The following is a 57,671-nucleotide window of genomic DNA, read 5'->3' on the forward strand; positions in this document are numbered from 1 at the left end:
AAGCCGTGCACAGGTGGGCGGTGGTCGACGCCGGGATCCCCGGGCGGGTGCTCGGCGGGCTCGGCGAGCACCTAGGCTGACGACCATGCAGGAGCAGCCCGAGCCGGCCTTCGCGCCGGGTCTGACCGCCCAGGTCGAGTTGACCGTCACCGACGCGGACACCGCCCAGGCGGTCGGTTCGGGGGACGTACCGGTGCTGGGCACTCCCCGGGTGCTCGCGCTGGCCGAGGCGGCCACCGTCGCGGCGACAGCTGTCGAGATGCCGCCCGGGTCGACGACAGTGGGCACCCGGGTCGAGCTGGAGCACCTGGCGCCGACCGTGGTCGGCCGGACGGTCCGGGCGCAGGCGCTGTTGGCGACCGTTGACGGTCGCCGGCTGTCGTTCGAGGTCACGGTCAGCGACGGCGACCAGACGGTGGCCCGGGGCCGGGTGGACCGGATCATGGTGGACCGGCAACGTTTCGTCGAGCGCGCCGGGCGTGCGTCGTGAACGCCGGTTTCGTCGAGGTCGCCGACCGGGTGCACGTGCTGGCCGAGCCGCTGCTGCGGGTCAACGTCACCCTGGTCGTGGGCGACGACGAGGCCCTCCTGGTGGACACTCTGTCGTCGGCCGCCCAGGCCACCGACCTGGCCGCCGCCGTCCGGGCGGTCACCGACCGCCCGTTGACGCTGGTCAACACCCACCACCACTACGACCACTGCTTCGGCAACGCCGTCCTGGCCGGCGACCCACCCCGTCCGGTGTACGCGCACGAGCTGGCCGCCGCCGCCCTGCGCCAAGAGCCGGAGCGGCTGCGCCGGGAGGCGTACGAAGAGGTGCGCACGGAGCACCCGGCGCTCGCCGCCGAGCTGGCCGACACCCCGCTGCTCGCCCCGACGCACACCGTGCAGACGGAGACGGCACTCGACCTGGGTGGTCGGCGGGTGCTGCTGCGGCACCCGGGGCGGGGGCACACCGAGGCCGACCTGGTGGTGCACGTGCCGGACGCCGACGTGTTGATCGCCGGGGACCTGGTGGAGCAGAGTGGCCCGCCCGCCTTCGAGGACTCGTACCCCCTGCGGTGGCCGGACGCGGTCGCGGACCTGCTGCGGCTGACGACCGCGCGCACGGTGGTGGTGCCGGGCCACGGCGACCCGGTGGACGTCGATTTCGTCCGCGCCCAGCACGCCGAGCTGGCGAAGCTGGCCTGGCTGATCCGGGCCGCGCACACCGGCAGCGCGCCTCCGGAACGGGTGGCCGCCGAGGCTCCCTTCGGTGCGCGCGCCGCCCTGATCGCCGCCCGGCGCGGCTACCGCGAGCTCGACGGCGAGGCCTAGCTCAAAAATCGACGGCGAGGCCTAGCTCGGGAAGCGACGTTCGACGTCGGCGCGGGTGGGCATGGCGGTGGCGCCGCCGGGTGATTCGCAGACCAGGCCCGCCACCCGCAGCGCGAACGCGACCCGCTCGACCCAGCCTGCCGGGGAGTCCGGTTCGCCGTCGACGAGCAGGTCGGCGATCAGCGCGGCCATGACCGAGTCACCGGCACCGGTGGCGTCGATCGCGTCGACCTTGGGGGCCGGCACCCTCACCGGGTCGGCGTCGGCGGCGGCCAGCACGGCACCGGCCGCGCCGAGGGTCACCACCACCGTGGCAGCGCCCAACTCACGCAGGTACGCCGCCACCCCCTCGACCGGTTCACCCGGGTAGAGCAGCCCGGCGTCGGCGGCGCTCAGCTTGACCAGGTGCGCGCCGGCGGCGAACTCGGCCACCACCTCGCGCAACCCTTGCAGCGCGGCCGGCCCGTCCAACAGCCGGGGACGCACGTTCGGGTCGAGGACCCGCAGACCGGTGGCGAGCGACCAGGCGTGTCGGGCGGCGGCGAGCGTGCGGGGTTGCAGCAGCACGATGGAGCCGCAGTAGAGCACGTCCGCGCCCTCCAACTGCGCGAGATCCAGGTCGTCGGGGCCGAGCAGACCGTAGGAGACCGGCTCGCCGTAGAAGCGGAAGTCGGGTTCCGGTCCGGCGTACGTGACCACCGCGAGAGTGGTCGGCGCCGCCACCGTGACCGCGCCGGCCACCCCGACGTCGACAGCGCTCAGGAAGGTGCGAATCCGACCGCCCAGCACGTCGTCGCCGAGCGAGCCGACGAACTGCGCCGCGCCACCGAGGCGGGCCACGCCCACTGCGACGTTGAGCGGACCGCCGCCGATCGCCTGCCGGTAGACGCGCTCCCCGTCACGCTCGCTGTCGAGCAGGTCGACGAGCGCCTCGCCGAGCACCACCGCGTATCCCATGCCGATCCTCTCGTCGTCGCCAATCGCCACCGGGCGTCGTCCGCCGGGCCGACCGCCGTGGCATCAGGCTGGCACAGCGGGCCACCCGGCGGGCGGCGAAGGCGACGCAACGGCTACCCCGGCCGGTGGATCGGCCCGTCGAGCGCCGCCAGTGGGCGGCCGGTGCCGCCCCACCGGGCCGCGACGATCTGCGCGGCCACACTCACCGCGGTCTCCTCGGGTGTACGACCACCGAGGTCCAACCCGATCGGCGAGGCGAGCCGGGCGAGCTGCGCCTCGGTGAGCCCTGCCTCGCCCAGCAGCTTGAGCCGGTCGTCGTGGGTGCGGCGCGAGCCCATCGCGCCGACGTACGCCAGCGGGTGGCGCAGCGCCAACTCCAGCAGCGGCACGTCGAACCTCGGGTCGTGGGTGAGCACGCACACCACCGTCCGCTCGTCGACCCGACCGGCGTCCACCTCGGTACGCAGGTAGCGGTGCGGCCACTGCACCACCACCCCGTCCGCCTCGGGGAAGCGTCGCACGGTGGTGAAGACCGGCCGGGCGTCGCAGACGGTGACCCGGTAGCCGAGGAACGCGCCGATCCGGGCGACGGCAGCGGCGAAGTCGATGGCCCCGAAGACGATCATCCGAGGCGGGGTGGCGTACGCGGTCACGAAGAGGCTGACGCCGGAGCCCCGGCGCTGCCCGGAGTATCCGTACCGGAGCATCCCGCTGTGCCCGGCGGCGAGCAGTCCGAGGGCGTCGGCGCTGGCGGCGTCGTCGAGCCGATCGTCGCCGAGCGAACCGATCGGGTGCTGGCCGCCGGCCAGCACCAGCCGCCGGCCAAGTCGCCGGGCCGGATCGGTCGGCTGCGTGCCCGGAGAGTGGCCGCCCAGTGGGTTCTCGGCATCGGCCAGTGCGCCGCCGGCATCGGCCGCCACGCAGGTGACCACCGCCGCCGGTTGGGCGGCCCGGCGGGCGGCGGCGACCGCGTCCAGCCCGGGCAGGGCGCCGGGGTCGACGCGCTCCACGAACACGTCGAGGACACCGCCGCAGGTCAGGCCCACCGCGTACGCGTCGTCGTCGCTGATTCCGTACCGGATCAGCTCGGGTGCTCCGGTGGCGAGCACCCGGCGGGCCCGTTCGTATAGATCCGCCTCGACGCAGCCGCCGGACACGCTGCCGGTGACAGTGCCGTCGGCCGCGACCAGCATGGTCGCGCCGGGCGGCTGCGGCGCGGAGTGCCAGGTGGCCACGACGGTGGCCAGGGCGACCGACTCGCCGGCGCGGCAACGGCGGTGTGCCTCGTCGAACACGTCCGGCACCCGCTGCCGCCTCTCCGTCACGTCGTTTCCGTACGCAGGATATGGCGTGCACCGACCGCCGACGGGTCTTTTGATTCATCGAGGAACGGCTATTGCATTGTGGCGGCGGGGCGTGATGGGATGACGCGTACCGGGCGGTGCGAGGGCTGCGGCACCACCGGTTGCCGGGTTCGTAAGACGCGAGGGCAACGGTCCAGGACAGGACCGTCGACGGCGCACGTCCACCGGCCGATTCCCGCCGGGGCAGGTCGCCGTGACCGTCGCACCGCGCACGACAGCGGTGCGATCACGCCACATCCCACCCGATTTCGGCGGGGCGGCCTGGGCTGCGCGCCTCGCGAGTCAGGAGAACCCGTGAACCGTTCCCGTACGGCCGCACTGCTCACCGCGGCCCTGACCCTCGCGCTGGGCGCCGTCGCCCTGGCGTCCAGTCCACAGCCGGCCGCCGCGCACGGCGCGGCGATGACCCCGGGCAGCCGGACCTACCTGTGCTGGCAGGACGGCCTCAGTTCGACCGGTCAGATCACGCCGACCAACCCCGCGTGTTCCGCTGCCGTGGCGCAGAGCGGGGCGAACTCGCTCTACAACTGGTTCAGCGTGCTGCGCTCCGACGCCGGTGGCCGGACCACCGGCTTCATCCCGGACGGGCAGCTCTGCAGCGGCGGCAACTCCGGTTACCGCGGCTTCGACCTGGCCCGCACCGACTGGCCGCTGACCCACCTGACCGCCGGGGCGCGGTTGGACTTCCGCTACAGCAACTGGGCGCACCACCCGGGCACGTTCTACTTCTACGTGACCAAGAACAGCTGGAGCCCGACCCGGGCGCTGGCCTGGAGTGACCTGGAGGAGCAGCCGTTCCTCACGGTGACCAACCCGCCGCAGCGTGGGGCGGTCGGCACCAACGAGGGCCACTACTACTTCAGCGGCAACCTGCCGTCGGGCAAGAGCGGCCAGCACATCATCTACTCCCGCTGGGTCCGCTCGGACTCGCAGGAGAACTTCTTCGGCTGCTCCGACGTCGTCTTCGACGGCGGCAACGGCCAGGTGACCGGCGTGAAGGGCGGCGGCTCGACGCCGACCCCGACGCCGACCACCCCGACGCCCGGGCCGACCGACCCGCCGCCGACGACCACCCCGCCGCCGGCGGGTGGCGACTGCATGGCCGTCTACAAGGTGAGCAGCGCCTGGCAGGGTGGCTTCCAGGGCGAAGTCACGATCATGAACCACGGCAGTACGCCGTTCAACGGCTGGACCGCGAGCTGGACCTGGCCCAACGGGCAGTCGATCAGCCAGATCTGGGGCGCGACACAGACGTCGTCCGGCTCGTCGGTGACGGCGACAAATGTGGCCTACAACGGCACTGTCGCACCGGAAGGCACCACGACGTTCGGCTTCCTGGCCAGCACCACAGGAACGAACGGCCTCCCCACAGTCACCTGCGCCCGCCGCTAACCACTACCACCACCACCCCCTGAAATGATCAAGAGGTTTGCGTCACCGGAACCGCTCCGGATGACGCAAACCTCTTGATCAACAGAGTCGGGCCAGGGTCAGCGGACCATGGAGCCCACCACCGGCTTCGTGAGCAGGGCGGACTGGTTTCGCTGGATGCCCGGGTCGAGGGTCTTCGCCACGAAGATCGCGTGCCAGATGCAGAAGATCAGCACCGTCCACACCTTGCGGGAGTGGTCGGCCTCCTCCCGCTTGTGCTCGTCGAGCAGCCGCAGCGCGTACGACAGGTCGAGCAGGTCGCCCGCGCCCGAGGTGCTCAGCACGTGCCGGGCCCACTCGTACATCTCGCCGCGCAGCCAGACCCGGGTCGGGGTCGGGAAGCCCAGCTTCTTGCGGTTGACGATGGCCGGCGGCACGACACCCTGCAACGCCTGGCGCATCGCGTACTTCGTCGCGTCGGAGCGCGGCGGCAGCTTCAGGTCCACCGGGATCTTCGCCGCGACGTCGAACACCTCGCGGTCGAGGAACGGCACCCGCACCTCCAGCGAGTGCGACATCGAGATCCGGTCGGCCTTGACCAGGATGTCGCCGCGCAGCCAGGTGTAAAGGTCGACGTACTGCATCTTGGTGACGTCGTCCAGCTCGGTGCACTCGGCGTAGATCGGGGCGGTGACGTCGGTGTAGCGCACCGAGGGGTCGTAGCGGCGCATCAGGTGCTGCTTCTCCTCCTCGGTGAACATCCGGGCGTTGCCGTAGTAGCGCTCCTCGATCGGGGTGGTGCCACGCTCCAGGAAACTCTTGCCCTTGACGCCCTGCGGGATCGCCTTGGAGACCGCGCGCAGGCCCTTCTGCACCCCGCCGGGCAGGCCGTTGACGGTCCCCAGCGACAGCGGCTCGCGGTAGATCGTGTAGCCGCCGAAGAACTCGTCGGCACCCTCACCGGAGAGCACCACAGTGACGTGCTCGGCGGCCTTCTTGGCCACGAAGTAGAGCGGCACCAGCGCCGGGTCGGCCACCGGGTCGTCCAGGTGCCAGACGATCTTCGGCAGCGCGTCGATCATGTCCTGCGGACCGATCTTGGTGGGGATGGTGGTGACGTCCAGGTGCCGCGCCGACTCCTGGGCGACGTCGATCTCCGAATAACCCGGTACGTCGTAGCCGACGGTGAACGTCAGGATGTTCGGGTTGAACTCCCGGGCCAGCGCCACCACCGCTGTCGAGTCGATGCCACTGGACAGGAACGAGCCGACCGGCACGTCGGAGCGCATGTGCATGCGCACGCTCTCCCGCAGCGTCTCCCGGATCTCGTGGTAGAGCTTCTGCTCGTCGTCGACCGGCGCCGGCCGGAACACCGGCCTGTACCACCTACGCACGTCGATGCGCCCACCCGGCGTCCAGTTCAGGTATTCTCCCGAGCCGATCCGGCTGATGCCCTTGTGCAGGGTGCCGGGCTCCGGGACGTACTGCAGCGTCAGGTAGTGGCTCAGGTTGGCCGTGTCGACGCCCGCGTCGCCCTGGTAGTTGCTGTGCGCGAACGGCAGCAACGCCTTCTTCTCCGACGCCAGGTAGAGGCCGTCGGCGGTCTCCAGGTAGTGCATGGGCTTGATGCCGAAGTAGTCGCGGGCACCGAACGCGCGCCGCTCCTGCCGGTCCCAGATGACGAAGGCGAACATCCCCCGCAGCCGGGTGAGCACCTGCTCGCCCCAGAAGTGGTAGCCCGCCACGATCACCTCGCCGTCGCCGGCGGTGGCGAACTGCGCGCCGAAGTTCCTGATCAACTCCTCGCGCAGCTCGATGTAGTTGTAGATCTCACCGTTGAAGGTGAGCAGGTAACGGCCGTTCGCGTAGGGCAGCGGCTCGTGACTCGACGCGACGTCGATGATGGCCAGCCGCTTGTGGGCGAACACGCCGTCCGCGTACCGGCCGGAAGCGTCGCCGACCACCTCGACCCCGGTCTCGTCGGGGCCGCGGTGGTGCAGGCATTCCAACGCTCCGGCGATGTGGTCGCGATGCGCGGCGGCGTTACCGTTCGCGCTGAAGAAGGCCAGAAGTCCGCACATGGTGGTCATCTTTCCACGCGCGCTGTCGGCCCGTCGCAGCCGTCCGTCGATCCGCCCGCCGGGGGCGTCGCCACGAACCGGGCGCGCGGTACCGTCGGGATCAGCAACGAAGCGGAGGGAGCGGCGCAATGACCGAGGGACAAACCGACGGTACGCCGACGGACGGCACGGAATCGCACGATCCGGACTTCCCGGAGGCCTTCCTGTCCTTCATGCGGCAGGGCTGGAGCGACACCGCGCTCCCCGTGGCGCCCCGGCCGGAGACGCCCAACTACGCCAAGAGGCGTGCCGCGCTCTCCGCGGCCTTCCCCGGCGAGACACTGGTCATCCCCACCGGCACCGAGAAGGTCCGGGCCAACGACACCGACCACCCGTTCCGGCCGGGCAGTGACTTCGCCTACCTGACCGGCGACCACGACGCCGACAGCGTGCTGGTGCTGCGCCCAAACGGCTCAGGGCACGACGCGACGCTGTACATGCGACCCCGGTCGTCCCGGGAGACCGACGAGTTCTTCCGCAGCCGCAACGGCGAGCTGTGGGTGGGCCGGCGGCACACGCTCAGCGAGAAGTCGACCGAGCTGGGCCTGCCCACCGCCGACCTGACCGGCCTGGAGGCGACTCTCGCCGACCTGGCGCCGGGGCGTACCCGGGTGTTGCGCGGCTTCGATGCCCAGGTGGACGCGGCCGTCCGCGCCTACGACGGCCCGCGCGCCCAGGGGCAGCCGGCCCGCGACCGGGAGCTGGCGATCGCCATCTCGGAGATGAAGCTGGTCAAGGACGAGTGGGAGATCAGCCAACTCCAGGACGCTATCGACGCCACCGTACGCGGCTTCGAGGACGTGGCCCGGATCCTCCCGGCGGACCGCGCGGTCTCCGAGCGCCTCCTGGAGGGTGTCTTCGCGCTGAGGGCCCGGCACGACGGCAACGACGTCGGGTACAGCTCGATCGTCGGCGCCGGCGAGCACGCCACGATCCTGCACTGGGTGCACAACCACGGCGTCACCCGGCCGGGTGACCTGCTGCTGATGGACATGGGTGTCGAGGGCCGAAACCTCTACACCGCCGACGTGACCCGGGTGCTGCCGGTGAGCGGGCGGTTCACCGCCCTGCAACGCCAGGTCTACGACATCGTGTACGCCTCGCAGCAGGCCGGCATCGAGGCCATCCGCCCCGGGGTGAAGTTCAAGGACGTCCACCTGACCTGCATGCGGGTGCTCGCCGAGGGCCTGTCCGAGCTGGGTCTGCTGCCGGTGAGCGTGGACGAGGCGATGGACGAGAAGTCGACGGTCTACCGGCGGTGGACGCTGCACGGCTTCGGCCACATGCTCGGCATCGACGTGCACGACTGCTCGAACGCCCGCAAGGAGACGTACCGCGACGGCGCGCTCGGCGAGGGCTACGTCCTCACCGTCGAGCCGGGGCTGTACTTCCAGCCGGAGGACGAGCTGGTCCCCGCCGAGCTGCGCGGCGTGGGCATCCGGATCGAGGACGACGTGCTGGTCACCGCGACCGGCGCGGTGAACCTCTCCGCCGGGCTGCCGCGCACCTCCGACGAGGTGGAGACCTGGCTGGCCGAGCAGCGCGAGGCGGGTCCCCGCCTGCCCGGCTGACCACCGCACCAGCCCTCACCGCACCAGCCCTCACGCACCGGCGTCGCCGCCAGCCGACCAACGGCCCGGCGGCGCCGGTGTGCCGTTGTCGACCAGGCCCTCCAGCCCGGGCGCGCCGGTGTGCCGTTGTCGACCAGGCCCTCCGGCCCGGGCGGTGCGCCGGTCCCGGCGCCGCCCGACCCAGACTCGCCTCTCGTGTCGACTCCCCTTCACGGAAACCGGGCTGTCCAGGGCGCACGGACACCGCGTCTTCCGTGAACCCGAGTGGATCAACCCCTCGGCGCGCCTGCCGCTGGACGGCGGGCGGCACGCAGGCCAGGTGGGAACGTCCGTTCCCGCGACGGTGGTGACCTTCACCCGCCCGAGTCGGCGTTTGCGCTGCTCACACCCTTTTCACCAACCCGGACCGCTTGCCCGCCGTCATCCGCCCTGCGCCGAATGCGGGGTTATCTCGGATACGTCCGCATCGCGAAGATGGTTCTCATACGGTGGGGATCAGAGGCTGCAACCGATTTGTAGCTGGTCGTGGCGCCTCAGGCGGTGCGACCCCGTCTGGTAGCAGGAAAGGGCGGAAGGCTCTGATGTCCAACGACGTAACGAGTACCGACGGCGGGGCCTCGACAGCTCCGCCGACACGACGACGGCGGGCGCTGTGGGTCGCCGGCGTGGCCGGGCTGACCGGTGTGGTCGGTCTGGCGGCCCTCGGCGGCGTGGCCGCCAGGGACGACAAGCCCAAATCTGACCAGGTCTCCGACGCGCAGCCGTCGACCAACCGGCAGAACGTCAGTGACGCTGGCGGCGCGGACGAAGGCGGCGCCAAGGAAGTCGACGCTCGGGACGACGAGTGGAGCGGCGACGACTGGAGCGGCTTCGACGACCGGTCCGGCAAGGACGACAAGCGCCAGGACGACAAGCGCGACGAGAAGGACCGCACCAAGCAGGTCCCGTGCGACACGGACAAGCTGATCCAGGCCATCACGTTCGCGAACAACGAAGATGGCGGCGTACTGGAGTTGGCCAAGGGCTGCACCTACACCCTGACCCGCAACCAGGACGGCAACGGCCTGCCGGTGATCACCCAGCCCATCACCCTGAAGGGCGAGCACACGACCATCGGCCGTGAGGCCACGGCCGACTACTTCCGGATCCTCAACGTCGGCCCCGGGGGGCACCTCACCCTCAAGGGTCTGAGCATCAGAGGTGGTCAGACCCTTCAGTCCTCGATGGCAGTCGACGCCGCGACGGTCTGGGCGCCGTACTCGGCCCTGGTCCGGTCCACCGTGGCCGGCCCGGCAGCGAAGCCGGCAGCCACAACGGCGGCGAAGCCGGCAGCCACAACGGCAGCCAAGCCCGCGGCAACAACGGCGGCCAAGGCCGGAGCCAAGCCCGCAGCGACAGCGGCAGCGAAGCCGGCAGCGGCCAAGCCCGCAGCGAAAGCGAAGGCGACGGCGAAGACGGCAGCCGCCAAGCCGATCGCCGCGGAGGCGAAGCCGGCGGGGGCCGGAACCGCGGTGCCGCTGGTCGAGCAGCCCGGGTTCACCGACGGAGCCGGGGTGCTGGTGCAGCCCGGTGGCCGCGCGGAGATCCTGGACAGCGAGTTGCTCTACAACCAGTCCGGTGGCAACGGCGGCGGCCTGGCCAACTTCGGCAGCACCAGGCTCAGCAAGACGACAGTGGCGCACAACACCGCCTTCTTCTTCGGCGGCGGCATCTTCAACGCCGGGGTGCTCCAGGTCGACGAGTCGAAGGTGAAGGACAACACCGGGATCATCGGCGGCGGCGGTATCGCCAACGGCGCGGCCGGGATCTTCACCGACAGCGTCGACGGTGGCTCGGTCTGGGTCTACAAGAGCGAGATCACCGACAACGAGACGCTCGGCTTCGGCGGTGGCGTGCTGGACGTCGAGGGCACCACGACCCTGCACTACACGACGGTCAGCGGGAACACCGCGGTCCTCGCGGGCGGCGGCGTGGCCGTGGCCGACAGCCAGCTCACCCTCAAGAACGCCACGGTGGTCAGCAACAGCACCGCCGGTGTGGGTGGCGGCGTGGCGGTCACCTTCGACAGCGCCGCAACCGTGGAGAACAGCAAGATCAACGACAACACCGCCGGGTTCTTCGGCGCCGGCCTCTACAACGAGGACAGCGTCACCACGCTGCGCGACAGCGAGGTGGTGGGCAACCGGGCCGTCGGTCCGTTCGCCCGCGGCGGCGGCATCTTCAACACCGAGGGGAGCGAGGTGACGCTCCGCCGGACGAAGGTGGCGCACAACTTCTCCACCCTCCCGCCGGGGGGAATCTTCAACAGCCTCGGCGGCACGGTGACGCTGGACGACGAGTCGGCGGTCACTGCCAACCGCCCGACCAACTGCTTCAACGTTCCGGACTGCTTCGCCTGATCGGGTGGGGCTGAACCACATAGAAGAGGTACGCCTCTCCGCGCCGTCACCGGCTCGGAGGGGCGTACCCGTTTGGCAGGTCAAGAGGGGTCTACGGCCGTCCTGGGCGGCAGTGGGCACGGCGGGGTGTCCCGGCCTTTCCGGATGCAACATGAACCGAATGTGGGCTTCTTTCGGATAAGCCCGCGAGGCGAGGAACCTTCTCATACGGTGGTTTTGGGAGCTACAACCGATTTGTAGCAGGGGACGCCCGTCTGACGGCGGCGACCCTGTCTGGTACGAGGAGAGGGCAGAGAGCTCCGATGTCCAACTACCTAACGAACAACGAAGCCTCCGGGCGGGCGGCGGCCAAGCGCCGCCGCAAGCTCTGGCTCGCCAGTGGCGTAGCCGGTTTGACGGGCGTGATCAGTCTCGCGGCGGTTGGCGTCGCGGGCAGCGCCGGAGCCGTCGGCCTCGACTGGAACACCGCGCAGGTCAGCAAGGACGGCGACCAGCGGGGTGACGAGGGACGCGACTGGGACAAGGACAAGGGCGAGGACCGGAACAAGGACAAGGACAAGGACCACGAGCGCGGAAGGGAGGTGCCCTGCGACACCGACAAGCTGATCCAGGCGATCGTGTTCGCCAACAGCAAGAACGGCGGTGTGCTGGAGCTGGCCAAGGGCTGCACCTACAACCTGACCCGCAACGACTACGAGGGCAACGGCCTCCCGGTGATCACCGAGCACATCACGCTCAAGGGTGAGCACACGACGATCTCCCGGGAAGCCACCGCGGACTACTTCCGCATCCTGAACGTCGGCGCTGGTGGTCACCTCACCGTCAAGGGCCTGACCATCAAGGGTGGCCAGACCCTCGAACTGGAGAACGGCGTCGAGCCGGCTGCGGTCTGGGCGGCCTACTCGGACTCCGAGGCGCTCGCCGCCCAGGTGAAGGCCGGCACCCCGCTGGCCCAGGCGCTCACCGCGCGGCAGGCCAACCCGAAGGCGGGCCTGAAGGCCGCGCCGAAGGTCACCCCGAAGGCTCAGGCGGGCGTCGTGACGCCGCTCGTCCAGCAGCCGGAGGAGAACGACGGCGCCGGCATCCTGGTCCAGCCGGGTGGCACCGCCGAGATCCTGGAGTCCGAGGTCGTCCTCAACCAGTCGGGCGGCAACGGCGGTGGCGTGGCCAACTTCGGCACCACGAAGATCTGGCACAGCACCGTCGCCCGTAACACCGCCTTCTTCTTCGGTGGTGGTGTCTTCAACGCCGGCCTGCTCAAGGTCGAGGAGTCGAAGATCAAGGACAACACCGCCGTCATCGGTGGTGGCGGTATCTCCAACGGCGCCGCGCCGATCTTCACCGACGATGTCAACGGCGGGACCGTCGAGATCAGGAAGGGTGAGATCAGCGACAACGAGACGCTCGGCTTCGGCGGTGGCCTCCTCGACATCGAGGGCAACACCACGGCGTACGAGACCAAGTTCGTCTCGAACACCGCAGTCCTCGCCGGTGGCGGTCTCGTTGCGGCGGACAGCCAGCTGAACCTGCACCACGTCTCGATCGAGAAGAACAGCACCGCTGGTGTCGGTGGCGGTGTGGCCATCGCCTTCGACAGCGCGGTCACGTTCGAGAAGAGCAGCATCAAGGACAACACCGCCGGGTTCTTCGGCGGCGGGCTCTTCAACGTCGGCAGCGTCACCACGCTGCGCGACAGCGAGGTCGTCGGCAACCGGGCCGTGGGCCCGATCGGGGTCGGCGGCGGCATCTTCAACATCTTCGGCGAGGTCAACCTGTCGAAGACGACGGTCGCCCACAACTTCTCCACCTTCGAGCCGGGCGGTGTCTTCAGCTTCTTCGGAGAGGTGAACGTGGACGAGAAGTCCGCCATCACCGCCAACCGTCCGACCAACTGCCTGGCCATCCCGGGCGGCACCATTGAGAACTGCTTCGCCTGATCACCCTTGGGTGACGATGGCACAGCAGGGGTGACAGCACAACGGACCGGCCCCCTTCCGCACCACGCGGAAGGGGGCCGGTTCACGTTCACGTCACTACTTCTGGACGAACACCGCCACGCTGCGCGCCGGGACGCTGAACGTGCCGGCCGCCCGGTCGAACGAGGCGGTACGCAGCGCCGGATCGGCCGAATCGACCAGCACCGGGTGCAGTGCCACGTCCGCACCGCGCAGGTCGGTCACCGTCTGCTTCGCCGTCTCCGGGGTGCTGTTGAAGACGACGGTCAGCGACTTCCACGACCCGCCCAGCCCTCGGGCGTCGAGCGTCATGGTCAGCACGCCGGGCGTCTCCTGCTCCCCGGACAACGGGAACGCCACCCGCTGCTGCACCTGCTCGGCGGTGGCCAGCCCGAACACGGGCGACGACGCCCGGATGCGCAGCAGCTCGGCGTACCGGGCGTCGGTGGTGTTGATGGCCGCGCAGTCCGGCACCAGCGCCGGGTCCGCCAGCAGGGGCTTGGCGTACGACCACTTGTCCTCGTTGTCCTGCGCGGGCGGCAGGCCGGCGCCGAACCCGTTGCCCCGCTCGCAGCCCCAGCGGATCTGGTTGAACCAGTCTCCGGAGTTGTACGAGTTGCGGTCCAGTGACTTCGACCGCAGCCGTTCGGTGCCCGCGGTGACGAACCCGGTGCCCTGCCCCAGCACCACGGTGCCCAGCGCCAGCACCTGCATGCGGGAGCGGTCGGTCGCCGAGGTGGCCTGCGGCAGTTTGTAGGCCAGCGCGTCGTACAGGATCTCGTTGTCGTGCGCGTCGACGTAGGTGACGGCCTCCCCCGGAGCGGCGGTGTAGCCGGCCGGGGAGCCGTTGTAGTCCACCTGCGCGCCGGTGACCTGCCGTCCGACGGTGTCGGTGAACCGGTACCCGCGCAGGTTGCCGGTGAGCCCCACCTTGATCAGGTCGTGGGCGTGCAGCAGGCGCGCCTTCTGCTCGGCCGCCGACCCGTTGACCGCGTCGCCGTTCGGGTCGGTGTAGAGCCCGGACGCGAAGCCCTGCACGCGGGGGTTGGTGTCGAACGGTCCGCCGCCGCGTACCGCGTCGCGCAGCCGGTCGTTGAAGGTGCCGATGCCGGTGCCGGCCATGTTGGCCTGGGTGGCCTGGACGAAACGGGCGTCGTTGGCGACCTCACCGAAGTTCCAGCCCTCGCCGTAGAGCATGATCGCCTTGCCGTCGACACCGTCGCGGGCGACGGTCAGCCGGTCCAGGGCGCTGCGGACGGCGAGGATGTTCGCCTTCGGGTGGTGACCCATCAGGTCGAACCGGAAACCGTCCACCTTGTACTGCTTTGCCCAGGTCACCAGCGAGTCGACGACCAGCTTGCCCATCATGGCGTGCTCGGGCGCGGTGTTGGCGCAGCAGGTGGAGTTGGCTACCGTGCCGTCCTCCAACAACCGGTGGTAGTAGCCGGGCACGACCTGGTCGAGCACCGACTTGTCGTCGACACCGGCGGCCGAGGTGTGGTTGTAGACCACGTCCATCACCACCCGCAGCCCGGCGCCGTTCACCCCGGCGACCATCCGCCGGAACTCGGTGGTCCGCGCCGCACCGGCCGGGTCGACGGCGTAGCCGCCCTCCGGGACGGTGTAGTGCAGCGGGTCGTACCCCCAGTTGTAGCCGTCGGTTTCGGCGACCGCCGCCACGCACTTCTGCTGTTCCGCGGAGTCCGGCGGGAGCGCCGCCAGGTCGCAGGCGGGCTGCCGCTGGTCGGCCCGCTTCTCCGGGATCGTCGCGAAGTCGAACGCCGGCAGCAGGTGCAGGTGGGTGACACCGGCGTCACCGAGCGCGCGCAGGTGGGTCATCCCGGCGGTCTTCGGGTCGGTGAAGGCGAGGAACGTTCCCCGCCGCTCGGCCGGCACGGTCTCGTCGGCGATGGAGAAGTCGCGTACCGACAGTTCGGAGATCTGCGCCTTCGCCGGGTCCACCGGCGCCGGTTTGCGCAGCGTCCGCCAACCCACCGGGGCCAGCGCCGCGTCGTTCAGGTCGACCAGCAGGCTGTGCGTGGAGTCCGCGGCGAGAGCCACCGAGTACGGGTCGGTCACCGACGCGGTGACCATCTTCTGCACCGCCGGCTGCCACGCCCGCACCTGGTACCGGTAGTACTTGCCGACCCAACTCTGGTTGCCGCGCGCCGACCAGACACCGGTGCGGTCGTCGCGGCGCATCGGCACGGTCCTCGGCGCGGCGGTGGGCGAGTCGAACAGCTGCAACGCCACGGTGCGCGCGGTCGGCGCCCACAGCGCGACGCTCGGCGTCCGGCCCGCGAACGTCGGCCCGAGGGTGGCGTCGGTGGCCCGCGCGTACACGTCGTCGAGCACGCCGGGGATCTGCACGCCGGTCGCCGCGAGCAGGGCACCCTCCGCGTCGCGTTCGGTCACCAGCACCTGCCCCCGCAGCGCCGCCGGGACCTTGGCCAGGTCGCCCCGGTCCAGCGCGAAGCTACGGTACGACCACAGGTGCGGGAACGTCGTGCGCTGGGCCTCGGTGAGCCCATTGCGCTGCGCCCGCAACGGCAACGTGGTGTACGTCCCGGTCAGTTCCCCGTCGACCACGCCGACCCCGCCCTCAGGCGCGACGACGAGCGCGTACGTCCTGCCGTCGGTCGGCGGGGTCTGCCACACCACCGTGGATCGGTCGATCCAGTGCGCCCTCTGCTTGCTGATGTCGGTGTCCGCGTTGACGCTGGTCGCCGTGGACGGCAGCAACCGGCCCGGCGTGGCGGCGAGCAGCCACACCTCCCGGCCCGCGCTGGCGAAGTCGAGCCGCTGGTCGTCGGGCAGATCCTTGGTGTCGCCCTGGTGGATGACGTAGTTCAGCCCGGTCGCGCCGGCGGCCAGCGGCACCCGGAACACCGCCCCGAACGCGTCAGTCCTTGTGGGCTTCAGCGGCGCGGACCACTCGGTAGGGTTGGCCGCGCCGTCCCACAGGTGCAGGCCCCAGCCGTCGTAGTTGCCGTCGGCCCTCCGATAGTGGATCACCGCGGTGCCCTCCTCGACCGCCGGATCCGGTTCACCGGTGGCCGCCTGCCTGCTCGGGTAGACCACCGGGTCACCCTGTTTGAGCCAGACCTCGCCGGTTGCCGTGACGTCGACGCTGCGGTCCTGGGCGACGTCCTTGTTGCCGTCGGAGTCGACCACCACGAAACCCACGGACTTCGCGCCCGGCTTGAGTTTCACCCAGGCGAACCGGCCGTAGGAGTCCTCCCCGGCGAACGGCTGCCCCTTGGGCCACTCGGTGACGTACGCCGGGTCGATGTCCCCCCAGGCATACAAACTCCAGTCGTCGTACCCACCGGCGGGGCGTTGGTAGTGCACCACCGCCCACTCCCGGGACTTGCCCTGTGCCGGCGTACCCACGATGGCCGTGGACCGGGCGGTCGCGGTGCGGCCCCGACCGTCGCGGACCACCGCCTTGTACTCGACGCGGGTGCCGCCGGCCAGGCCGGTCAGGTCGTGCTGCACGGTGTACGGCGCGTGGTCGGCGCTGCCCAGCAACGTCCACCGGCCACCCGCGACCCGGGCGGCGACGGTGACGGTGGCGAGCGGGTCACCGGTCACCTGGGCGGTGACGGCGGCCCGGGTGGCGACCAGCGCGTCCGGAGCCGGGCTGGTGATGGTGATGCGCGGCGCGGCGACCGGGCGCGCGACGGGCGTGCCGGCCCGGTGCACCACCGCCGACAGCGGGGGCACGGTCAGGCTCAGCGTGCCGTCGGCGCCGGCAGTGGCGGTCTGGCTGCCGCCGTAGATGCCGGTGAAGGTGGCGCCGGCCGACCAGGTGTCCACTGTGACAGTCTGCGCGGTGTCGGCGTTGTTCACCGCCACGACGTACTCGGTCCGGTCGGCAGGGGCGATCCGGGAGGCGGCGAAGACGCCGGGGCCGTCGGCGGCGTACCTGGTGACCTGCACACCGTCGCGCAGCGCGGGGTGCGCCTGGCGCAGCCGGCCCAGCTCGGCGATCGTCCGGTACAGCGGGTGGCTGGTGTCGAACTGGTCGCTGGCGTGGGTGCGGTCGGTGCCGAGCAGGTCGTCGTCGAGATAGTCGGGGGTCTTCGAGGCGAACATGTCCTGCCGGGCGTCCTTGTCCCCACCGGGGCCGGTGAAGCCCTGCTCGTCGCCGGAGTAGACGACCGGTTGGCCACGCGTCAGGAACATCAGCTGGTGCGCGAGCTGGTCGCGGCGCAGGTGACTGGCCGGGTCGGTGCCACCACCGGCGACGAACGACCCGATCCGGCCCATGTCGTGGTTGCCGAGGAACGTGGTGAGCCGGCCGGCGTCGGTGTCGCGGGCGGCGTAGAGGTCGTCGCGGGCGTACACGTCGGCGAGGGCCTTCGCCGAGCCGGCACCGGCGGTGTAACCGCGCGCGGCCTCCTGGAAGGCGAAGTCGAGGGTCGCCGGCAGGCCACCCTGCCGCACGTAGCTGGAGCTGATCTCCGGGTCGGCGCTGTAGACCTCGCCGAACATGAAGAAGTCCTTCTTGCCGGCCTTCTCGGCGGCCCGCTGGATGCCCTGGCTGAACTGCGGCCAGAAGTCCATGTTGACGTGCTTCACGGTGTCCAGCCGGAACCCGTCGACGCCGGTCGCGCCGATCCAGTCCCCGTACGCCCTGGTCAGCCCCTGGACCACCTCGGGACGCTCGGTCCACAGGTCGTCGAGGCCGAAGAAGTCGCCGTACTCGCTGTTCTCACCGGCGAACGTGGAGTCGCCCCGGTTGTGGTACATGGTGGCGTCGTTCAGCCAGGCCGGGACCTTGACTGTCGCGTCCTTCGGCTCGGCGAACGTCGGGGTGTACGGGAACGACTCCTGGTCGACCGGAGGGAACGCGCGGCTGCCGTCGGCGTAGTTGCGGTCCTCGAACGCCCGCCCCTGCGCGTCGGTGTACGGCGAGGTCGCCTTGTCCACGTACGCGTACTTGTCCTCGGCGTACTTGATGACGTCGGCGGTGTGGTTGACGATCACGTCGAGGTAGATCTTGATGCCGCGCTGGTGGGCGAGCTTGACCAGGCGCTTCATCTCCTCGTTGGTGCCGAAATGCGGGTCCACCTGGGTGAAGTCGGTGATCCAGTAGCCGTGGTAACCGGCCGAGACGTCGTCGCCGGAGCCCTGCACCGGCCGGTTCTTGAAGATCGGGGCGAGCCAGATGGCGGTGGTGCCCATCCCCTGGATGTAGTCCAACTTGTCGATGACGCCCTTGAGGTCACCGCCGTGGTAGAAGCCCTTGTCGGCCGGGTCGAGCCCGGTCCGCAGCCGGTCGCCGGTGAGGCCACCCCGGTCGTTGCGGGGGTCACCGTTGGCGAACCGGTCCGGCAGGACGAAGTAGAACTGCTCGGCCCGGGCGGAGTTGTCGCCGGCCTTGAGCAGTGCCTCGGCGGAGGGTTCGTTGCTCCACTGGGCGGCGCCGCCGACGGCGACGGGGACACCGGCGGACGCCCGAGGGGCCGCGGCGGCGGCCGGGGGCACGGCGACCGAGGTGCCGACGAGCGTCAAGGTGAGCAGGGAGACGAGGGCCAGGGTGGTGCGCGGTTTCGGCGGGGGTGTCATCGACGCCTTCCTCTGGTCGCTGATTGGCCGCACGCTAACCCTTGCCGAAACATTCTGCAATACCTTGCAAACACAGTCGCAACACAGCAGAGTCCTTGCGGAAACGCGGCTCAGAGCCCGCCGCAGCGCACCCCGTCGACAGTGCACAGCCGCGGCGTACCCGACGTCCGCTCCATGTGGAACCGCAACGACGCCGAGCCACCGGGCCGCACGTCCACCCCACTGACGTACGTGAAGCCGTCGCCGGACTGCCGCACCGTCCCCTGCGGAACGCCCTCCACCCAGGCGGTCACGAACCGTCCGCCGGAGAACTCCAGCCGCACCGTCCAACCACGGCTCTGGGGCGACGCGTTGACCATCGACACCTCGCCGATGAATCCCCCGTCGAAGCTCTGCACCACCCGGTACCGGCCAGTCACCGCCGGCTGCACCTGCGCCGCCCGACTCGGCGACCGCGTCACCGTCGGCCGACCCGTCGACCCGACAGACGGGGCGACCGACGGCGACGGCGTCGCGGCGCTCGGGGGCAACCCGCTCGCACGCGCGGACAACCCCGGCAACGCACCTGCCGGCGACGACGCCGGTGCGGGTTCGCTCGGCGCGGCCTCCGCCGACGGCAGCGGCAACGCCGGCGGAGCCGACGCGCCGTCCGGGGCCGGATCAGGCCCCCGGTACGTGCCCAGGGCCACGAAGAGCAGCACCACCATCACGACGACACCAGCGCCCACCACGATCCAGGGCGACGACACGATGGCGACCGGACCGGGCGACAGTCGCGGGAAGCGACGCATGCCGGACATGTACCTCCCTCAGCGGACCGTCCGGGCAGCGTAGCGACCGGCGGGCGGGCCGGGAAGCGCCGCCGCCGCACCCACGGCCCGAAACCAGCTCAGCCGAGCCGGCAGTCGATCCCGTTGATCGTGCACCGGCGCGGCCGCTCGGCGGACTCACCCCACCCGAGGCGCAGCCGCAGCGTCCGCGAACCACCCGGGTCCAGCGAACGGGTCCCCCGCAACACGAACTCGCCGTTGCCGCGCCCCCGCACCGAGATCCCCTCGTCGTCAGCGATGCGCAGTGCCCACAGGTCGTCGTCGAACGTCAACTCCACCACCCAGTCCACCGACCGGCTCGACTCGTTCGCGATCGACAGCACCGCCGCGTCCCCGTCCCGGCCGCTCGTGCCGACCTCGTACCGGGCGCTGACCGTCTTCGCCACCAGGGGCGTCGACACCGCCGGGGCGCTCGTCCGCCCCGGCGTCGGGGAGCCGGTCACGCTGGCGCGTGGCGACGGCGTCCGACTGCTGCGCGACGGCCGAGGCGACACCGAACGCCGCTCCACACCAGCCGGACTCGGCCCACCCGTCGCCGACGCCGCAGCCGGCACGGTCGGCAGGAACACCGGAGGCGCGGCCTGCGGTCTGGCGTCGCGCTCCCTGGTCCGGAACGACAGCAGCGCGATCACCAGGAGCACCACCAGCGCACACACACCGAGCAGCACCACGATCCACGGCACCGATGCCAACACCCGAGCCGCCCGCGTCCCCGTCGCACCGTCCGGCCGCACCGCCATCAGGTCTCCCCTCGTCCCCCACCGACGCGACAGCGTAGCCAGCACCGGCCAAACCGGGAACCAGGCGGGTACGGATCGGGCCGACCGGCCGACGCGCCACGGAAAACGGCCCGCCCCGGCGGACGTTCCCGCTCGGTCAGGCCGTCCGGACGACAGTGCAGATGAGCGGCCCCTCGTCCACGGTCCGCAGCAGATAGCGGTACCGCTCCCCCGGCACCGACTGCCCGCGGCTGTCCAGGAACTCCCACTCCACCGCCACCATCGTCAACAGCGCGGACAGCGGCTGCACGTCCTCGATCCGGGCATGCGCCGCGATCAGCTCCCGCTCCTGGTAGTCGGGTGCGGCGCCCACGAAGGACAACGCCACCGCCGCCGGTGACGTGAACGAGAAGCTGTAGGTGTCGGCCACCACCAACCCCGGGAGGGCGTAACAGCCGGCGAGAGCCGGCAGGTCGCCGGAGGTCAGCGCCACGCCGTACCGGTCGAAGAAGTCGGCCAACGTGTCGAGATTCGTGGGAGCGTTCACGGCAAGGGCAATTGCCGGTCACCGGCCAGGTCAAACCTCAACGAGGCGGTACACGTACCTCAATCTCCGAACCCAGCCTGGCATCCTTGGCCAGACCCAGGTCGTCCCCACTCCAGAACCGCCCCGGGTCGTACCAGTTCGGACGCCGCCCCGCCGACAGCAACCCCATCGCCTCGTAGGTCACCGCGACCACCTCGGCGCAGTACGCCGTCTCCAGTGCCCGATCCCGCTCCGCCGGGGTGGACGGAGTCGCTCCGGTCGGCGTCGACTGTGGTGCCCGCCGGCCAAGGTGCGGCAGCGCCAGGCGGCCGAGCCGCGGCAGCGCAAGCTTGCCGGGGTGCGGCAGAGCCGGCACCCGACCACGCACCCACCGCCACGCCAACTGGGCCGTCGACGGGAACGGCGTGCCGTCCAACCGCGCGATCGTCCGCAGCACCGCCCGCTCCATCTCCCCGTCGGCCGGCGGGTCGAGTTGCCGCAGCCAGGCCCGTTGACCGTACCGGTTGGCCCACACGCAGACCGCGTCCCGCAGGTCGTGCAACTGGACGCCACGCTGGTGGTTGCCCGACCACAGATCGGGCAGCGACCTGCCCAGCTCCGCGTGCCACATCAACGGCGGCATGTCATCGAGAACCACGGCCATCCCGACGTGGTTGACCGGGCTGTTGGTGGTGAACTGGATCGCCCGGTCCGGCACGCTGCGACCCCGGAACACCCACACGTCACCGGTGCGGGTCAACTCGACGGCCTCATCCAGGCTGATGCTCATGAGGGTCTAGCCTAGGCCGATGCGGCAACGAATGCGGTGGTGGAAGGTTCTCGGGCTCGCCGGCCTCGCCGGCGTCGCGGCTTCCGGCGTGGTCATCGCGCGCGCTGAACGGCGCCGACGCGCGTACACCCCGGAAGAGATCCGGCAGCGGCTGCTGGAACGACACGCCCAGGCCGGCGACGCCGCGAAGCCCAGCGACCCCGCCTGATCACCCACCCCTGTGGATCGTCGACGGGGCACCTGAGCAGGCGCATGATCGATATCATCGGGGCATGACGACGCCTGTCGCACAGCGGCCCTTCGTCCTGTCACCCCCTGCCGCGCCCGTCGAACGGCACGGCAACGTCGACCTGCACCTGCCCACCCGCACCGACCCCGCCCCCGCCGTCGTGGTGGTGCACGGCGCCCCTCTGCCGCCCGACGCAGCCGACCCCCGCGGCTGGCTTCTCTACCGCGGCTACGGCGCACTGCTCGCCGACAGCGGCGTGGTCACCGCAGTGATCAGCTACCAGGTAACCGACCTGTCGGCCCTTCCCGCCGCGGCCGACGACATCGCCGCGATGGTCGAGCAGGTCCGCGCCGACCCGCGCGTCGACCCCGAGCGGGTAGTGCTGTGGTTCTTCTCCGGCGGGGGCCTCTTCGCAGCCGACTGGCTGCGCTCGGCACCACCGTGGCTACGCGGGATCGCGCTCACCTACCCGCTGCTCGTCCCCTTCCCCGGCTGGGAGGTCGACAGCCGGTTCCTGCCCGTCGACGCACTCGACTCCGGTGCGCACGTTCCTCTGGTGCTGACCCGGGCCGGACGGGACATCCCACCGGTCCTGGCCGGCATCGAAGCGTTCCTCCCGGCGGCGACCGCGCACGGCTGGCCGATACAGGTGATCGAGGTGCCGGACGGCCAACACAGCTTCGACATCCTCGACCACAACCCACAGTCGGAGGCCGCCGTCGTGACCGCCCGAGATGCAGTCCTCGACCTGCTGAAGGCGACCTGACCGACCCCTCCTGGCCAGGTCAGGCTCGTCATCCGTCAGCACGACGGGCCGCGACACCCGGCCCGCCCACCCGATGGCACCGCGCGGATGAGCGGCTTCCCACGGCGGCGGATCAGATTGGGGATCTCCCACACCCGACGTTCACCGCCGTACGACGATCGTCAGAGAGGCCAGTCGACGGTGGGAGGTGAGAGGTGCGCAGCAGACGTCGGGGTGCCCGCCCGGCGGAGAGTGCGTTGCGCGAAGGCCGGGAGGCCTACGAACGGCTTCGCACCTACCTCATCCTCGCGGTGCAGGCGGGTCTGGCCGCCGGGTTGGCCTGGTTCATCGCGAGCGACGTGCTGCACAATCCGCAGCCTCTGTTCGCCCCCGCCGCCGCGGTCGGCACCATCGCGGCGGCCATCGGCAATCGGGCCCGGCGAACCCTGGAGCTTCTCGCCGGGGTGATCCTGGGGGTGCTGGTTGGGAACGGGATCATCCGGTTCATCGGGGCGGGACCGATACAGACCGGCGTGGTCGTGGCGTTGGCCATTTCGGCAGCAGCCCTTTTTCGAGGCACCGGCGCCGTCATGGTGCAGGCCGGAAGCACGGCCGTTCTGCTGGGAACGGTGTCTCCGGAACGACCGGATCTGGCCGTGCCACGGACGGCTAACGCGCTGGTCGGCGTATTGGTGGCAATTGTCGTGGCTCTGCTGATCCTGCCACTCAACCCGGTGCGGATCGTGCACCGCGCCGCCGGCCCGACAGTCGATGCCATCGCCCGCGAAATGACCGCTACCGCTGGGGCGCTGGCTCACCGCGACTCGCGGCAGGCCGAGGAGTCCCTGCAACGACTACGTGCGGCAGAGGCGGACCGACGCAACACGACCGAAGTGGTGGCCGCAGCGTGCGAGGTCGCGCTTCTCTCACCCTGGCGCAGGCGTCGGCTGGGCATCATGCGCCGGTACGCGAACGCGGCCGAGCACCTCGAACTCGCCTACACCAGCAGCCGCGAGATGGTGCAGTGGGCGGTGTCGGCCCTACACGCCCGGGAGCCACTGCCGACCGGTCTGTCAACGGCGATCGAGCATTTCGGCCAGGCGTTCAGGCTTCTGCACCGTGACTTCCTGGCCGGACGGGAGCCGGATCGTGCGCGGAAACGAGCACTACAGGTGGTCGTCGACATCAACGAGGCATGCGCCGAAGGGCTTGGGTCCTCCGGGGCTGTCGTCGTCTCGCAACTGCGCGTTGTCGTCAGTCAACTGCTTCAGGTGTCCGGGCTCCCGCAGGCAGAGGCGAACCAGCAGGCGGGTCTGAACGCCGACGTGTAGGCGTTCAGGGCAGCGGACCGTCGGTCTCCGTCGTCACGCTGAGGCGATTCCGAATCAGCGCGATCACGGTGTCGGTGGTCCGCTCCAGGTGGCTGCGGCCGTCGGGCAACCTGGCCTCCGGTGCGATGTAGCTGCGCGGACCGATGTGGGTCGCGGGGTCGAGCCGGTGCACGGTGATCTTTCCTTCGCGGTCGGCCCGGTTCCATCCGCTCCGGCGGAACAGCCGCCACCGCTGGGGGAAGATCCAGGTGCCGACCCGCTCAATCCAGTCACCCGCACTGGTGAGCCGGTCGAGGTGCTGGGCATGGGTGATGTCGTTGGCGCCGTTGTGGAACCCGCCAAGAGTGATCAGCCAGAGCGGGGTGCGCAGCTCGGACCACAGTTGGTTCACCGCGCCACTGGCGACCTGGGCACCACCGCTGTAGCTGAGGAGCACCACGGGTATACCGCTGTCCGGCCGGTAGCCGGCGACCCGGAGTTCGGTGGCGATCTGTGAGCCAACGGCACGGTTGTACAGGGGGCGGTACCGGCGGTCGGCGGCGACGAAGATCTGCATCACGTTGTGCAGGAACAGCAGCAGCCCGATGTGGCGACGCACCCATGTCCATACCGGCCGGTCGGCGAGCGGGAGGGCCAGCGGGGAGTAGGGCTGCACCTGGCCCAACACCCTGAGTTCCGGCGCTCCGTTGATCAGGTTCTTGACCAGGCGGCCACCGTCGCGGGTGTCGTGGAAACGGCGTTTTCCAATGCCGTCCAGATAGACCAGGTAGGCGTCCGGAGGTCGGTCCGGGTCCGCACCGCGGGCGTAGGGCTTGCCTGTGGGACGTGCGATCGTGGGTGTCCGCCATCCTGCGGCGTAGACCAGCACCTCGTAGCGAGCAAGCAGAGCCTCGGCGATCAGCACCAGTCCCAGCCCGCCGAGCAACAGCAGGAACGCAAGCCCGATCACGTACGTGCCTCCGCTGCTCGTGTCGTGTTGAGTCGCACGACCAGGCGGCGGACGGCCTCGACGGAGACACCGAGCCCAACTCCCGCGACCGCTACGCAGCCAGCGGCCTCCCACCAGCCGACTCCGGCCGTCGTGGCGAGCGCACCGGTGAGGCCGGCGCCCACTCCTACCATCAGCAACAGGTGCAGCAGCGGCCCCAGCAGCGGAAACGCGAGGACCGCAGCAAGGAGCAGCGGGGCTGCCAGGCCAGGTGTCCAGACCAGCGCGGCGTTGTCGGACGGCGAGGTGGGCAGCACCAGACCGGCGAGGGCCCACGCGGACAGCGGCCAGAGCGCGAAGACCGCTCCATCGACAAACGCACCCGCGAGCATCAACCCGACGACTTTGGCACGAGACACACCGGACAACCGTGCCACCACGGGCAGGAGACGCCCGGCAGCCTCGGACAGCCCAGCGAACAGCAGCAGGATGGCGACGGCAGCGGACATCGGTCAGCCTTGCGGTGGCAGGTCGGCAGAGCCCGGTGGGGTGACCGAGCCGGTCTGTTGCAGGAAACGCTCGAGTACGTCGGCAGCACGGGAGTAGCCTCCCGCCTCACGCTGAGCGACCTGAAGAATGTTCGCGGCAGCCCGGAACCCCGGCTCGTCGAGCAGGCGCTGGGCGAGGGCGCGCACGGCCTCCACCGTGATGTCCTGGGTCCTGACCGACAGGCCGACGTCGAGCTCGACGATGCGGGAAGCCACCAGCAGCTGGTCAGCTCCCTGCGGCACCACCAGCATCGGGGTGCCCGCGTACAGGGCCTCGTTGGCGCTGTTCACCCCACCGTGGGTGACGAACAGTGCTGCGCGGGACAGCACCTCCAACTGCGGTACGGAACGGCGGGCGATCACGTTCGCCGGCAGCGAGCCGAGCGCGGCGGGATCGGTGTGTCCGGTGGAGACGATCACGGTGCCACCCAGTGGGGCGAGCGCGTCGACGAAGCAGCGCAGTAGCCGGGGGGCGTCGAACACCGTGCCCATCGAGGCGTACATCACCGGGTCCCGAAGGCGATCGACCGGAAACGACGAGTCTGCTGGGCGGGCACCGATGCTCGGTCCGACGAACTGGTAGGACTGGTCGAAACTGTCGGCCTCGGGGTGGAACGCCCGCGAGGTGTAGACCAAGTTGAGTGGTTGACGGATGTTGGCCCAGTCGATCAGAGGCACCGCCCGTGTGTCGTACCGGCGGCGCAGTTCCCACCGCGATTTCAGGTAACCCCCCGTGGGTCGGGGCAGGGCCGCAGCCGCGGTGAGCAAATCCCAGGAACCGCGGGTGGGGCTGGGCACGCGCCGATTGAACGCGAACGTGGTGAACGAGGATGCGGCCGGCACACCGAGTTCCCGGGCGGCCACCGGCCCCCATGGGCAGAGGGAGTCGTGCACGATCAGGTCGGGACGGAAGCCACGCAGGTCCGCGAGAATGGCGGGTAGTACGCGGACGGCGGTACGCGCGAGCTGCTCCATCAGCGTGACCGGCGTCGGCGGGCCGGAGAGCGGTAGGTCGGCGCCGGAGTAGAGGAGCACCCGCGCGCCGGTGGCCGCGATCTCCTCGGCGTAGGCGGGCGTGGTGTGGTACGTGACGGAGTGACCACGACGAACAAGCTCAGCCACGACGGGCAACGTCGGATTGATGTGCCCGTGCATGGCGATGTTCAGAAATGCCAGTGCGCTCATCGGCCGACCCTGGGCCGGGAGGAAACCGGAGCCCGGCAACATGCAGCGTTCATGATCCGCCCCTCTCGGTCAGAGCCTAGATGTTGCCTGCAGGCAGCACGTCGCGGACCAGGTACTCGCCTCGTGGACGCCAGGCTCGGACTCCGGTGGCTGGGCCGCCTCGACGTCCCGTCTGCGCTGGATGTCCCGTTCGGGGAAGCGGTCTGGGGCGGGTGTCCGGTTTCGGGGTAGGTGTCGCGTGGTCGGTGCCACCCCGGCGGCGGAATCGTGGGCCGGGCGGGGTCGTTATACCTGGCATGCCACCGCGACTTCGAGTCGCCGGGCACGGCGCCCCGGGCCGGGAACACCCACCGGGCCGCCCCGGTTACACCCCCCGGGCAACGCCCGAGCAGGTCCCCCCGGGGATCGCCGGCGTTCCCCCCGAGACTTTCCCGCACGGTCGCCGTTCCCCCTTGTGTGACGTGCCGTGCGGACACCCCCGATGCAGAGGAGCACGCCATCATGCGTACCGATCTGATTCGTAAGACCGCACTCACCGCCGCTGGCCTCGCCTTCACCGGCGGCGCCATCGTCGGACCCGTCACCGCCGCGTACGCCGCGACCGATGCCAAGCCGGCGTCGCAGACGCAGTCTGACCGCAAGCCTGCTGGTGAGCGTCAGCTGGGTGTGCGCTACGAGGCGCAGCCGAACTTCTACTACTGCGGACCCGCCGCCGCCCGTAACGCCTTGAGCGTGCAGGGCAAGAACATCAGCGTCGACGCGATGGCCAAGGAGATGGGCACCACCGAGGCCGGCACCAACTCCATCAACGACATCACCCCCGTGCTGAACAAGGAAACCGGCAAGAACGACGCCTACCGGTCCGTAGAGATCAGCACGCCCGCGGCCGACGATAAGCAGACCGACAAGCTGCGCGCCGACATCGTCCGCACCGTTGACGACGGCCGGGCCGTGGTCGCCAACATCGCCGGCACCACCACCGACACCGACGGTGCCACCCACTCCTTCGAGGGCGGGCACTACATCAGCGTCGTCGGCTACCGCGACAACGGCAACACGGTGAAGATCGCCGACTCCGCCGACCCGAACACCGCCTCCTACGAGGTCACCGTCGAGCACCTCGCCGACTGGATCGCCACCCGCGGCTACGCCACCAGCTAAGAGACACACACCGAAGGGTCGGACCCCACCACGGGATCCGGCCCTTCGTCACGTCCAGGTCAGGTGTCGCTGTGGGCGCGCGCCAGCTCGGTGTCGGGCGCCGAGGGCTCGGTGTCAGGCGCCGGGGGCTCGGTGGCCTCCAGCCGATGGGCTCGTCGGCGCAGCCACCAGGTGCTGGCGAGGCCGGCAAGCACGGCGAGGACCAACCCGGCCCAGGAGATGTCCTTGAGCCAGTGCTCGGCTGCCCGGCCCACGGTGAACAGCAGGTAGGTGGTGCCGAACGCCCAGACCAGCCCTCCGGCGGCGTTGGCCAGCAGGAACCGCCGGTACGGCACGTGTAGTGCCCCGGCGAGCGGCCCGGCCAGGATCCGTAGGAGTGCCACGAAGCGACCGAAGAACACGGCCCAGACTCCGTACCGGGCGAAGCTGTGTTCCGCGCGGGCAAGTTGGGCGGGGCCGAGGTGGCGGGGGAAGCGGCGACCGAGTCGGGCGAGCAGTGGACGGCCACCCCGGCGGCCCACGGCGTACCCGATGGAGTCACCGACGATCGCGCCGGTGGCCGCGGCGGTGGCCACCCACTCCGGTTCCACCACCCCGGTGGCGGCGAGCAGGGCGGAGCTGACCAGGACGATCTCACCCGGCAGGGGCACGCCCATGCTCTCCACACCGATCACCCCGCCGACGAGCAGGTAGACCGCGATCGGCGGCAGCGACTCAAGCCAGTGCTGGACATCGAACACGGTGACCCCTTCCCCGGCGGGCCTCGAACCCTACTCGCGGCGATCCGATCGCCGGCGCACTGCGGCAGGGCCTGAGCGCGGGTGCCCCGGTCCACGCCGCGCAGGGCGTCCTAGGAGGCTAGGGATGGTGGTGGGACCGGAGGCTGACAGTCGGGTTGCACAACTAGCAAGACGGACGTACGGTTTTGTTGAGAGCGGAATCGGCGGTAAGTGTCACCTAACCTCGGCGGCCCCCCGACCGGTGCGACAGACTGCTCAGGACTACTCACGGTCGCTGGTGTGAAGGAGTACGACGTGGCGAGCCTCGACACCTTCGGTGCGAAGACCCAGCTACGCGTCGGAGACGCGAGCTACGAGATTTTCAAGATCGACAAGGTGGACGGCCACGCCCGGCTGCCGTACAGCTTGAAGGTCCTGCTGGAAAACCTGCTGCGGACCGAGGACGGCGCGAACATCACCGCCGACCACATCCGTCAGCTCGGCGGGTGGGACTCCACCGCCGCCCCGAGCGTGGAGATCCAGTTCACCCCGGCGCGGGTGCTCATGCAGGACTTCACCGGCGTGCCCTGCGTGGTCGACCTGGCCACCATGCGCGAGGCGGTGCGAGACCTGGGCGGCGACGCCAGCAAGGTCAACCCCCTCGCCCCAGCCGAGCTGGTCATCGACCACTCGGTGATCGCCGACCTGTTCGGCCGCGAGGACGCGTTCGCCCGCAACGTCGAGCTGGAGTACGAGCGCAACAAGGAGCGTTACCAGTTCCTGCGCTGGGGCCAGACCGCGTTCAACGAGTTCAAGGTCGTCCCGCCGGGCACCGGCATCGTGCACCAGGTCAACATCGAGTACCTGGCCCGCACCATCATGGAGCGCAACGGCCAAGCCTACCCGGACACCGTGGTCGGCACCGACTCGCACACCACGATGGTCAACGGCCTGGGTGTGCTGGGCTGGGGCGTCGGCGGCATCGAGGCCGAGGCCGCGATGCTCGGCCAGCCGGTCAGCATGCTGATCCCCCGGGTGGTGGGCTTCAAGCTGTCCGGCGAGATGCCGGCCGGCACCACCGCCACCGACCTGGTGCTGACCATCACCGAGATGCTGCGCAAGCACGGTGTGGTCGGCAAGTTCGTGGAGTTCTACGGCCCCGGCGTGGGCGCCGTGCCGCTGGCCAACCGGGCCACCATCGGCAACATGTCCCCGGAGTACGGCTCCACCGTGGCGATCTTCCCGATCGACGCGGAGACGATCCGCTACCTGGAGCTGACCGGCCGCGACGCCGCTCAGGTCGCGCTCGTCGAGGCGTACGCCAAGGAGCAGGGCCTCTGGCACGACCCGGACGCCGAGCCGGACTACTCGGAGCGCCTGGAGCTGGACCTGGGCTCCATCGAGCCGTCGCTCGCCGGCCCGAAGCGCCCGCAGGACCGGGTGCCGCTGGGCGCCGCGAAGACGCTGTTCCGCTCCGCGCTGACCGACTACGTCGCGGACGACTCCAACGGTGAGCGTGACCTCAAGCCGGGCGTACCCCGCGAGGAGCTTCCGCGCGGCGCGAACGGCCCGGCCGACGAGGCCAGCGCCGAGTCGTTCCCGGCCAGCGACCCGCCGGCCAACGAGTTCAGCGACCCGGCCGACGAGCCGCGCGACCTGGAGACCGCCGCGGTCGGTGCCGGCGGTCGCGCCAGCAACCCGGTCCGGGTCACCGGTGCCGACGGTGTCGAGTACGAGCTGGACCACGGCGCCGTGGTGATCGCCGCGATCACCTCGTGCACCAACACGTCCAACCCGCAGGTGATGATCGGTGCCGCGCTGCTGGCCCGTAACGCCGTCGACAAGGGTCTGACCAGCAAGCCGTGGGTGAAGACCACCCTGGCGCCCGGCTCGAAGGTCGTCATGGACTACTACGAGCGGGCTGGCCTCACGCCGTACCTGAACAAGCTCGGCTTCAACCTGGTCGGCTACGGCTGCACCACGTGCATCGGCAACTCGGGCCCGCTGCCCGAGGAGGTGTCCGCCGCGGTCAACGAACACGACCTGTCGGTGGTCTCGGTGCTCTCCGGCAACCGGAACTTCGAGGGCCGGATCAACCCGGACGTCAAGATGAACTACCTGGCGTCCCCGCCGCTGGTGGTCGCCTACGCCCTCGCCGGCACGATGGACATCGACCTGGCCAACGAGCCGATCGGTGAGGACACCGAGGGCAACCCGGTCTACCTGCGTGAGATCTGGCCGAACAGCGCCGAGATCCAGGACGTCATCGCCCAGGCGATCGGCGCCACCGGGTTCAGCGCCGCGTACGCCGACGTCTTCGCCGGCGACGAGCGGTGGCAGTCGCTGCCCACCCCGACCGGTGACACCTTCGCCTGGGAGAACGACTCCACCTACGTGCGCAAGCCCCCGTACTTCGAGGGCATGCAGCAGGAGCCGAGCCCCGTCGTCGACATCGCCGGTGCCCGGGTGCTGGCCAAGCTGGGTGACTCGGTGACCACCGACCACATCTCGCCGGCCGGCTCGATCAAGGCTGACTCCCCTGCCGGCACGTACCTCGCCGAGCACGGCGTGCCGCGCCACGAGTTCAACTCGTACGGCTCCCGCCGGGGCAACCACGAGGTGATGATCCGGGGCACCTTCGCCAACATCCGGCTGCGCAACCAGCTGGTGCCCGGGGTGGAGGGCGGCTTCACCGTCAACCACCTCACCGGCGAGCAGACCTCGATCTACGACGCCTCCGTGGCCTACCAGGAGGCCGGCATCCCGCTGGTCGTGCTGGCCGGCAAGGAGTACGGCTCGGGCTCGTCGCGGGACTGGGCGGCCAAGGGCACGATGCTGCTGGGCGTCCGGGCGGTCATCGCCGAGTCGTACGAGCGGATCCACCGCTCCAACCTCATCGGCATGGGCGTGCTGCCGCTGCAGTTCCCGGTGGATGTCACCGCCGAGTCGCTCGGCCTCACCGGCACCGAGACGTTCACCATCACCGGGGTGACCGCGCTCAACGACGGCGAGACCCCGCGCACCGTGCAGGTCAGCACCGACACCGGCGTGGAGTTCGACGCCGTGGTGCGGATCGACACCCCCGGTGAGGCGGACTACTACCGGCACGGCGGCATCCTGCAGTACGTGCTGCGCCGCATGATCGCCAACTGATCGCGTACGGCCGTTTCGCCGCAGGCCCCTCCCCACCGACGTGGGGAGGGGCCTGCGGCGTTCGGCGTCGCTCCTCGTGCCGGGCCCGCCACGGGCTAACGTCTTAGCTGAGGAGGTGCCACGGTGGCCGATGAAGCTGCGGCGCAGTTCAACATCCACGACGCGAAGACGAACCTGTCCCGGATCATCGAGCGGGTCGAGCACGGCGAGGAGATCGTCATCAGCCGGGCCGGCACCCCAGTCGCCAGGGTCATCCCTCTTCGTCGTACAACACGAACCGGTCGCGGGTCTCTGCGCGGTGCGCTGGATCTCGCCGCTGACTGGGATTCCGACGAGGTCAACGACGAGGTTGCTCGCGACTTCGGGTTGTCCGGATGAGGCTCTTGCCGGACACGCACGTGGTGCTCCGTGGCTCGCGGATGAGGTCGTCGGCCCGGTCGATCACGGCCCGGCGCCCGACGGGGTGGGCCCTCAGCGCAGCCGTAGCGCGACCGCACGGGCCTCCTCGTCGGTGAGGGGCAGGAACCAGAGGAAACGGCGGACGATGGCGACCGGATCGGGGCCGCCCGGCTGGCCGCGCAGGTCGCGGATCGCCCGGCGGGTGATCCGCGAGAACTCGGGGATCAGGGTCGCTCGGCGGGCGAAGTCCGTCGGGGTCGCTCGCATCGTGGGGCAGGGCCAGTCCTGACCGCAGGCGTCGCACGTCCAGAGTGGGCCGTCTGCGGTGTGCGCGACCGGCGGGCCGCACCGGGACCGCCAGCGTGATTCGGGTACGACGTTCGGCGCGCGACCAGGGCCACGGTACGGAGGGTGCCGTGGCCCGGTCGGGCGGGGCAGGCTCGGCCTGACCGGTGGCGGGCCGCCCGTCGGCTTCGGGTGGTTCCGGGGCCTGTCCTCGGGCATTCTGTGCTCCCTCCTCGACGCTGTCTCAACACACCCTGCCGAGGATTGCCAAGCCATCACACCGCGTAGAACTATTTCCTTCCGACGTCTGGAACGTTCTGAAGGGTCTGGGAATGAATCGAGTCGTACAGGCGGCGGCCGATGATCTCGCCGAGGCTCGGCTGAGCCGGCAGGCCATCCTGCGGCGGGAACGCCCACTGCGAATCGTCGCGGTCCTCGACGAGGGAATTCTCCGGCGCACCCTCGACGGTGACCGGGCCATGATGCGCGAGCAGTGCGAGCGGCTGGCCGAACAGGCAGCCCTGCCGAACGTGTCGCTGTTCGTCGTGCCCACCGACGTCGGCATGTACCCGGGCCTCGGTGGGCCGTTCACGGTGGCGGAGATGCCGGACGGAGGGCGGGTCGCGCACGTCGACAGCCAGGCGCAGGCGCAGCTCATCGACAAGACCGCCGATCTTGCTAGCCTGGATCGACGGTGGGAGCGCATTCGCGACGGAGCCCTGTCGCGTGCGCAGTCCCTCAATTTCATCAGAGAAGCGGCGGCATCATGGACCTGACCGGCGCTCGGTGGCGCAAGAGCACCAGGAGTGGCAACAACGGCGGAAACTGTGTCGAGGTGGCCGACAACCTCGCGGGCGTCATCGGCGTACGTGACTCGAAAGACCCGGCCGGTCCGACGCTCGCCTTCGACCCGACGGCCTGGGCCCGATTCCTGGCTATGGCCAAGCGGGGCTGACCCCACTGTCCTACCCGGCGAGTTCGTTGGCCCGGTCGAGCAGCGCACGGCGTTCGGCGTCCGAGCCGACCATCGCCGCGGCCTCCCTGAACAGCGCGGCGGCCCGCAGCCGGTCACCCTGCCGGGCGACCAGATCGGCCCGCACCGCCACGGCGAGCGGGTTGGCGTCCAACCCTCCCCCGGCCTGCGCCGCGTCGAGCAGGCCCAACCCCACGGACGGCCCGTACGCGTAGCTGTGCGCGACCGCGCGGTTGAGCGCGATCACCGGTGAGGGCCGGATGCCGATCAGCGCGTCGTAGGCCCCTGCGATCGCCGGCCAGTCGGTGGCGTCGGCGGACGGTGCGGTGGCGTGGCAGGCGGCGATCCGGGCCTGCCAGGCGTACGGCCCGTCGTGGCTTACCCGAGAAAGGGCGGCCAGGCCCTCGGCGATGGCCGAACGGTCCCACCGCGCGCGATCCTGCCGTTCCAGGGTGAGCAGGTTGCCTGCGGCATCCCGACGGGCGTTGCGGCGGGAGTGCTGGAACAGGAACAGCGCCAGCAGCGCGGCGACCTCGGACTGCTTCGGCATCAACCGGTCGAGCAGCCGGGCCAGCCGGACCGCCTCGTCGGCGAAGGCCGGCTCGCCGTCGACGACGTAGCCCCGGGTGAACAGCAGGTACAACACGGCGAGGACGCCGGGCAGCCGCTCGGTCAGCGCCGGCCCGCTGGGCACCCGGTATGGAATGCCGGCCTGCGCGATGCGGGTCCTGGCCCGGGTCAGCCGTCGGGTCATTGTCGACTCGTTGACCAGCAGGAGTCGAGCGACGTCGCCGGTCGGCACACCGCAGACGGTTCGCAGCGTCAGCGCCACCCGGGCGTCGATCGCCAGCGCAGGGTGGCAGCAGGTGAAGATCAGGCGTAGTCGGTCGTCCACCACGTCCTCCGGCACCTCCGGGTCGGGCTGCCCCTCGGGCGGCGTGAGCAGCGCCAGGTCGTGCAGCTTGCGGCGCTCCACAGTGGCCCGTCGCAGCACGTCGAGCGCCCGGTTGCGAGCCACCGTCATGAGCCAGCCGCCCGGGTTGGCCGGCACACCGTCGGCGGGCCAGCGCTCCAGTGCGACGGCCAGCGCCTCCTGGGCGCAGTCCTCGGCCAGCGCCCAGTCCCCGGTCACCCGGATCAGGGTCGCGACGATCCGGGGGTACGCCTCGACGCTGGCGTCGCCGACGGCCTGCGCCGCCGCAGCCGCCACCGCGCCGGCCGGTGCGGGCGCTACCGCGCCGGCCGGTGCGGGCGGGCGTACCGGCCGGCGCTGCGGTGTGGACAACTCGTCAGGCGGACAGGTCCGCGAACGGGCGCAGTTCCAGCCGCCCTTCGCGGGCCATCGGGTGCGTCCGCGCCACCTCGATCGCCTCGTCCAGGTCCGCGCAGTCGAGCAGGTCGAAGCCCACGATCACCTCCATGGTCTCCGCGAACGGCCCCTCGGAGACGAGCAGTTCACCGCCGCGTACCCGGACCGTGGTGGCTGCGGTGGTCGGAGCCAGCACGTTGCCGGTGAGGCGGCGACCACGGGCGTCGTTCTCCGCCACCCACTTGTGGATGTCGGGGAGTTCCGTCGGGTCGTTGTCCGGCTCGGTGTCGCTGCAAACGAACATCATGTACTTCATCTGGTCGCTCCCTGGTTTCTCGGGGTGTCGCCAGCATGACGATCGGGCGGGAGCGTTCCGGACACCCTTCCGCAAAAAATCTCGGTCAGTTTCCTCCGGCGGCACGGCGGCGGGCCTCGCGGGTCTTCATGGCGTGCTCCATCAGCGTGACGAGCACCTCCTTGCTGGACTCCCGCTGCCGGGCGTCGCAGAGCAGCACCGGCACACCCGGGTCCAGGTTCAGCGCGGTCTGCACCTCGTCGAGCCGGTACGACCGGGCGCCCTCGAAGCAGTTCACCGCGACCACGAACGGCGTGCCCCGGCCCTCGAAGTAGTCGATCGACGGGAAGCAGTCGGCGAGCCTACGGGTGTCGGCCAGCACCACCGCGCCGATCGCCCCCAGTGCCAACTCGTCCCAGACGAACCAGAACCGGTCCTGGCCGGGCGTGCCGAACAGGTACAGAACCAGGTCGTCGCTGATGGTGATGCGGCCGAAGTCCATGGCCACCGTGGTGGTGGTCTTGCCTTCCACCCCGGACAGGTCGTCGATGCCGACCCCCGACTCCGTCAGCACCTCCTCGGTGCGCAACGGTCGGGTCTCGCTCACCGCGCCGACCATCGTGGTCTTACCCACGCCGAATCCACCCGCCACCAGGATCTTGATCGCGGTGGGCAGTGGGGGGGCTCCCGCCGGCCGGTCAGAGTGCCCGTAGTCCATTGATTACCGCCTCGAAGATGCTGTTGTCGGGAAGACCGGCCGTGGTCTGCGGCTCGCGGACCTGGACCAGGCTGCGGGCCGCCAGATCACCGAGGAGCACCCGAATGGTGCCCACCGGCAGGTCGAGATGGGCGGCTATCTCGGCGACGGACTGTATGCGCTGGCACAGCCCGATGATCGCCAGATGTTCCGGGCCGATACCGACCTCCGGCGTGACCTCGGCTCGGGTCGCGGTGACCAGGGAGATCAGGTCGAACGTGCCGGTGACGGGGCGGGCCCGACCGCGCGTCATGGCGTACGGGCGCACGACCGGACCCGCATGGTCGTCCACCCACTGATGGTCCGCTGCCTCACCCTGCACCGTCATGCCGCTACCTCTCGCTGGCCGGCTGCTCAGGTCCCCGGGACGGGGATGCGACGTACTTGCCGACGCGGGTGACGAGCATCGCCATCTCGTAGGCGATGAGGCCGACGTCGGCCTCATCGCTGGCCAGCACCGCCAGACAGGCGTTGCGGCCGGCCGCGGTGACGAACAGGAACGACGACTGCATCTCGATGATGGTCTGCTGCACCTGCCCGCCACCGAAGCGCTTACCGGCGCCCCGGGCCAGGCTCTGGATCCCCGCCGCCATCGCTGCGAGGTGCTCGCCGTCGTCCCGGCTCAACCCTCGGGAGGCGGCCATCAACAGGCCGTCGCTGGAGAGGGCGACCGCGTGCTCCGCCTGTTTCACCCGGCCCACCAGGTCATCCAGCAACCACGTCAGGTCGGCACTCGAAGCCGTCTTCTGGGCCACTTCGTCGTCCTCTTCTCGCCCGGCGTTGTCGCCGTACTCGTCTGGGGTTGACCGTCACGCTGCGCGGAGACCGCCTCACCGGCAGCCGGTCAGGTCACGTCCGGATTCTCGGTCGGCTCCGGCGTCGCTGCCGGTTGGGCGTCGGAGGCGCCTCCCAGCAGCCGCGCCGCGTCGGTCCGACCACGCCGCGTGCCGGTCTGGTAGGAACTCATCATCTTGCGCACCTGCTCCGGCTGGCGTACCACGTCGTCGTGGTCGCTCTCCGTCGCGGGCTCGTCGCGCAACTCCGGCGCGATGCTCGCCTGCCGGACCCGGACCGGCAGGCCCGCGTTCGTCCGGTCCGCCTCGGCACGCTCCGGTCCGGGCCTGTCGTCACCGTTAACGTCCGACTCCATGGGGTCCGTGCCGGCCGTCGGCCGGGCGCCGTTGACCGCGGGCAGGCCGGTGGGCAACGTCGGACCCTCCAGGGCCGGCTGCCCCTGGGTACGCCGGACCCGCGTGGGCAGCTCCGGCGTCCCGGTGGCCGGCGTCCCGGTGGCCGGCGTCCCGGTGGCCGGCGTCCCGGTGGCCGGCGTCCCGGTGGCCAGCGTCCCGGTGGCCAGCGTCCCGGTGGCCAGCGTCGTCCGCCGCCGGGTGGGCAACGCGTCCGCCTCGGCACCGTCGGCCTCATCCGTCCCGGTGGCGATCCGCGCCTCGGTCGTGACCTGCGGTGTGTCCGAGTCGGGCGTTCCCGGTGCCGTCGGCCGCGCGGCCAGCGCCAGGGTGGCCGGGCGGACACTGTCGGAGGGGGCGGTCGGCCGCGCGGGCAGCGGGATCGCCGGCGAACCGGTCCGGATCCCGCCGGAGGTCTCCGCGTCCGCGGCCTCCGGGATCAGCTCCGCCGGGATCAGCACGACGGCCGTGGTGCCGCCGTACGCCGACTCCTTGAGCCGGACCCGCACGCCGTGCCGCTCGGTCAGCCGGCTCACCACGTAGAGCCCGAGCCGCGCGGCGTTGGCGAGGTTCAGCTCCGACTGGTCGACGATGCGGTCGTTCGCGGCGGCCAGGTCGTCCTCGCTCATGCCGAGGCCCCGGTCCTCGATCTCGATGGCGAAACCGTTGGCCACCAGCTGACCGCGAACCTCCACGGTGGTGTGCGGCGGGGAGAACGAGAGACCGTTCTCGATCAACTCGGCGAGCAGGTGGATGACGTCACCGACCGCACGGCCGGCCAGCGAGACCGGGCCGAGCGGCAGCACGTTGACCCGGGTGTAGTCCTCGACCTCGGCCACCGCGCCGCGCACCACGTCGACCATCGGCACGTTGCGCCGCCAGGCCCGGCCCGGAGTCGAGCCGGAGAGGACGATCAGGTTCTCCGCGTTACGCCGCATCCGGGTGGCCAGGTGGTCGACCCGGAACAGATCCTCCAGCTCCTCCGCGTCGTGCTCGCGCCGCTCCATCGCGTCCAGCAGGGTGAGCTGGCGGTGCACCAACGCCTGGGTACGCCGGGCCAGGCTGAGGAAGACCTCGCGGACGTTGCGCCGCAGCTCGGCCTGCTCGACGGCGGTACGCAGGGCGGTCTCCTGCACCGCGTTGAACGCCTTGCCGACCTGGCCGACCTCGTTGTTGCCGAAGTCGAGGGGAGGCGCCTCGGTGGCCACGTCGACCTCCTCGCCGCGACCCAGGCGCTCCACCACCCGGGGCAGCCGCTCGTCGGCGAGCTGCCAGGCGGCCTGGCGCAACCGTTCCAGCTGACGCAGCAGGGCCCGGGCCGTGGTGATCGAGACGACGATGGAGGCGATGACGGCGAGCAGACCGAGGCCGGCGGCGAGCACCAGCCGGATGACAACCCAGATCGCGACCGGGGTGGCCCGCTGGACCAGCGCGTCCCCACCGACCAGCACGACGGCCTCCTGCTCCTCCAGAGCGGGAGCGAGGGCTGCCTGCCAGTCGTCGGCGGCGACCGGCAGAGGGGCGTTGGGTCGAGCGCTGGCGACCAGGCGGTCCTCAAGCGCTTGAAGCTTGGTGAAGGCCGGTCCCTCGGTCATCTGGAGGTACCGCTGGCGGTCGGCCTCGGGCAGTTCGGCCAGGGCCTCGGAGACGAGGAACCGCTGCGCGCCCACCAGGTGTGCGAACTGGGCTGCCTCCTTGTCGCTGATTCGACCCGCCGCCGCGACGCCGGCGAAGAGGGCGTCCTCCTGCGACATCAGCTCACGCACGCGGAACAGCTGAGTGAGGGTGACGGTGTCCTTGGCGATCTGCTCGTCGTCGAGCTGACCCATGGCCCCGTAGACCCGGAAGAGCCCATCGAGGACCCCGGTGTACGCCGCCGCCGCGCCAGCCCGGTCCACCGTGCCGGCGACAACGGCCTCCCGCATCTGGCCGAGCCCATCCAGCCGGGTGATCACCGCGTCGATCCGCGTGATCAGTTCGTCGCTCGACGCGAATCGGGCGCGCCAGTTGCGGGACGCCTCGGCGAAGGCGGCGGACTTTTTCTCGCTGCGCTCGTGCTGGGCCTGCAGCTGCTGCACCATGCCCGGGTCGCGGCGTCCAAGGTAGGCCACCGACAACCGGCGCTCCCGCTGGAGCTCGGTGAACAGCGATTCACTGGGTTGGGCGACCTGCGCGTCAAGCGTCTGCACACCGAGCACGTTGAACCCGTCGCGCAGGGTCACCCACGCCGCGAACGCCCAGAGCGCGGCGAGTGAGACCAGCAGGGCCACAATCTTGGTGCGCAAACTTGCACTGCGGGAAGCCATCCCACCCGTCCCTCGACCGTTTCGATTGGCTGAATGAGCCCAGCCCCCGGCCCGGCGCACGCTAGCAGTGTCCGGAATTTCACTCAAGCGATGCAGTCCAGCGGCTTGCTGGCATATGGGCGGAACCGTTCGCCCGTACCGCAGCCGCCGCCCGGGCAGCCACCACCGCCGCTCGTACGATCAGTACCGGATGGTAGAGGTCCTTGTCATGCCACAGTGGACTCTCAATGGCCTCATCTTGCATTGTGGACAGACGGTGAGCAGCGGCGACCGTTGCGTCACGAATCGTGGATGACGGCGGCACTGCCAGCAACACCAGCAGGCCGTAGGCGGTCTCCTCCGCCGTGCCCTGCCATCGTCCCCACGACCCGTCGGCCCGCTGACTCTCGAGCACCCACGAGACGGCCCGCCGCAGCGCCGCGTCGGCCGACGGACCGCCGTACTCCCGCAGTGCGAGCACCACGCAGTAGGTGGCGTAGTAGGGCGAGGCGTGCCATCGGTCCGTCCATCGACCGTCGGCGTGTTGGTGGTCGATCAGCCAGCCGGTGAGCCGGCGCAGCACCGGTGCCGCGACCGGGTCCTCGCCGCCGAGGCATCGCCCGAACGCCTCCAACACGTGCGCGTTCGTGGTCACCGACGCGCCGTCCTCACCCTGCCAGGTGCCGAAGTGCTCCCCGGTGTCGAACCGCCGCAGGCACGTCGGATCGGTCGGGTGACCCAGGAGGGCCAGCGTGTAGAGCGTCACCGCCGTCGTGTCGGCGTCGGTGGGCAGCCCCGGCCCGGTGGCCGCACCGTCCGGCCCAAGGGCGTCGCGCAGCCCGGCAACCAGTTGCGCCGGCGCCGTCGGGAGCACACCCGCCCGTGCCAGGGTGCTCAGCACCCACGACCGTTCGAACACGGTGATCGGTGTGGCACACGGAACCGCTCCGCCGTGCTCGCCGAGCGCCCGGGTCAGGTAGTCCAGCGCGGCGGATTGAGTACCGTCGGGGTCACCGAGCCACGCGGCGGTGGCGGCCGGCGAGGCTCCGACCGGGCCGGCGGCGGTGGCGGTGACACCTGCCGCTTGCCGGGCGGCCGGCCCGAGGATCTCCAGAGCGTGCAGCAGCTTGGGCGGAATCGGCCGACCGGATCCGACCAGCAGGCGTACCCGGTCGAGCCGCTGCCGATCCATGCCCGCGGGCATCGGCGGCGGGCCGACTCCTCGCCAGTGGGCCAACCACGTCGGCGGATCGGCGAGGTGGTCGGCGATCCGGTCGACCATTGCCGGGACGATCAGGTCCGCGGCCGGCAGGTCCGGCACGGGACAGGTCGAGGGGCCGGCCAGCCGGTCGAACAGCAGGCGTAGCGCCCTGTCGATCGCGTCGCGCACCGCCGCCGGGGACCAGCCCACCGGCTCGTCGTTCAGCGAGGCCGCGAGCAGCCCCTCGACGGCGCTGAGGGTGGGTACCAGGGCGTACCCTTCCGGCCCGCCCCAACCTCCGTCCGGGCGCTGCCCGGCGAGCAGGTACTGGATCCGGTCGGCGTGTCGGGGCAGCCAGGGTGCCAGGGAGACCAGACGGGCGGTCTCGTACGGCGACGCGGATGTGCGACCGGACGGGTGCCGGCTCAGCTCGGCAATCAGCTCGTCGACGGCGCGCGTCGACCCGGAATCCTTCGCCCCGCCGGGGTCCCGGGTCAGTGCCTCGGTGCTCACGACACACCCCAGAAGTCGGTGCTCCGGTAGAAGCCTGTGGTGTAGCCGAGCTGTCGGGTCAGGTATGCCGCCTCCCTCGGGCAGTCGGCCCGCAACTCGCCGAGCAGGTCGGTCGCCTCAGTGACCAGGCGCGCCAACTCCTGCTCCACCACTGCCCGGTCCTCCACCAGCATGATCGCGTTCAGGTCGTCCCAGCGGAGGTCCCGCTCGTAGGTGCTCAGGTCGTTGACCAGCCGAAGAGCGCGTTGCACCGCGTCGCTGGCGAGGACCAGCCGGTCGAGCCCCGCCTCCGTGTCGGCCCCGCCGGTGCGAATCCAGTGCACGACGTTCACGACAGTGCAGGCCAGGTTGTCCGCGTTGTTCAGGTACTCGGTGAGGGTGGGCCGCGGCTGGAGGTTGTCCCGCATCGCCGTCTTCCACTGCCACTCCTGCCGCATCGCGTGCAGGGTCCGCCGGGCCGCCGCCCGCCACACCCCGCCCAGTTCAGCGAAGGCCGGCTCGGCGGCCAGGTCGGCGAGAAGATCGGCGAGGAGGTGACCCAGGGGGTCGTCCGTCGTCGCGGCCGCGCCGTCCGCGACGAGAAGCTGCTGGCGCACCAGTCGGTCAAGCGCGACGGCAGAGGTGGCCAGCCGGTCCACCTGCCAGTCCAGCGCGAACCCCCAGAGCACCGCCCGGTTGGTCAGACGCAGCTCGGCTGCCTCGCACCAGGGCGCGCTGAACGCGATGGCCAACGCGATGCTGCTGGTCAGAGCGCCATCGAAGGGCCCCTCGGCGAAGAGGTCCGGATGGGCGGCCAGGCACCGTTGCAGGTCACGTTGGCCCTGAGCGGCCAGGGCACAGACGCGCCCGTGCTCTGCGGCCTGCTGAAGTGCGTCCTCGACCACTTGTCGTTGTGCCACCCGCTAGGCCAGGGCCGGTTGCCGATGGGGGGTGAGCAGCAGCGGCACCCGTTCCCCTGGTCGGAGCGTCGCGGCGAGCCGCGGCGATGGCAGCCCGGGCGTGCAGAGCCGGTACCGGAAGCGGCTGAGCAGCGTCGCCACGATCAGTGGTGCCTCGACCTGGAAGAAGTACTGGCCGATGCACTGGTGGGCGCCGCCCCCGAACGGATAGTAGGCGTACCGGTGGGCACGTCGGGGGGCGTCGGGGGCGAAGCGCTCCGGGTCGAAGACCGTCGGCCGATCCCAGAAGCGGGCCAGCCGCTGGGTCACGTACGGACTCAGGATGATCGTGTCACCGGCCCTGACCCGGGTGCCGCCGATGAGGTCGTCGGCGATCGCGGTCCGCGGCACCAACCAGCCGGATGGGTAGGCGCGGACGAGTTCGTCCAGCACCATCCGGGTGTAGCGCAGCTCGCCAAGCTGTTCGCGGCTGATCACGTCCCCGGGGCCGACCACACGATCAATCTCCGCGTAGAGCCGCGCGGCGACGTCGGGCAGTTGCTCCAGCAGCGGGAAGATCCAGGTGAGCGCCGTGTAGGTGGTCTCGGTGGCGGTCACGAAGATCGACACCAGATCGTCGCGTACCCGCTGGTCGTCGACCTTGTGGCCGTGCGCGTCACGGCCCCGGGCCAGCGACGCGACGAAGTCGTCGCTTCCGTCGTCGCGGGATCGCTCAGCACGGACCAACGGCAGGATAATGCTGTCGATGTTCCGGACCGCCCGCCGCAGTGCGCGGTCGCCGGGCATCGGCACGGCGTCCGGCAGGAACGGGATGAGCAGCCGGAAGCGCAGTGCGGTCGCCACGGTGTTCTGTTCCGCGACGATCCGCACACCGTCGGCGACGGGGATCTTGTCGCCGAAGAAGACCCGGATGACGGCCTGGCAGATGATCCTCGAGATCTCGCTGGCCGCGTCGACCGGTTCGCCGTTTCGCGCCGGGACGTTCAACTCGTCGACCGCATCGCTGATCGCCCGGCTCAGACCGTCCGCCACCGAGTCGATCCGCTTCGCGGTGAAGTGCGGCTGGAGCCGTCGGCGACTCGCCTCCCAGTCCGGGCCTTCGGCGAGGATGCCGTCACCGGCGATCTTCTTGACCGACTTCCACAACATGCCGTCGCCCGCCCGCGTGTAGTTGGCGGCGTTGTCGCGCAGCACGTGCTGGACGTGTGCGGGCTCGACGACCAGGTACGGCCGGATAGTGCCCAGGTTGAGTTTGACGACCTGCCCGGGCGACGAGTCGGCAAGCCCGACCAACGTGCCCAGTGGGTCCCGGAGCAGCTTGGGAAAGGTGCGTCGCAGGGTGGCGACGTGCGGCTGGCGGTACGCGGGGGCGGTCGACTCAGCCATCTTTCACCTGCACGGATCCGTCCTTTCCGGCGGCACAGCGGGTTGCGCTCCGTGCTGCCTTGTTGATGGCGCGTGACCATCCGGGCGAGCATCCCATTCATGAAACTGCTTTGCCATGGGACAGATCTGGAGTATTTCTCGCGTTGAGGGGACGACGGCCGTGCCGGATCCGGGCCGTGTGGCCGACTCAAAAAGATTGCGCAGGTGAAGCCCCACGTCGGGCGGCATACGAGCTGACCTGGAGATGGGCGTGAAAAAGGCCACATTGACATGTTGCTGCCAGTATGGGCGGAGTCACCGATCGTGGTCTGACCCCACTGTCGGCACACGAAGCCAGGCGCGTCGTGGGGCGCTGTGCCAGGCTCAGGAGCATGGACGACAAGACCATCCTGAACCGGATCTCCGAACTGGTCGACGAGGAACACAAGCTGCGCGCGGACGCCCAGGCCCACGAGGCGGGCACCGAGGGCGAGGCCAGCGAGCGACTGCGCGCCCTGGAGGAATCCCTCGACCAGTGCTGGGACCTGCTGCGCCGTCGGCGGGCCGCGCGGGAGACCCACGGCGACCCGGACGCACAGGGCGAACGCCCCAAGCCCGAGGTGGAGCGCTACCTGCAATGACCGACGCGGCGGGTCGGGCGGTCCGACCGCCCGACCCGCTCTGATCAGCGGATGCCCGCCTCACGCAGCAGCTCCCCGGTCAACGTGCCCGGGTCGACCTGCTCGGCGGGCAGACCCCGGGCCGCGAACCAGGTGCCGACCACCCGCACATCGCGGGCCAGGAACTCCGGCCCCTGCGGATTTGCCACCACGTCGACCACCTGCGGCAGGTCGATCACGACCAGCCGCCCCTGGTGCACGAGCAGGTTGTACGGCGACAGGTCGCCGTGCGCGTAACCGGCCCGGGCCAGCACCCGCAGCGCCTCCACCAGCTGGGCCCACAGGTCGCGCAGCTCGGTCGGGCCGGGTCGCAGCTGGGCCAGCCGGGGCGCCGCCTCCCCCGACTCGGCGTCGCCGACGAACTCCAACATCAGCTCGGTGCCCCGCAGCTGCACCGGGTACGGCACGGCGATCCGGTCGTGCCCGGCACCGATCTCCCAGAGCCGGGCCAGGGCATCGAACTCGGCCGCGGCCCACTGCCCGGCGATCATCTGTCGGCCGAACGCCGTCCGGCCGGCCATCGCCCGGTTCTCCCGGGACCGGCGCACACGACGGCCCTCCAGGTAGCCGGCGTCCCGGTGGAACAGCCGGTGCTCGGGGTCGCGGTAGCGTTTGACCGCCAGCAGGCAGGACCGGTCGGTGTCGGGCACCGCCCGGCGCACCAGGTGGACGTCCGCCTCCTTGCCGGTCTTCAGCACACCCAGCTCGGTGTCCCGGGCGGCCAGCTCGGTGACCAGCCATTCCGGGTGCGGCTCGGGCCCGTGCACGGCGTCGTCCCAGGACGACCAGCGCTCGCCGGTGTCCGGATCAGGCTCGGTGTCGGGGTCCGCAGGCGGCTCGGTGGGCCGCCCGCGCTTCAGAAACTGTGATTCGTCGTCGTCAAAGCGGCTCTTGCCGCGGCTCCGGCGCTCAAGCGCCGGAAAGTCGTGATCGCGCACTGTGGTGAGGTTCCCTTGGTCGAGGCTGAGATAGGCAGCTGGAAGCGACCTGCGAAGACGGCCATGACCGACCTCCTCTCCACGACCGGGCCCACGCCCGGGATGCACGATGCGCTGACAATGCTCGCGGCCCCACGGCAGCCGGTCAACCGAATTACCGAGCCGCCGTCGCGCGGTCGGACCAAGATCCACGCAACATCCCTGATGGTGCTGCCTCCTGGCGCGCGGAGGCAGCACCATCAGGGAAACTGTGCCGATCTTGGCGCGACGCACGGCGGTGCAGACGACGTGACGCGGCGCGCGCCGCTTGCGTCAGCGGGCCAGGACTGTGGCGACCGCGGCGATCAACCCGTCCACGGTGTGGCTCGGCGCGAACCGGGCGTCGGTCCAGGTGCGCCCCCGGTGCAGCCAGACGCTGGGCAGCCCGACGGCGGCGGCACCGCCGATGTCCGACTCCGGGCTGTCGCCGACCACCCAGGCACCCCGCAGCGGCATCCGCACCCGCTGGGCGGCGAGCGCGAATATCCGCGGGTTGGGCTTGCTGACGCCGGCTTCCTCGGAGATCACCCAGTCCGCGACGTACTGGTCCAGGCCGGTCCGGCGAATCTTGGCGTCCTCGACGCGTACCGTGCCGTTGCAGACCACCACCGGCACCCAACCGGCGTCGTCGGCGATCCGCAGCGCGCAGGCGGTCAGCGGGTCGAGCCGGGTCTGCGCCACCACCCCGTCGTGCAGCTCCTCCACCAGGTCGATCGAGGGGATGCGCAGCTCGTAGCGGTCCCGGATGGCGTCGGCGAGATCCCAGCGGTCGGTCAGACCGTCGGCGTCGATCGAGAGCAGCCAGTCGATGTCGGTGTGGGGCGCGCCGATGCCGTCCAGGAAGCGCTCACCCCAGCGGCGGAACGGCCCGGCCCGATCCAGCAGGGTGTTGTCCAGGTCCAGCAGGAGCAGTGGCACTCGGGCACCCTACGGGACCGACGTGTTCGCCAACAGGTCCGGCGGGTATCCACCTGACGACGGGTTCAGCCGGACATCGACACCCGGGTGCCGCCCTGGTTCGGCAGGCGATCGGCGAGCATCGAATGGGCCGCCCGGGTGGCCGCGAGCGCGGCGGGATCCAGGGTCGCCAACAGCACCTCCGTGCCGTCGTCGGCGCCCCGGGCCAGCACCCGGCCCTGCGGGTCGTAGATCGCCGCGCCGCCGTTGAACCGCCACGGGTCGACGCCGCCGACCGCGTTGGCGAAGACCACGAACATGGTGTTGTCCAGGGCTCGCGCGGCGTAGTAGAGGTCCCGGCGGTGCTCGGAGCCGGCCAGGTATCCGCTGGGGCACAGGTAGCCGTGCGCGCCGTCGAGGGCGGCGGCCCGGCCGTGTTCCGGGAAACAGCCGTCGTAGCAGATGCCCAGCCCGAGCCGCCAGTCGTCGACGAGCAGCGTGGCACCCCGGTCGCCCGCGCTGAACAGCTCCCGTTCGTCGCCCCAGAGCTGCTGCTTGTCGTACCCGATCCGCACCGCGCCGGTCCGGTCGATGACCAGCGCGGCAATGGTCCGCCGGCCGTCCGGGTGTCGGGCGGCGGCGCCGACCAGCGCGGTGACACCGGCCTCGCGCGCCGCGGCGCGCAGCGGGTCGAGCCGGGGATCCGCGACCGCACCGGCCGGGTCGGCCGCGACGTCCGTGCCGGCCGGGTCGGCGGCGAGGCTCGGCGGGTGGTACGCGCAGAGAAACAGCTCCGGCAGGACGGCCACCCGGGCGCCCTGGTCACCGGCTCGGCGGACCAGGTCGGCGGCGGTGACCGCGTTGCCGGCGACGTCACCCGGCGTCGGGGTGGCCTGAACGGTGGCCACGGTCAGCGGGGCGGTGGGCACGGTCTGCGGCGGGGTCACCAGGCGAGGGTAGTCGGCGATATCCCAAGCCGTACGTACGGTTTGCATGCCCTGGGTTGACCTGCGACGATCGACGCGTGCCCAGAGTAAGCCAGGACCAGCTCGACGCGCGTCGGCGGGAGATCCTCGCCGCCGCCCGGGCGTGTTTCGCCCGGCTCGGCTACGAGGGGGCGACCGTACGCCGCCTCGAGGAGGCCACCGGCCTGTCCCGCGGCGCCATCTTCCACCACTTCCGGGACAAGGACTCGCTCTTCCTGGCCGTCGCCGAGGACGACGCCGCGGCCATGGTCGAGACGGTGGCCCGCAACGGCCTGGTGCAGGTGATGCGCGACCTGCTCGCCCGCGCCGTCTCACCGGACACCACCGGTTGGCTGGGCAGCCAACTGGAGGTCTCCCGCCGCCTGCGCACCGACCCGGCGTTCGCCCGTCGATGGGCCGAGCGGTCCGCCGCTATCGCCGAGGCGACCCGGGACCGGCTGGCCCGCCAACGCGACGCCGGGGTGCTGCGCGAAGACGTCCCCATCGACGTGCTGGCCCAGTTCCTGGAGCTGGCCTACGACGGCCTGGTGCTGCACCTGGCCATGGGCCGACCGGCCGGTGACCTGGGCCCGGTGCTCGACCTGGTCGAGGAGGCGGTCCGCCGCCACTGACCGCCCGTACACCCGACTGCCGACCGTGGCGAGGCTGCTCCACAATGGGGCCGCGCATCCCTCCGGTGACAGGAGCAGTCGATGATCGTCCACGCCGCGTCCGGCGACACCTGGGGCATCTCCGGCCCGACCTTCCTCCGGTACTACCTCTTCGCAGCCGCTCTGGTGGTGGCCGTCGCGGTGTACCAACGGGTCCGTCTGGCGGCCGGGTCGAACGCTGCCATGACCGCCGGTCCACTCGGGCCGCAGCAGGTCGCGTACCTCAACGGTGGACCCCGACTCGCCGTACACGCCGCGTTGGGCGGACTGCGCGGCAGCGGCGCGATCGGCGTGCGGCCGGACCGTCGACTGACCACCAGCGGGGTCGCGCCGACCGGGCTCACCCCACTGGACCAGGCCATCCACTGGGCCGCGCATCAGCACGCCCGGGTCGGGGACCTGCCGCAGGACGAGCGCGTACGTGTCGCGCTGCACCAGATCCGCAACGGCCTGGAGCAGCGGGGTCTGCTGACCGACGACGCGCAACGCGCCCGTGCCCGCTTCTGGACCACGATCCTGATCGCCCTGCTGGGCCTCGGCGTGCTCCGGTTGGTCTCCGGTCTGTTCAGCGGTCGCCCGGTCGGTTACCTGCTGCTGACCGTTGTTGCGCTCCTGATCGTCACCCTGGTGCTGCGCCGGGCGCCCGTGCTCACCCGGGCCGGTCGGTCCACGCTGCGCGGTGTACGCCGCGAGCACACCCACCTCGCTCCGGCCTCCGCGCCGTCCTACGCCACCTACGGAGCTGCCGGCGCGGCGATGGGCGTGGCCCTGTACGGCACCGCCTCGCTCTGGGCGCTCGACCCCGGCTTCGCCGAGCAGGCCGAGATCCAGCGCCAGGCCGCCTCTGGCAGCGGCTGGACGGGCGGCTCCGACGGATCGTCCGGAGGCGACAGCTCCGGTGGAGACGGCGGCAGCTCCTGCGGCGGTGGTGGCGGCTGCGGCGGGGGCGGGGGGTGCGGCGGATGACCGGCCCGTCCGGAGTCGGCATCGGCTGGCGTCCGGAGATCGCCGGCTTCGTGGCCGAGCTCCCCGGCCTGCGCTTCGTGGAGGTGGTGGCCGAGGGGGTGCCCTCGTCCGGGCCGCTCCCGCCGGGTCTTGCGCAGCTGCGGGAGCGCGGCGTGACTGTCGTACCCCATGGGGTGCGGCTCTCCCTCGGCGGCGCCGAGCCGGTCGATCCGGCCCGGGTCGCCCACCTGGCCGCTGTGGCGCAGCGGGTCGACGCCCCGCTGGTCAGCGAGCACATCGCGTTCGTCCGAGCCGGCGGCCTGGAGGCCGGGCACCTGCTCCCGTTGCCGCGCAGCCGGGAGGCGGTCGACGCGGTCTGCGCCAACGTGGCGCGGGCGCAGGCCGAACTGCCGGTGCCGATCGCACTGGAACCGATCGCCGCATTGGTCGAATGGCCCGACGACGAGCTGGACGAGGCGAACTTCCTCACCGAGATCCTCGACCGGACCGGCGCACTGTTGCTGCTGGACGTGGCCAACGTGCACGCCAACGCCCGCAACCGGGGCACCGACCCGCTCGCGTTGCTGGACCGTCTGCCGCTGGAGCGGGTCGCGTACGTCCACGTGGCCGGCGGCGCCGAGCACGGCGGTTTCTACCACGACACCCACACCGATCCGGTGCCAGCGGCGGTGCTGGAGCTGGTCGGCGCGCTCTGCGCTCGAGAGCGTCCGCCGGCGCTGCTGCTGGAACGGGACGGCCACTACCCACCGGCAGCCGAGCTGCGCGCCGAACTGGACGCCCTGGCCGCCGCCGCGGGCTTCCCGGCCGTGACATGACTGAGCCACGCGACGACAGCGGCAGGCGGTCGTCCGGCGATGTCGGCGGGCTCGCCCAGCGACAGGCGGAGCTGGTCGCGACGCTGGTCGCCGGAGGCCCGCCGCCGCCAGGGTTCGCACCGGCCCAACTGGCCGCCACCCGGGCGGCCCTGAGACGCAAACGTGCCGGCGAGGTGGCCCGACACTGGCCACTGGCCACTGCTCGCCGCCGGCCTCGGCGCCACCTGGTCGACGACCTTCGCAGGCTGGGCAGCCGGGCGACCAACCGCCGGGTCGTTGCGCGACGGTTGGGACCTGGCCCGTGCGATGCGCGAACAGGGCGCGCTGCCCCCGGCCGCCGCCGAGGAACTGGCCGTCCGGGAGGCGCGCCTGCGCTACGACGGGCTCGGGGCGCCACGTCCGCGCAGGCTGCCGGCCGTGGGCCGCGCCGGCGGCGCCGTGGCGGTGCAGATCGCCGGCCGGGTACGTCTGCTGCGCCCCGCCTCGCGTCCACCCGCAGTTGGTGGCGACGGTGTGTCGGATGCGGCAGGATCGACCTTATGGATCTAGGCCTGACCGACCACGTGTACGTCCTCACCGGTGCCTCTCGCGGCCTGGGCTTCGCGACCGCGCAGTGCCTGGTCGCCGACGGGGCACGGGTGGTCCTCTCGGCACGGGACCCGGAGGCCGTGGCCGCCGCCGCGCAGCAGCTCGGCGGTCCCGAGCATGCCGTCGGGCTGACCGCCGACCTGGCCGACCCGGAGACCCCGGAGCAGCTCGTCGCCGCCGCCCGGGAGCACTTCGGCCGGCTCGACGGCGCGCTGATCTCGGTCGGCGGGCCACCGGCGGGAAACGCCGCCGCGATCAGCGACGAGCAGTGGCGGCAGTCCTTCGAGACCGTCTTCCTGGGCACCATCCGCGCGGTGCGTACGGTTGCCGCCGCGCTGCCCGAGGGCGGTGCGATCGGGCTGGTGCTCTCCACCTCGGCCCGGGGCCCGGTGCCCGGCCTCGGCATCTCCAACGGTCTGCGGCCCGGCCTGGTCGGGGCGGCGAAGGACATCGCCGACGACTACGGCCCGCGCGGCGTACGAGTGGTCGGGCTGCTGCCGGGCCGGATCCTGACCGACCGCAACCGGGAGCTCTTCGCCGCGACCGGCGACCCGGAACGCGCCCGCACCGAGGCGGAAGCCGCCATCCCGCTGCGTCGCCTCGGCGATCCCGCCGAGTTCGGCCGGGTGGCCGCGTTCGTGCTCTCCCCCGCCGCGAGCTACCTCACCGGGATCACCCTCCCGGTCGACGGCGGCGCGCTGCGCGGGCTGTGACCCCCGCCGGGGGCCGACCTGGCCGTGCCGTGACGCCGCCCGAGCGGGCCCAGCCCGACGACCCGGCCGTTGATCGACTCGGCCTTCAGGAAACCGGGCGGACGATGCGGCCAGGACACCCCGACTTCCAGGAACCCGAGTCGATCAACGCGAGGCACACCGGACGGCCGCCGGAACCCGGGGACCTGGCCGATCGTCACCCGACGGCGACGCCCGACACGGCCCAGCCGACCCAGGCACAGCTGACGACGCCCGGGACAGCCCCGCCGACCCAGGCGGAGCTGAGGACGCCCGACACGGCCCAGCCGACCCAGGCAGAGCTGAGGACGCCCGGGACAGCCCAGCCGACCCAGGCGGAGCTGACGGCGGCCCGGACGACTCGTCCGACCCGGGCGGAGCTGGCGGCGGCCGCTGACCGGACCATCCCCGACGTCCTCGCGCCGGGGTTGGCGGTGCTCTTCGTCGGCATCAACCCCGGCCTCTGGTCGGCCGCAACCGGCTGGCACTTCGCCAGACCCGGCAACCGGTTCTGGCCCGCGCTGCACCGGGGCGGGTTCACCCCCCGGCTGCTGCACCCCAGCGAACAGGACGAGCTGCCCGCACTCGGGCTCGGCATCACCAACATGGCCGCCCGGGCCAGCGCCCGCGCGGACGAGTTGAGCAGCGAGGAACTCCTCGACGGTGCCGCGATCCTGACCGACAAGGTGGGCCGCTACCAGCCGCGTTGGGTGGCGGTGGTGGGGGTGACCGCGTACCGGATCGGTTTTCAGCGGCCGAAAGCCACCTTCGGGCCGCAGCCGGAGTCACTGGCCGGCGCCCGGCTGTGGGTGCTGCCCAACCCGAGCGGCCTGAACGCGCACTTCACCCCGGTCACGCTGGGTGTGGCGTTCGCCGAGCTGCGAGTGGCGACCGGCCTGCCCGAACGGCGCTGACCGCGACGGACCTCGGCCCGGTGCCCGCAGGACGTCAGTTGGCCGCGGCGGGCGGCAGCACCTCGTCGGCGCGGTAGGTGCCCAGCGGCATGACCACCGGCTCGGGCCCGGTCGCGTCGACGAACGGGGTGGGCGAGTCGGCGACCGCGAACTGGGTGCGGTACAGCTCGGCGTAGAGCCCGCCGACCGCTACCAACTCGTCGTGCCGCCCCCGCTCGACGATCCGGCCGCCGTCGAGGACGAGGATCTGGTCGGCGTCGCGCACGGTGGAGAGCCGGTGTGCGATCACCAGGGCGGTCCGCCCGGTCAACGCCACCGACAACGCCCGTTGCACCGCTGCCTCGCTCTCCGAATCCAGGTGGGCGGTCGCCTCGTCGAGGATCACGATCGAGGGCGCTTTGAGCAGCAGCCGGGCAATCGCGATGCGCTGCTTCTCGCCGCCGGAGAACCGGTAGCCGCGTTCCCCGACGGTGGTGTCCAGCCCGTCGGGCAGCGCCCGGACCAGGTCGGCCACCTGCGCGCCGGCCAGCGCGGCCCAGATCTCGTCGTCGGTGGCGTCGGGCTTGGCGTAGCGCAGGTTCTCGGCGATCGTCTCGTGGAACAGGTGCGAATCCTGGGTGACGACACCGATCTCGTCCCGCAGGGAGGCGAGCGTCGCGTCGCGTACGTCCACCCCACCGACCAGCACCTGGCCGTCGGTGACGTCGTAGATCCGGGAGATCAGCATCGACAGGGTCGACTTGCCGGCGCCGGACGGGCCGACCAGCGCGACCATCTGCCCCGGCTCCACGCTGAACGAGACTCCCTTGAGCACCGGCTCGTTGACCGTCCGGTCCAGTGTGGCGACCTCCTCCAGGGAGGCGAGGGAGACCTCGGCGGCGCTCGGGTAGCGGAACCGCACGTCGCGGAAGTCGACCCGGCCGGTGCCCCGGGGCACCGGCACCGCGTCGGGCTTCTCCACGATGCCCGGTTTGAGGTCGAGCACCTCGAAGACCCGGTCGAAGGAGACCAGGGCGCTCATCACGTCGACCCGGACGTTGGACAGCGCCGTGAGCGGGCCGTACAGGCGGGTGAGCAGCAACGCGAGCGTCACGACCGTGCCCGCGCTGACGCCGCCGGTCACCGCCAGCCAGCCACCGAGACCGTAGGTGAGCGCCTGCGCCAGCGAGGCGACCAGCAGCATCGCCACGAAGAACGTGCGGGAGTACATCGCGGACTGGATGCCGATGTCGCGGACCCGCTCGGCCCGGCCGGCGAACCGGCCGGCCTCGATCTCAGGCTGACCGAAGAGCTTCACCAGCAGCGCGCCCGCCACCCCGAACCGCTCGGTCATGGTCGCGTTCATCTTGGCGTCGAGGTTGTACGCCTCGCGGGTGATGTCGGCCAGCCGCCGACCGACCCGGCGGGCCGGAATGATGAAGATGGGCAGCAGCACCAGTGACAGCGCGGTGATCTGCCAGGAGAGGGTGAACATCACCGCCGCGGTGAGCACCAGTTGGATGACGTTGCTGACCACACCGGACAGGGTGGAGGTGAACGCCCGCTGGGCGCCGAGCACGTCGTTGTTGAGCCTGCTGACCAGGGCGCCGGTCTGGGTACGGGTGAAGAACTGCAACGGCATCCGCTGCACGTGGTCGTAGACCCGGGTGCGGAGGTTGAAGATGATGCCCTCGCCGATGCGCGCCGAATACCACCGCTGGGCCAGGGAGAGCAGCGCGTCGGCGACCGCCAGCGCGGCGATGAACAGGGCCAGCCGCACCACGAGCCGGCCGGCCTCGGTGCCACCCCGGTTGATCGCGTTGATCACGTCACCGGCCAGCACGGGGGTGGCCACGCCGATGATGGCGGCCAGCACCACGGTGGCCAGGAAGACGATGATGTCGCGCCGGTAGGGCTGGGCGAAGGCGACGATGCGGCGGGCCACCCCGTGCTTCAGTCGGTGGGTGGAGACCTCGTCCCGGTTGCGCATCGACCGGAGCATGCTCCACCCGGCCATGCCACCTCCGGACATCGGGTTGGACATCGCTCACCTCCGGGTCGTCGGGCAGACCGCGCCGTCAGGTCAATTCTCCCGACGACTGTGACAACCTCGGTCGTAACCCGGATCTTCCCGTGCGGTCCTTACCTATTCTCCCCGGCCGGCCAGGTCGCGCAGCCGACGGGTCTGCGCCTCGCGCTCGGCGCGCTGCTGGTCGGCATGCGACCGGCCGACCGCACCGGCGAGCAACGCCTTGATCTCCACCACCGCGTCGCGGGCCCCGGAGAGCAGGCCAGCGGTCAGGTCCTGGACCGCGCCGTCCAGCTCGGCTGGTGGCACCACCAGATTGGCCAGCCCGATCCGGTCCGCCTCGGCGGCGTCCAACCGGCGGCCGGTGGCGCAGATCTCCAGCGCCCGCGCGTAACCGACCAGCTCGACGAGCCGTTTGGTGCCGGCCAGGTCGGGCACCAGGCCCAGGGTCACCTCGGCCATCGACAGTTTCGCGTCGGCGGCGAGGACACGCAGGTCACAGGCGAGGGCGAGCTGGAAGCCCGCACCGATCGCGTGACCCTGTACGGCCGCCACGGAGATGACGTCCGGCCGGTGCAGCCAGGTGAAGCCGCCCTGGAACTCCGCGATGCGCTCGGCGCACTCCTGCTCGGGCAGCGTGGCCAGCTCCGCGAACGAGCCCGGGCCGAACGCGCCAGCCACCGCGAGGTCGAGGCCGGCGGAGAACGCACGCCCCTCGCCCCGGACCACCACCACCCGCACGTCGCCGGGCAGGTCGCGGGAGAAGTCGCTCATCGCCTGCCACATGGCCGGCGTCTGAGCATTGAGCACGTCGGGCCGGCACAACGTCACCGTGGCGACCGGCCCGTCGCAAGTCAGCCGGACCCCGGTCGCCTCGGCGGTCACCGGACGGCCCGGGGAGCGGCGCTGCTGGACGACGCTGAGTGGCGGGTCACGCCTTCTTGCGGCGCCGGGCACCACCGCGCTGACGCAGCTGCACCCCGGACTCGGTGAGTACTCGGTGGATGAACCCGTAGGAACGGCCGGTCGAGGCCGCCAACGCGCGGATGCTCTCCCCCGAGGTGTACCGCTTTACCAGGTCCTTGGCGAGCGTCTGACGCTCGGCTCCGACGATCCGGCGACCCTTCTCAGTGCTGGTGGCTGTGCCAGTGGCTGCCATGCTGTGTCCTCACGTCCCAGACTGTGCGGTTCGGATACGGTCCCACCTATTAGACCGCCTCGAACGATCATGCGCCAGATATCAACTCTTCGCCAACCGACACGCTATGCAATGTCAGCTTCCCGATAGAGTGATCCTGGCGATCGGCCCCCGCGCTGCCTCCGGGCGTACCACCGCGGCACGGTGACGCCTGCGGACGACCCGTAGCCTTCGGCCGTGATCGACCTGTTGAGCACCGCGGGCGGAGCAGCCGTGGTCTTCGCCGCGACCGACATCGACGACATCGTCGTCCTGACCCTGTTCTTCGTCGCGGCGCGCACCACCGGTCGACCCCGCCCTTGGCAGATTGTCGCTGGTCAATACCTCGGAATCGGCGCGCTCGCGCTGGCCAGCGCGGTGGTCGCGGCGGGGCTGCTGGTCGTGCCGGACCCGTGGACGGGGCTGCTCGGCCTGCTGCCGATCGCGCTGGGCGTACGCGCGCTGCGCGCCTCTGACGACGACGTCACCCCCGCGGTCGTCACCGGAACGCTCGGTGTGGCCGGGGTGACGATCACGAACGGCGCCGACAACGTGGCCGTCTACGTACCCGTATTCCGGGCCCTCGGCGCGGCCGACAGCGCGGTGTTCCTCCTGGTCTTCGTGCTGCTCATCGCGCTGTGGTGTGCCGCCGGCGCCTGGCTGGGCGGGCACCCCCGGGTGGTCCGGCTGGTCGAACGCGCCGGCCACTGGCTGGTGCCGACCATCTTCATCGGCATCGGCGTGCTGATCCTGGTCAGCTCCGGTGTGCTCGGCCGGCTGGTCGACCTGCTCGGCTGAGGACGGCCCGGTCGACCGCCCGCAGGACGCGACGGCCGGACCGGCGGCAGGCCGGGCCGGTCAGGCCAGCTCGACCAGTTCGAGCAGGTCGTCGCTCCAGGCGTCCTCGTCGCCGTCGGGCAGCAGGATCGCGCGGTCCGGCTTGAGCGCGAGCACCGCGCCCGGGTCGTGGGTGACCAGGACGATCGCACCCGGGTAGTTGGCGATCGCGTCGAGCACCTGCTCCCGGCTGACCGGGTCGAGGTTGTTCGTCGGCTCGTCGAGCAGCAGCACATTGGCGCCGGAACAGACCAGGGTGGACAGCGCCAGCCGGGTCTTCTCGCCACCGGACAGCACCCCGGCCGGCTTGTTCACGTCGTCACCGGAGAAGAGGAACGCACCGAGGATCTTGCGCAGGTCGGTGTCGGACTGCTCGACGGCGGCGGCGCGCATGTTCTCCAGGACCGTCCGCTCCACGTCCAGCGTCTCGTGCTCCTGGGCGTAGTAGCCAAGCCGCAGGCCGTGACCCGCGTGCACCTCGCCGGTGTCCGGGCTGAGCAGACCGCCGAGCATCCGCAGCAGGGTCGTCTTGCCGGCGCCGTTGAGCCCCAGGATGGCCACCCGGGAGCCGCGGTCGACCGCGACGTTGACGTCGGTGAAGATCTCCAGCGAGCCGTACGACTTGGACAGGCCGGTCGCGGTGAGCGGGGTCTTGCCGCACGGCGCGGGGCTGGGGAAGCGCACCTTGGCCACCCGGTCGGAGACCCGCACCTCCTCCAGGCCGGAGATCAGCTTCTCGGCACGGCGGGCCATGTTCTGCGCGGCCACGGTCTTGGTGGCCTTCGCCCGCATCTTGTCGGCCTGCGCCATCAACGCGCCGGCCTTCTTCTCCGCGTTGGCCCGCTCCCGGCGTCGGCGCCGCTCGTCGGTCTCGCGTGCCTCCAGGTACGCCTTCCAGCCCAGGTTGTAGACGTCGATGACCGACCGGGTGGCGTCGAGGAACCACACCTTGTTGACCACCGACTCCAGCAGGGCGCCGTCGTGGGAGATCACGATCAGGCCGCCCTTGTGGTTGGCGAGGAAGCCGCGCAGCCAGGTGATCGAGTCGGCGTCGAGGTGGTTCGTCGGCTCGTCGAGCAGCAGGATGCCGCCGCCGTTCTCGCCCGCGTCGCGGAACAGGATCCGAGCCAGCTCGATGCGGCGGCGCTGACCACCGGAGAGGGTGCCGATGGTCTGCGCGAGTGCCCGGTCCGGCAGGCCGAGGTTGGCGCAGATCCGGGCGGCTTCGGCCTCGGCCGCGTACCCACCCAGGGCGGCGAACTGGTCCTCCAGCGCGCCGTAGCGACGGACCAACTTGTCGCTGGCGTCCTCGGCGAGGCGGGCCTCGACCTCCTGCATCTGCGACATCAGGACGTCCAGGCCGCGGGCGGAGAGCACCCGGTCGCGACCGGTCGCCTCCAGGTCGCCGGTGCGCGGGTCCTGCGGGAGGTAGCCGATGGCGCTGCGCTGGTCGATCTGGCCGCCGTACGGCTGGCCCTCGCCGGCGAGCACCTTCAGCGTGGTGGTCTTGCCGGCGCCGTTGCGACCGACCAGGCCGATCCGGTCACCGGGCTGTACGCGCAGCGTGGTGTCGGACAGCAGGATCCGGGAACCGGCACGCAGTTCCAGGCCGGTGGCAGTGATCATGTTTTCGGGCTCGCTCTCGGGGTCTGGAAGGCTGACTCGGGGCACGCGAAACCGCCGGCGGGCTCAAGGGGCCCGACGGCGCGGGGCGGTTCAGCCTTCGCAGCGCAGCACCCGACAAGTGTACCGGGCGTCGCTGGGCGGCCCGCCCGGATTACCGATCAAGATCATCGGGTACCGGAAGCGCTGTCCGGACCCCGTCCGGCATTTACAGGACAGAACGACATTCAGACGACATTCACCGGCATACGGCGATCGGGGTCAGCATGGAACTCAACGAGCGGGCCGAGCTCGACACCTCCCAGGTCAACGACCGGGGTCGGGGCGGTGGAGGGGGCGGTGGTCTCGGCATTCCACTTCCCGGCGGCGGTGGTCGCGGCGGGCTGATCGGCATCGTGGTGGCTGTGCTGGTCGCACTGCTCGGCGGCGGGTTCGGCCTGAACGCGATGACCAACGGCGACGAGGGCGGGCAGGCCGGCGGCACCGACCTGGAGCAGCTGTGCTCGCGCGACAACCCCCAGCGCTTCGACGACCTGCGCTGCCGCAACCTGGCCTACGTCAACAGCATCCAGGGCTACTGGCAGGAGGCGTACCCGGAGCTGGGCAAGGGGAAGTACGAGCCGACCGACACCAACTACTTCCAGGCCGCCGTGAATACCGGCTGCGGCCAGGCCGACTCGGGCGTCGGCCCGTTCTACTGCCCCGCCGACCGGCAGGTCTACATCGACCTGGCCTTCTACGAGGAGTTGGCCTCCCGGTTCGGCGCCAAGGGCGAGTTCGCCCAGCCCTACGTGCTCGCCCACGAGTACGGCCACCACGTCCAGAACCTGCTCGGCACCAACGAGAAGGCCGGCCAGGGCGA

The 57,671-nt window shown here is 71.1% G+C and carries 50 protein-coding genes and 2 pseudogenes (1 of these 52 cut by a window edge); 23 read left to right on the forward strand and 29 right to left on the reverse strand.

The genetic code is table 11. The annotated features are described in order from the left end of the window. The first annotated feature begins 85 nt into the window (after positions 1-85). Positions 86-490 carry a thioesterase family protein gene (locus CLT68_RS28860; protein WP_088949190.1) on the forward strand — a complete coding sequence of 135 codons (405 nt, stop codon included), beginning with the start codon at positions 86-88 and terminating at the stop codon, positions 488-490. Beyond that, complete coding sequence (locus tag CLT68_RS28865) at positions 487-1,317, forward strand: MBL fold metallo-hydrolase (protein WP_099855701.1); 831 nt, start codon at positions 487-489, stop codon at positions 1,315-1,317. The genes CLT68_RS28860 and CLT68_RS28865 overlap by 4 nt, the downstream gene beginning before the upstream one ends. Positions 1,318-1,338: 21 nt before the next feature. Here CLT68_RS28865 and CLT68_RS28870 read toward each other — a convergent pair whose 3' ends face one another. Both CLT68_RS28870 and CLT68_RS28875 read right to left on the reverse strand, forming a co-directional pair. Beyond that, the gene (locus tag CLT68_RS28870; protein ID WP_099857770.1) at positions 1,339-2,274 is read right to left on the reverse strand and encodes a PfkB family carbohydrate kinase; all 936 of its coding nucleotides are present in this window, start codon (positions 2,272-2,274) and stop codon (positions 1,339-1,341) included. A gap of 113 nt (positions 2,275-2,387) precedes the next feature. After that, positions 2,388-3,599, reverse strand: a complete 1,212-nt coding sequence (locus CLT68_RS28875; protein ID WP_486482371.1) for an XdhC family protein — start codon at positions 3,597-3,599, stop codon at positions 2,388-2,390. A gap of 333 nt (positions 3,600-3,932) precedes the next feature. On the opposite strand from CLT68_RS28875, the gene CLT68_RS28880 reads away from it, so the two are divergent. Continuing rightward, positions 3,933-5,030, forward strand: a complete 1,098-nt coding sequence (locus CLT68_RS28880; protein WP_099855705.1) for a lytic polysaccharide monooxygenase — start codon at positions 3,933-3,935, stop codon at positions 5,028-5,030. Positions 5,031-5,128: 98 nt separating this feature from the next. On the opposite strand, the gene asnB is transcribed toward CLT68_RS28880, so the two are convergent. Next, a complete protein-coding gene (asnB, locus tag CLT68_RS28885) occupies positions 5,129-7,090 on the reverse strand; it encodes an asparagine synthase (glutamine-hydrolyzing) (RefSeq protein WP_088951893.1) in 1,962 nt (653 codons plus the stop codon). Positions 7,091-7,218: 128 nt separating this feature from the next. On the opposite strand from asnB, the gene CLT68_RS28890 reads away from it, so the two are divergent. The 3 genes from CLT68_RS28890 to CLT68_RS28905 all read left to right on the forward strand — a co-directional run bounded on the left by CLT68_RS28890 (position 7,219) and on the right by CLT68_RS28905 (position 13,036). Further along, positions 7,219-8,700, forward strand: a complete 1,482-nt coding sequence (locus tag CLT68_RS28890; RefSeq protein WP_099855707.1) for an aminopeptidase P family protein — start codon at positions 7,219-7,221, stop codon at positions 8,698-8,700. A gap of 581 nt (positions 8,701-9,281) precedes the next feature. Continuing rightward, entirely contained in the window at positions 9,282-11,099 is a 1,818-nt protein-coding gene (locus tag CLT68_RS32985; protein ID WP_158240965.1) for a right-handed parallel beta-helix repeat-containing protein, read from the forward strand. Between the two features lie 302 nt (positions 11,100-11,401). After that, the gene (locus CLT68_RS28905) at positions 11,402-13,036 is read left to right on the forward strand and encodes a hypothetical protein (RefSeq protein WP_099855712.1); all 1,635 of its coding nucleotides are present in this window, start codon (positions 11,402-11,404) and stop codon (positions 13,034-13,036) included. A gap of 96 nt (positions 13,037-13,132) precedes the next feature. Here the strand turns inward: CLT68_RS28905 and pulA are convergent, their stop codons facing one another. The 5 genes from pulA to CLT68_RS28930 form a co-directional block, all read right to left on the reverse strand. Further along, entirely contained in the window at positions 13,133-18,628 is a 5,496-nt protein-coding gene (gene pulA, locus CLT68_RS28910; protein WP_099855714.1) for a pullulanase-type alpha-1,6-glucosidase, read from the reverse strand. A 110-nt stretch (positions 18,629-18,738) separates the two neighbouring features. After that, a complete protein-coding gene (locus CLT68_RS28915; protein WP_099855716.1) occupies positions 18,739-19,428 on the reverse strand; it encodes a cellulose binding domain-containing protein in 690 nt (229 codons plus the stop codon). A gap of 89 nt (positions 19,429-19,517) precedes the next feature. Beyond that, entirely contained in the window at positions 19,518-20,198 is a 681-nt protein-coding gene (locus CLT68_RS32750; RefSeq protein WP_143743290.1) for a hypothetical protein, read from the reverse strand. Positions 20,199-20,334: 136 nt separating this feature from the next. Beyond that, positions 20,335-20,724, reverse strand: a complete 390-nt coding sequence (locus CLT68_RS28925) for a hypothetical protein (RefSeq protein ID WP_099855719.1) — start codon at positions 20,722-20,724, stop codon at positions 20,335-20,337. Between the two features lie 37 nt (positions 20,725-20,761). Next, entirely contained in the window at positions 20,762-21,493 is a 732-nt protein-coding gene (locus CLT68_RS28930; protein ID WP_099855721.1) for a hypothetical protein, read from the reverse strand. 19 nt (positions 21,494-21,512) lie between these two features. Between CLT68_RS28930 and CLT68_RS28935 the strand changes: the two genes are divergently transcribed. From CLT68_RS28935 to CLT68_RS28945, 3 genes are all read left to right on the forward strand, one after another. Beyond that, entirely contained in the window at positions 21,513-21,701 is a 189-nt protein-coding gene (locus tag CLT68_RS28935; RefSeq protein ID WP_099855723.1) for a hypothetical protein, read from the forward strand. A gap of 64 nt (positions 21,702-21,765) precedes the next feature. Then, positions 21,766-22,488, forward strand: a complete 723-nt coding sequence (locus CLT68_RS28940) for a dienelactone hydrolase family protein (RefSeq protein WP_099855725.1) — start codon at positions 21,766-21,768, stop codon at positions 22,486-22,488. 236 nt (positions 22,489-22,724) lie between these two features. Beyond that, entirely contained in the window at positions 22,725-23,798 is a 1,074-nt protein-coding gene (locus CLT68_RS28945; RefSeq protein WP_486482372.1) for an FUSC family protein, read from the forward strand. Positions 23,799-23,802: 4 nt separating this feature from the next. Here the strand turns inward: CLT68_RS28945 and CLT68_RS28950 are convergent, their stop codons facing one another. The 3 genes from CLT68_RS28950 to CLT68_RS28960 are packed head-to-tail and all read right to left on the reverse strand — an operon-like array spanning position 23,803 to position 26,459. Continuing rightward, on the reverse strand, positions 23,803-24,747 hold the full coding sequence (locus tag CLT68_RS28950; protein WP_199177175.1) for a hypothetical protein: 945 nt from the start codon (positions 24,745-24,747) through the stop codon (positions 23,803-23,805). Then, entirely contained in the window at positions 24,744-25,235 is a 492-nt protein-coding gene (locus tag CLT68_RS28955) for a hypothetical protein (protein ID WP_099855729.1), read from the reverse strand. The genes CLT68_RS28950 and CLT68_RS28955 overlap by 4 nt, the downstream gene beginning before the upstream one ends. Before the next feature lie 3 nt (positions 25,236-25,238). Next, positions 25,239-26,459: a macrolide family glycosyltransferase gene (locus CLT68_RS28960; protein WP_099857774.1), complete on the reverse strand. Its 1,221-nt coding sequence runs from the start codon at positions 26,457-26,459 to the stop codon at positions 25,239-25,241. 501 nt (positions 26,460-26,960) lie between these two features. On the opposite strand from CLT68_RS28960, the gene CLT68_RS28965 reads away from it, so the two are divergent. Next, a complete protein-coding gene (locus CLT68_RS28965; protein ID WP_099855731.1) occupies positions 26,961-27,620 on the forward strand; it encodes a C39 family peptidase in 660 nt (219 codons plus the stop codon). 59 nt (positions 27,621-27,679) lie between these two features. Here CLT68_RS28965 and CLT68_RS28970 read toward each other — a convergent pair whose 3' ends face one another. Further along, positions 27,680-28,360, reverse strand: coding sequence for a DedA family protein (locus tag CLT68_RS28970; protein WP_099855733.1), 681 nt, complete (start codon positions 28,358-28,360; stop codon positions 27,680-27,682). A 279-nt stretch (positions 28,361-28,639) separates the two neighbouring features. Here CLT68_RS28970 and CLT68_RS28975 point away from each other — a divergent pair, with 279 nt between their 5' ends. Then, the gene (locus CLT68_RS28975) at positions 28,640-31,492 is read left to right on the forward strand and encodes an aconitate hydratase (RefSeq protein WP_099855735.1); all 2,853 of its coding nucleotides are present in this window, start codon (positions 28,640-28,642) and stop codon (positions 31,490-31,492) included. A 123-nt stretch (positions 31,493-31,615) separates the two neighbouring features. Next, positions 31,616-31,870 (forward strand): type II toxin-antitoxin system prevent-host-death family antitoxin, encoded by a 255-nt coding sequence (locus CLT68_RS28980; protein ID WP_099855737.1) that lies wholly within the window; start codon positions 31,616-31,618, stop codon positions 31,868-31,870. A gap of 93 nt (positions 31,871-31,963) precedes the next feature. Here the strand turns inward: CLT68_RS28980 and CLT68_RS28985 are convergent, their stop codons facing one another. Continuing rightward, positions 31,964-32,158 carry a hypothetical protein gene (locus tag CLT68_RS28985; protein WP_231927096.1) on the reverse strand — a complete coding sequence of 65 codons (195 nt, stop codon included), beginning with the start codon at positions 32,156-32,158 and terminating at the stop codon, positions 31,964-31,966. A gap of 368 nt (positions 32,159-32,526) precedes the next feature. Here CLT68_RS28985 and CLT68_RS28990 point away from each other — a divergent pair. Both CLT68_RS28990 and CLT68_RS28995 read left to right on the forward strand, forming a co-directional pair. After that, positions 32,527-32,952, forward strand: a pseudogene (locus tag CLT68_RS28990) (DUF5753 domain-containing protein); the annotation flags it as partial. After that, positions 32,943-33,131, forward strand: a complete 189-nt coding sequence (locus CLT68_RS28995; RefSeq protein ID WP_099855741.1) for a DUF397 domain-containing protein — start codon at positions 32,943-32,945, stop codon at positions 33,129-33,131. The pseudogene CLT68_RS28990 and the gene CLT68_RS28995, both read left to right, overlap by 10 nt. A gap of 10 nt (positions 33,132-33,141) precedes the next feature. On the opposite strand, the gene CLT68_RS29000 is transcribed toward CLT68_RS28995, so the two are convergent. The 9 genes from CLT68_RS29000 to CLT68_RS29040 all read right to left on the reverse strand — a co-directional run bounded on the left by CLT68_RS29000 (position 33,142) and on the right by CLT68_RS29040 (position 42,981). Beyond that, on the reverse strand, positions 33,142-34,359 hold the full coding sequence (locus tag CLT68_RS29000) for a sigma-70 family RNA polymerase sigma factor (protein ID WP_099855743.1): 1,218 nt from the start codon (positions 34,357-34,359) through the stop codon (positions 33,142-33,144). 79 nt (positions 34,360-34,438) lie between these two features. Beyond that, positions 34,439-34,774 carry a YciI family protein gene (locus CLT68_RS29005; protein WP_099855746.1) on the reverse strand — a complete coding sequence of 112 codons (336 nt, stop codon included), beginning with the start codon at positions 34,772-34,774 and terminating at the stop codon, positions 34,439-34,441. 85 nt (positions 34,775-34,859) lie between these two features. After that, positions 34,860-35,471, reverse strand: coding sequence for a GTP-binding protein (locus CLT68_RS29010; protein ID WP_088949211.1), 612 nt, complete (start codon positions 35,469-35,471; stop codon positions 34,860-34,862). Continuing rightward, a complete protein-coding gene (locus tag CLT68_RS29015) occupies positions 35,452-35,838 on the reverse strand; it encodes a DUF742 domain-containing protein (protein ID WP_088949212.1) in 387 nt (128 codons plus the stop codon). The genes CLT68_RS29010 and CLT68_RS29015 overlap by 20 nt, the downstream gene beginning before the upstream one ends. Positions 35,839-35,842: 4 nt before the next feature. After that, positions 35,843-36,265: a roadblock/LC7 domain-containing protein gene (locus CLT68_RS29020; protein WP_088949213.1), complete on the reverse strand. Its 423-nt coding sequence runs from the start codon at positions 36,263-36,265 to the stop codon at positions 35,843-35,845. Positions 36,266-36,354: 89 nt separating this feature from the next. Then, positions 36,355-38,982 carry a nitrate- and nitrite sensing domain-containing protein gene (locus CLT68_RS29025; RefSeq protein WP_486482373.1) on the reverse strand — a complete coding sequence of 876 codons (2,628 nt, stop codon included), beginning with the start codon at positions 38,980-38,982 and terminating at the stop codon, positions 36,355-36,357. A gap of 100 nt (positions 38,983-39,082) precedes the next feature. Next, positions 39,083-40,696 (reverse strand): prenyltransferase/squalene oxidase repeat-containing protein, encoded by a 1,614-nt coding sequence (locus CLT68_RS29030; protein ID WP_099855750.1) that lies wholly within the window; start codon positions 40,694-40,696, stop codon positions 39,083-39,085. Then, on the reverse strand, positions 40,693-41,595 hold the full coding sequence (locus CLT68_RS29035) for a terpene synthase family protein (protein WP_486482374.1): 903 nt from the start codon (positions 41,593-41,595) through the stop codon (positions 40,693-40,695). Before CLT68_RS29035 ends, CLT68_RS29030 begins: the two co-directional genes overlap by 4 nt. Positions 41,596-41,598: 3 nt before the next feature. Beyond that, on the reverse strand, positions 41,599-42,981 hold the full coding sequence (locus CLT68_RS29040; protein WP_099855754.1) for a cytochrome P450: 1,383 nt from the start codon (positions 42,979-42,981) through the stop codon (positions 41,599-41,601). 371 nt (positions 42,982-43,352) lie between these two features. Between CLT68_RS29040 and CLT68_RS29045 the strand changes: the two genes are divergently transcribed. Continuing rightward, positions 43,353-43,601 (forward strand): DUF2630 family protein, encoded by a 249-nt coding sequence (locus CLT68_RS29045; protein ID WP_088949218.1) that lies wholly within the window; start codon positions 43,353-43,355, stop codon positions 43,599-43,601. 44 nt (positions 43,602-43,645) lie between these two features. Here CLT68_RS29045 and CLT68_RS29050 read toward each other — a convergent pair whose 3' ends face one another. The 3 genes from CLT68_RS29050 to CLT68_RS29060 all read right to left on the reverse strand — a co-directional run bounded on the left by CLT68_RS29050 (position 43,646) and on the right by CLT68_RS29060 (position 46,461). After that, positions 43,646-44,578 (reverse strand): RIO1 family regulatory kinase/ATPase domain-containing protein, encoded by a 933-nt coding sequence (locus tag CLT68_RS29050; RefSeq protein ID WP_099855756.1) that lies wholly within the window; start codon positions 44,576-44,578, stop codon positions 43,646-43,648. A gap of 312 nt (positions 44,579-44,890) precedes the next feature. Then, positions 44,891-45,535: an HAD family hydrolase gene (locus tag CLT68_RS29055; RefSeq protein ID WP_099855758.1), complete on the reverse strand. Its 645-nt coding sequence runs from the start codon at positions 45,533-45,535 to the stop codon at positions 44,891-44,893. Between the two features lie 65 nt (positions 45,536-45,600). Continuing rightward, entirely contained in the window at positions 45,601-46,461 is an 861-nt protein-coding gene (locus tag CLT68_RS29060) for a carbon-nitrogen hydrolase family protein (RefSeq protein ID WP_486482375.1), read from the reverse strand. Positions 46,462-46,538: 77 nt separating this feature from the next. Here CLT68_RS29060 and CLT68_RS29065 point away from each other — a divergent pair, with 77 nt between their 5' ends. The 6 genes and pseudogenes from CLT68_RS29065 (at position 46,539) to mug (ending at position 51,164) form a co-directional block, all read left to right on the forward strand. Further along, positions 46,539-47,111 carry a TetR/AcrR family transcriptional regulator gene (locus CLT68_RS29065; protein WP_088949222.1) on the forward strand — a complete coding sequence of 191 codons (573 nt, stop codon included), beginning with the start codon at positions 46,539-46,541 and terminating at the stop codon, positions 47,109-47,111. 81 nt (positions 47,112-47,192) lie between these two features. Next, the gene (locus tag CLT68_RS29070) at positions 47,193-48,116 is read left to right on the forward strand and encodes a TIGR04222 domain-containing membrane protein (RefSeq protein ID WP_099855763.1); all 924 of its coding nucleotides are present in this window, start codon (positions 47,193-47,195) and stop codon (positions 48,114-48,116) included. Continuing rightward, positions 48,113-48,931, forward strand: a complete 819-nt coding sequence (locus CLT68_RS29075; protein ID WP_099857776.1) for an MbnB/TglH/ChrH family RiPP precursor modification enzyme — start codon at positions 48,113-48,115, stop codon at positions 48,929-48,931. Before CLT68_RS29070 ends, CLT68_RS29075 begins: the two co-directional genes overlap by 4 nt. Then, a pseudogene (locus CLT68_RS29080) lies at positions 48,928-49,480 on the forward strand (SCO6045 C-terminal-like domain-containing protein). The gene CLT68_RS29075 and the pseudogene CLT68_RS29080 overlap by 4 nt, the downstream one beginning before the upstream one ends. Continuing rightward, positions 49,471-50,232 carry an SDR family oxidoreductase gene (locus CLT68_RS29085; protein ID WP_099855765.1) on the forward strand — a complete coding sequence of 254 codons (762 nt, stop codon included), beginning with the start codon at positions 49,471-49,473 and terminating at the stop codon, positions 50,230-50,232. Before CLT68_RS29080 ends, CLT68_RS29085 begins: the two are co-directional and overlap by 10 nt. Positions 50,233-50,552: 320 nt before the next feature. After that, the gene (gene mug / locus CLT68_RS29090) at positions 50,553-51,164 is read left to right on the forward strand and encodes a G/U mismatch-specific DNA glycosylase (protein ID WP_486482468.1); all 612 of its coding nucleotides are present in this window, start codon (positions 50,553-50,555) and stop codon (positions 51,162-51,164) included. A gap of 34 nt (positions 51,165-51,198) precedes the next feature. Here the strand turns inward: mug and CLT68_RS29095 are convergent, their stop codons facing one another. From CLT68_RS29095 to CLT68_RS29105, 3 genes are all read right to left on the reverse strand, one after another. Beyond that, positions 51,199-53,175: an ABC transporter ATP-binding protein gene (locus CLT68_RS29095; RefSeq protein ID WP_172862217.1), complete on the reverse strand. Its 1,977-nt coding sequence runs from the start codon at positions 53,173-53,175 to the stop codon at positions 51,199-51,201. Between the two features lie 114 nt (positions 53,176-53,289). Beyond that, entirely contained in the window at positions 53,290-54,057 is a 768-nt protein-coding gene (locus CLT68_RS29100; protein ID WP_099855767.1) for an enoyl-CoA hydratase/isomerase family protein, read from the reverse strand. 46 nt (positions 54,058-54,103) lie between these two features. After that, a complete protein-coding gene (locus CLT68_RS29105) occupies positions 54,104-54,331 on the reverse strand; it encodes a helix-turn-helix domain-containing protein (RefSeq protein WP_007462679.1) in 228 nt (75 codons plus the stop codon). A 216-nt stretch (positions 54,332-54,547) separates the two neighbouring features. Between CLT68_RS29105 and CLT68_RS29110 the strand changes: the two genes are divergently transcribed. Next, positions 54,548-55,147, forward strand: coding sequence for a cadmium resistance transporter (locus CLT68_RS29110; protein ID WP_199177176.1), 600 nt, complete (start codon positions 54,548-54,550; stop codon positions 55,145-55,147). A gap of 60 nt (positions 55,148-55,207) precedes the next feature. Here the strand turns inward: CLT68_RS29110 and CLT68_RS29115 are convergent, their stop codons facing one another. Continuing rightward, positions 55,208-56,812 carry an ABC-F family ATP-binding cassette domain-containing protein gene (locus tag CLT68_RS29115; protein ID WP_088949228.1) on the reverse strand — a complete coding sequence of 535 codons (1,605 nt, stop codon included), beginning with the start codon at positions 56,810-56,812 and terminating at the stop codon, positions 55,208-55,210. Positions 56,813-57,075: 263 nt separating this feature from the next. Here CLT68_RS29115 and ypfJ point away from each other — a divergent pair, with 263 nt between their 5' ends. After that, positions 57,076-57,671, forward strand: the 5' portion of a protein-coding gene (gene ypfJ, locus CLT68_RS29120) for a KPN_02809 family neutral zinc metallopeptidase (RefSeq protein WP_088949229.1). It continues 325 nt past the right edge of the window; the window shows 596 of its 921 coding nt (coding positions 1-596); it begins with the start codon at positions 57,076-57,078; the stop codon falls past the right edge of the window.

The organism is Micromonospora sp. CNZ299 (genome assembly GCF_002754415.1).

Coding starts and splice junctions, on each gene's coding strand:
- CLT68_RS29045 (WP_088949218.1), top strand. CDS start 43,353: ATGGACGACAAGACCATCCTGAACCGGATCTCCGAACTGGTCGACGAG.
- pulA (WP_099855714.1), bottom strand. CDS start 18,628: ATGACACCCCCGCCGAAACCGCGCACCACCCTGGCCCTCGTCTCCCTG.
- CLT68_RS28940 (WP_099855725.1), top strand. CDS start 21,766: ATGACGACGCCTGTCGCACAGCGGCCCTTCGTCCTGTCACCCCCTGCC.
- CLT68_RS29075 (WP_099857776.1), top strand. CDS start 48,113: ATGACCGGCCCGTCCGGAGTCGGCATCGGCTGGCGTCCGGAGATCGCC.
- CLT68_RS28935 (WP_099855723.1), top strand. CDS start 21,513: ATGCGGCAACGAATGCGGTGGTGGAAGGTTCTCGGGCTCGCCGGCCTC.
- CLT68_RS29015 (WP_088949212.1), bottom strand. CDS start 35,838: ATGACGGTGCAGGGTGAGGCAGCGGACCATCAGTGGGTGGACGACCAT.
- CLT68_RS28870 (WP_099857770.1), bottom strand. CDS start 2,274: ATGGGATACGCGGTGGTGCTCGGCGAGGCGCTCGTCGACCTGCTCGAC.
- CLT68_RS29115 (WP_088949228.1), bottom strand. CDS start 56,812: ATGATCACTGCCACCGGCCTGGAACTGCGTGCCGGTTCCCGGATCCTG.
- CLT68_RS28985 (WP_231927096.1), bottom strand. CDS start 32,158: ATGCGAGCGACCCCGACGGACTTCGCCCGCCGAGCGACCCTGATCCCC.
- CLT68_RS29085 (WP_099855765.1), top strand. CDS start 49,471: ATGGATCTAGGCCTGACCGACCACGTGTACGTCCTCACCGGTGCCTCT.
- CLT68_RS28905 (WP_099855712.1), top strand. CDS start 11,402: ATGTCCAACTACCTAACGAACAACGAAGCCTCCGGGCGGGCGGCGGCC.
- CLT68_RS28930 (WP_099855721.1), bottom strand. CDS start 21,493: ATGAGCATCAGCCTGGATGAGGCCGTCGAGTTGACCCGCACCGGTGAC.
- CLT68_RS29040 (WP_099855754.1), bottom strand. CDS start 42,981: ATGGCTGAGTCGACCGCCCCCGCGTACCGCCAGCCGCACGTCGCCACC.
- CLT68_RS32985 (WP_158240965.1), top strand. CDS start 9,282: ATGTCCAACGACGTAACGAGTACCGACGGCGGGGCCTCGACAGCTCCG.
- CLT68_RS32750 (WP_143743290.1), bottom strand. CDS start 20,198: ATGGCGGTGCGGCCGGACGGTGCGACGGGGACGCGGGCGGCTCGGGTG.
- CLT68_RS29105 (WP_007462679.1), bottom strand. CDS start 54,331: ATGGCAGCCACTGGCACAGCCACCAGCACTGAGAAGGGTCGCCGGATC.
- CLT68_RS28965 (WP_099855731.1), top strand. CDS start 26,961: ATGCGTACCGATCTGATTCGTAAGACCGCACTCACCGCCGCTGGCCTC.
- CLT68_RS28960 (WP_099857774.1), bottom strand. CDS start 26,459: ATGAGCGCACTGGCATTTCTGAACATCGCCATGCACGGGCACATCAAT.
- CLT68_RS28860 (WP_088949190.1), top strand. CDS start 86: ATGCAGGAGCAGCCCGAGCCGGCCTTCGCGCCGGGTCTGACCGCCCAG.
- CLT68_RS28955 (WP_099855729.1), bottom strand. CDS start 25,235: ATGTCCGCTGCCGTCGCCATCCTGCTGCTGTTCGCTGGGCTGTCCGAG.
- CLT68_RS28890 (WP_099855707.1), top strand. CDS start 7,219: ATGACCGAGGGACAAACCGACGGTACGCCGACGGACGGCACGGAATCG.
- CLT68_RS29070 (WP_099855763.1), top strand. CDS start 47,193: ATGATCGTCCACGCCGCGTCCGGCGACACCTGGGGCATCTCCGGCCCG.
- CLT68_RS28995 (WP_099855741.1), top strand. CDS start 32,943: ATGGACCTGACCGGCGCTCGGTGGCGCAAGAGCACCAGGAGTGGCAAC.
- CLT68_RS28915 (WP_099855716.1), bottom strand. CDS start 19,428: ATGTCCGGCATGCGTCGCTTCCCGCGACTGTCGCCCGGTCCGGTCGCC.
- CLT68_RS29010 (WP_088949211.1), bottom strand. CDS start 35,471: ATGGACTACGGGCACTCTGACCGGCCGGCGGGAGCCCCCCCACTGCCC.
- CLT68_RS29005 (WP_099855746.1), bottom strand. CDS start 34,774: ATGAAGTACATGATGTTCGTTTGCAGCGACACCGAGCCGGACAACGAC.
- CLT68_RS29095 (WP_172862217.1), bottom strand. CDS start 53,175: ATGTCCGGAGGTGGCATGGCCGGGTGGAGCATGCTCCGGTCGATGCGC.
- asnB (WP_088951893.1), bottom strand. CDS start 7,090: ATGTGCGGACTTCTGGCCTTCTTCAGCGCGAACGGTAACGCCGCCGCG.